The organism is Bdellovibrio bacteriovorus (assembly GCF_001592755.1).
Lineage (GTDB): Bacteria > Bdellovibrionota > Bdellovibrionia > Bdellovibrionales > Bdellovibrionaceae > Bdellovibrio > Bdellovibrio bacteriovorus_E.
This window is the reverse complement of the sequence record NZ_LUKF01000002.1, coordinates 121,435-176,938: the sequence shown is the minus strand read 5'-3', so window position 1 is coordinate 176,938 and position 55,504 is coordinate 121,435. Positions and strand designations below refer to the sequence as shown.

General features: G+C 45.7%; 59 protein-coding genes (1 of these 59 cut by a window edge). 28 read left to right on the top strand and 31 right to left on the bottom strand.

Annotated features, from left to right (window positions below; genetic code table 11):
• On the bottom strand, positions 1–4 hold the start of the coding sequence (locus tag AZI85_RS03675) for an ankyrin repeat domain-containing protein (protein ID WP_301335684.1). The gene continues 317 nt to the left of window position 1, outside the view; only the first 4 of its 321 coding nucleotides appear in the window; it begins with the start codon at positions 2–4; its stop codon lies beyond the left edge, outside the window.
• Between the two features lie 115 nt (positions 5–119).
• Between AZI85_RS03675 and AZI85_RS03670 the strand changes: the two genes are divergently transcribed.
• Both AZI85_RS03670 and AZI85_RS03665 read left to right on the top strand, forming a co-directional pair.
• Entirely contained in the window at positions 120–896 is a 777-nt protein-coding gene (locus tag AZI85_RS03670) for an alpha/beta fold hydrolase (protein ID WP_063242805.1), read from the top strand.
• Positions 897–1,054: 158 nt separating this feature from the next.
• The gene (locus AZI85_RS03665; protein WP_063242850.1) at positions 1,055–1,609 is read left to right on the top strand and encodes a hypothetical protein; all 555 of its coding nucleotides are present in this window, start codon (positions 1,055–1,057) and stop codon (positions 1,607–1,609) included.
• Between the two features lie 58 nt (positions 1,610–1,667).
• Here the strand turns inward: AZI85_RS03665 and AZI85_RS03660 are convergent, their stop codons facing one another.
• Positions 1,668–2,585 carry a hypothetical protein gene (locus AZI85_RS03660; RefSeq protein ID WP_063242804.1) on the bottom strand — a complete coding sequence of 306 codons (918 nt, stop codon included), beginning with the start codon at positions 2,583–2,585 and terminating at the stop codon, positions 1,668–1,670.
• A gap of 343 nt (positions 2,586–2,928) precedes the next feature.
• On the opposite strand from AZI85_RS03660, the gene AZI85_RS03655 reads away from it, so the two are divergent.
• The 6 genes from AZI85_RS03655 to AZI85_RS03630 all read left to right on the top strand — a co-directional run bounded on the left by AZI85_RS03655 (position 2,929) and on the right by AZI85_RS03630 (position 6,820).
• Complete coding sequence (locus AZI85_RS03655) at positions 2,929–3,357, top strand: hypothetical protein (protein ID WP_063242803.1); 429 nt, start codon at positions 2,929–2,931, stop codon at positions 3,355–3,357.
• A gap of 2 nt (positions 3,358–3,359) precedes the next feature.
• Complete coding sequence (locus tag AZI85_RS03650) at positions 3,360–4,949, top strand: hypothetical protein (RefSeq protein WP_063242802.1); 1,590 nt, start codon at positions 3,360–3,362, stop codon at positions 4,947–4,949.
• A 91-nt stretch (positions 4,950–5,040) separates the two neighbouring features.
• Positions 5,041–5,427, top strand: coding sequence for a hypothetical protein (locus AZI85_RS03645; RefSeq protein ID WP_063242801.1), 387 nt, complete (start codon positions 5,041–5,043; stop codon positions 5,425–5,427).
• Positions 5,424–5,807: a hypothetical protein gene (locus tag AZI85_RS03640; RefSeq protein WP_081110899.1), complete on the top strand. Its 384-nt coding sequence runs from the start codon at positions 5,424–5,426 to the stop codon at positions 5,805–5,807. The genes AZI85_RS03645 and AZI85_RS03640 overlap by 4 nt, the downstream gene beginning before the upstream one ends.
• Before the next feature lie 70 nt (positions 5,808–5,877).
• Positions 5,878–6,486, top strand: coding sequence for a M15 family metallopeptidase (locus AZI85_RS03635; protein WP_063242800.1), 609 nt, complete (start codon positions 5,878–5,880; stop codon positions 6,484–6,486).
• 139 nt (positions 6,487–6,625) lie between these two features.
• A complete protein-coding gene (locus tag AZI85_RS03630) occupies positions 6,626–6,820 on the top strand; it encodes a hypothetical protein (RefSeq protein ID WP_063242799.1) in 195 nt (64 codons plus the stop codon).
• Here AZI85_RS03630 and AZI85_RS03625 read toward each other — a convergent pair whose 3' ends face one another.
• Both AZI85_RS03625 and AZI85_RS03620 read right to left on the bottom strand, forming a co-directional pair.
• Positions 6,821–7,270: a hypothetical protein gene (locus tag AZI85_RS03625; RefSeq protein ID WP_063242798.1), complete on the bottom strand. Its 450-nt coding sequence runs from the start codon at positions 7,268–7,270 to the stop codon at positions 6,821–6,823.
• 36 nt (positions 7,271–7,306) lie between these two features.
• Complete coding sequence (locus AZI85_RS03620) at positions 7,307–7,765, bottom strand: SRPBCC domain-containing protein (protein ID WP_063242797.1); 459 nt, start codon at positions 7,763–7,765, stop codon at positions 7,307–7,309.
• A gap of 508 nt (positions 7,766–8,273) precedes the next feature.
• On the opposite strand from AZI85_RS03620, the gene AZI85_RS03610 reads away from it, so the two are divergent.
• From AZI85_RS03610 to AZI85_RS03600, 3 genes are all read left to right on the top strand, one after another.
• Positions 8,274–9,155, top strand: a complete 882-nt coding sequence (locus tag AZI85_RS03610) for a DNA-methyltransferase (RefSeq protein ID WP_063242795.1) — start codon at positions 8,274–8,276, stop codon at positions 9,153–9,155.
• Between the two features lie 64 nt (positions 9,156–9,219).
• A complete protein-coding gene (locus AZI85_RS03605) occupies positions 9,220–9,630 on the top strand; it encodes a nuclear transport factor 2 family protein (protein ID WP_253720823.1) in 411 nt (136 codons plus the stop codon).
• A gap of 130 nt (positions 9,631–9,760) precedes the next feature.
• Complete coding sequence (locus AZI85_RS03600; protein WP_063242794.1) at positions 9,761–10,894, top strand: hypothetical protein; 1,134 nt, start codon at positions 9,761–9,763, stop codon at positions 10,892–10,894.
• Here AZI85_RS03600 and AZI85_RS03595 read toward each other — a convergent pair whose 3' ends face one another.
• The gene (locus AZI85_RS03595; RefSeq protein ID WP_063242793.1) at positions 10,895–11,878 is read right to left on the bottom strand and encodes a hypothetical protein; all 984 of its coding nucleotides are present in this window, start codon (positions 11,876–11,878) and stop codon (positions 10,895–10,897) included.
• A gap of 78 nt (positions 11,879–11,956) precedes the next feature.
• Between AZI85_RS03595 and AZI85_RS03590 the strand changes: the two genes are divergently transcribed.
• Positions 11,957–12,418, top strand: coding sequence for a hypothetical protein (locus tag AZI85_RS03590; RefSeq protein ID WP_063242792.1), 462 nt, complete (start codon positions 11,957–11,959; stop codon positions 12,416–12,418).
• The gene (locus tag AZI85_RS03585; RefSeq protein ID WP_063242791.1) at positions 12,408–12,800 is read left to right on the top strand and encodes a group II truncated hemoglobin; all 393 of its coding nucleotides are present in this window, start codon (positions 12,408–12,410) and stop codon (positions 12,798–12,800) included. Before AZI85_RS03590 ends, AZI85_RS03585 begins: the two co-directional genes overlap by 11 nt.
• Here AZI85_RS03585 and AZI85_RS03580 read toward each other — a convergent pair whose 3' ends face one another.
• From AZI85_RS03580 to AZI85_RS03560, 5 genes are all read right to left on the bottom strand, one after another.
• On the bottom strand, positions 12,801–15,350 hold the full coding sequence (locus AZI85_RS03580; protein ID WP_063242790.1) for a hybrid sensor histidine kinase/response regulator: 2,550 nt from the start codon (positions 15,348–15,350) through the stop codon (positions 12,801–12,803). It lies immediately after the preceding gene.
• Between the two features lie 117 nt (positions 15,351–15,467).
• Positions 15,468–16,229, bottom strand: coding sequence for a protein-glutamine glutaminase family protein (locus AZI85_RS03575; protein WP_063242789.1), 762 nt, complete (start codon positions 16,227–16,229; stop codon positions 15,468–15,470).
• 58 nt (positions 16,230–16,287) lie between these two features.
• On the bottom strand, positions 16,288–17,115 hold the full coding sequence (locus tag AZI85_RS03570) for a DUF6279 family lipoprotein (protein ID WP_063242788.1): 828 nt from the start codon (positions 17,113–17,115) through the stop codon (positions 16,288–16,290).
• A gap of 142 nt (positions 17,116–17,257) precedes the next feature.
• Positions 17,258–17,647 (bottom strand): hypothetical protein, encoded by a 390-nt coding sequence (locus AZI85_RS03565; protein ID WP_253720822.1) that lies wholly within the window; start codon positions 17,645–17,647, stop codon positions 17,258–17,260.
• Between the two features lie 109 nt (positions 17,648–17,756).
• Entirely contained in the window at positions 17,757–18,848 is a 1,092-nt protein-coding gene (locus AZI85_RS03560; protein WP_063242787.1) for a Rieske 2Fe-2S domain-containing protein, read from the bottom strand.
• 314 nt (positions 18,849–19,162) lie between these two features.
• Here AZI85_RS03560 and AZI85_RS03555 point away from each other — a divergent pair, with 314 nt between their 5' ends.
• Positions 19,163–19,420: a KH domain-containing protein gene (locus tag AZI85_RS03555; protein WP_253696287.1), complete on the top strand. Its 258-nt coding sequence runs from the start codon at positions 19,163–19,165 to the stop codon at positions 19,418–19,420.
• A gap of 1 nt (position 19,421) precedes the next feature.
• On the opposite strand, the gene gltS is transcribed toward AZI85_RS03555, so the two are convergent.
• The 4 genes from gltS to AZI85_RS03535 all read right to left on the bottom strand — a co-directional run bounded on the left by gltS (position 19,422) and on the right by AZI85_RS03535 (position 23,051).
• Positions 19,422–20,603, bottom strand: a complete 1,182-nt coding sequence (gene gltS, locus AZI85_RS03550; RefSeq protein ID WP_063242785.1) for a sodium/glutamate symporter — start codon at positions 20,601–20,603, stop codon at positions 19,422–19,424.
• 47 nt (positions 20,604–20,650) lie between these two features.
• Positions 20,651–21,391, bottom strand: a complete 741-nt coding sequence (locus tag AZI85_RS03545) for a ZIP family metal transporter (protein ID WP_063242784.1) — start codon at positions 21,389–21,391, stop codon at positions 20,651–20,653.
• Between the two features lie 31 nt (positions 21,392–21,422).
• A complete protein-coding gene (locus AZI85_RS03540; protein WP_063242783.1) occupies positions 21,423–21,932 on the bottom strand; it encodes a Dps family protein in 510 nt (169 codons plus the stop codon).
• Between the two features lie 117 nt (positions 21,933–22,049).
• A complete protein-coding gene (locus AZI85_RS03535) occupies positions 22,050–23,051 on the bottom strand; it encodes a hydrogen peroxide-inducible genes activator (RefSeq protein WP_253720821.1) in 1,002 nt (333 codons plus the stop codon).
• On the opposite strand from AZI85_RS03535, the gene AZI85_RS03530 reads away from it, so the two are divergent.
• Entirely contained in the window at positions 23,050–23,727 is a 678-nt protein-coding gene (locus tag AZI85_RS03530) for a protein-L-isoaspartate O-methyltransferase family protein (RefSeq protein WP_253720820.1), read from the top strand. The two genes, AZI85_RS03535 and AZI85_RS03530, sit on opposite strands and share 2 nt — an antisense overlap.
• 18 nt (positions 23,728–23,745) lie before the next feature.
• Here AZI85_RS03530 and AZI85_RS03525 read toward each other — a convergent pair whose 3' ends face one another.
• From AZI85_RS03525 to AZI85_RS03485, 10 genes are all read right to left on the bottom strand, one after another.
• Positions 23,746–24,063 carry a hypothetical protein gene (locus AZI85_RS03525; protein ID WP_063204533.1) on the bottom strand — a complete coding sequence of 106 codons (318 nt, stop codon included), beginning with the start codon at positions 24,061–24,063 and terminating at the stop codon, positions 23,746–23,748.
• Positions 24,064–24,074: 11 nt separating this feature from the next.
• Complete coding sequence (locus tag AZI85_RS03520) at positions 24,075–25,418, bottom strand: OmpA family protein (protein WP_063242781.1); 1,344 nt, start codon at positions 25,416–25,418, stop codon at positions 24,075–24,077.
• Positions 25,419–25,634: 216 nt separating this feature from the next.
• Positions 25,635–26,330 carry a hypothetical protein gene (locus tag AZI85_RS03515; protein ID WP_063242780.1) on the bottom strand — a complete coding sequence of 232 codons (696 nt, stop codon included), beginning with the start codon at positions 26,328–26,330 and terminating at the stop codon, positions 25,635–25,637.
• 60 nt (positions 26,331–26,390) lie between these two features.
• Entirely contained in the window at positions 26,391–27,020 is a 630-nt protein-coding gene (locus AZI85_RS03510; RefSeq protein WP_063242779.1) for a sulfite exporter TauE/SafE family protein, read from the bottom strand.
• Complete coding sequence (gene ccoG / locus AZI85_RS03505; RefSeq protein ID WP_063242778.1) at positions 27,017–28,414, bottom strand: cytochrome c oxidase accessory protein CcoG; 1,398 nt, start codon at positions 28,412–28,414, stop codon at positions 27,017–27,019. The genes AZI85_RS03510 and ccoG overlap by 4 nt, the downstream gene beginning before the upstream one ends.
• An 8-nt stretch (positions 28,415–28,422) precedes the next feature.
• Positions 28,423–28,989, bottom strand: coding sequence for a cbb3-type cytochrome c oxidase N-terminal domain-containing protein (locus AZI85_RS03500; RefSeq protein ID WP_063242777.1), 567 nt, complete (start codon positions 28,987–28,989; stop codon positions 28,423–28,425).
• Positions 28,986–29,156, bottom strand: a complete 171-nt coding sequence (locus tag AZI85_RS17505) for a CcoQ/FixQ family Cbb3-type cytochrome c oxidase assembly chaperone (protein WP_081110898.1) — start codon at positions 29,154–29,156, stop codon at positions 28,986–28,988. Before AZI85_RS17505 ends, AZI85_RS03500 begins: the two co-directional genes overlap by 4 nt.
• On the bottom strand, positions 29,153–31,201 hold the full coding sequence (gene ccoN / locus AZI85_RS03495) for a cytochrome-c oxidase, cbb3-type subunit I (RefSeq protein WP_437435108.1): 2,049 nt from the start codon (positions 31,199–31,201) through the stop codon (positions 29,153–29,155). The genes AZI85_RS17505 and ccoN overlap by 4 nt, the downstream gene beginning before the upstream one ends.
• 71 nt (positions 31,202–31,272) lie before the next feature.
• Complete coding sequence (gene ccoS / locus AZI85_RS03490) at positions 31,273–31,428, bottom strand: cbb3-type cytochrome oxidase assembly protein CcoS (protein ID WP_063242775.1); 156 nt, start codon at positions 31,426–31,428, stop codon at positions 31,273–31,275.
• On the bottom strand, positions 31,425–33,698 hold the full coding sequence (locus tag AZI85_RS03485; RefSeq protein WP_081110897.1) for a heavy metal translocating P-type ATPase: 2,274 nt from the start codon (positions 33,696–33,698) through the stop codon (positions 31,425–31,427). Before AZI85_RS03485 ends, ccoS begins: the two co-directional genes overlap by 4 nt.
• A 199-nt stretch (positions 33,699–33,897) precedes the next feature.
• Between AZI85_RS03485 and AZI85_RS03480 the strand changes: the two genes are divergently transcribed.
• Positions 33,898–34,965: a branched-chain amino acid aminotransferase gene (locus AZI85_RS03480; protein ID WP_063242774.1), complete on the top strand. Its 1,068-nt coding sequence runs from the start codon at positions 33,898–33,900 to the stop codon at positions 34,963–34,965.
• A 14-nt stretch (positions 34,966–34,979) separates the two neighbouring features.
• On the opposite strand, the gene AZI85_RS03475 is transcribed toward AZI85_RS03480, so the two are convergent.
• Positions 34,980–35,621, bottom strand: coding sequence for a Crp/Fnr family transcriptional regulator (locus tag AZI85_RS03475; RefSeq protein WP_253720819.1), 642 nt, complete (start codon positions 35,619–35,621; stop codon positions 34,980–34,982).
• A 74-nt stretch (positions 35,622–35,695) separates the two neighbouring features.
• Positions 35,696–36,712: a hypothetical protein gene (locus tag AZI85_RS03470; protein ID WP_063242772.1), complete on the bottom strand. Its 1,017-nt coding sequence runs from the start codon at positions 36,710–36,712 to the stop codon at positions 35,696–35,698.
• Positions 36,713–36,825: 113 nt separating this feature from the next.
• Here AZI85_RS03470 and AZI85_RS03465 point away from each other — a divergent pair, with 113 nt between their 5' ends.
• The 7 genes from AZI85_RS03465 to AZI85_RS03435 all read left to right on the top strand — a co-directional run bounded on the left by AZI85_RS03465 (position 36,826) and on the right by AZI85_RS03435 (position 46,546).
• The gene (locus tag AZI85_RS03465; protein ID WP_063242771.1) at positions 36,826–37,632 is read left to right on the top strand and encodes an HNH endonuclease family protein; all 807 of its coding nucleotides are present in this window, start codon (positions 36,826–36,828) and stop codon (positions 37,630–37,632) included.
• A 109-nt stretch (positions 37,633–37,741) separates the two neighbouring features.
• Positions 37,742–38,437 carry a hypothetical protein gene (locus AZI85_RS03460; protein ID WP_063242770.1) on the top strand — a complete coding sequence of 232 codons (696 nt, stop codon included), beginning with the start codon at positions 37,742–37,744 and terminating at the stop codon, positions 38,435–38,437.
• Complete coding sequence (locus AZI85_RS03455; protein WP_063242769.1) at positions 38,437–38,733, top strand: hypothetical protein; 297 nt, start codon at positions 38,437–38,439, stop codon at positions 38,731–38,733. The genes AZI85_RS03460 and AZI85_RS03455 overlap by 1 nt, the downstream gene beginning before the upstream one ends.
• 77 nt (positions 38,734–38,810) lie before the next feature.
• A complete protein-coding gene (locus tag AZI85_RS03450; protein ID WP_063242768.1) occupies positions 38,811–40,100 on the top strand; it encodes a putative Na+/H+ antiporter in 1,290 nt (429 codons plus the stop codon).
• A 49-nt stretch (positions 40,101–40,149) separates the two neighbouring features.
• Positions 40,150–41,973, top strand: a complete 1,824-nt coding sequence (locus AZI85_RS03445) for a PAS domain S-box protein (RefSeq protein WP_063242767.1) — start codon at positions 40,150–40,152, stop codon at positions 41,971–41,973.
• A gap of 227 nt (positions 41,974–42,200) precedes the next feature.
• On the top strand, positions 42,201–45,896 hold the full coding sequence (locus AZI85_RS03440) for an ABC transporter transmembrane domain-containing protein (protein ID WP_063242766.1): 3,696 nt from the start codon (positions 42,201–42,203) through the stop codon (positions 45,894–45,896).
• A 101-nt stretch (positions 45,897–45,997) separates the two neighbouring features.
• A complete protein-coding gene (locus AZI85_RS03435) occupies positions 45,998–46,546 on the top strand; it encodes an NADPH-dependent FMN reductase (protein ID WP_063242765.1) in 549 nt (182 codons plus the stop codon).
• A 67-nt stretch (positions 46,547–46,613) separates the two neighbouring features.
• On the opposite strand, the gene AZI85_RS03430 is transcribed toward AZI85_RS03435, so the two are convergent.
• From AZI85_RS03430 to AZI85_RS03410, 5 genes are all read right to left on the bottom strand, one after another.
• Positions 46,614–46,823, bottom strand: a complete 210-nt coding sequence (locus AZI85_RS03430; protein WP_063204515.1) for a hypothetical protein — start codon at positions 46,821–46,823, stop codon at positions 46,614–46,616.
• Between the two features lie 85 nt (positions 46,824–46,908).
• On the bottom strand, positions 46,909–48,366 hold the full coding sequence (locus tag AZI85_RS03425; RefSeq protein ID WP_063242764.1) for a sensor histidine kinase: 1,458 nt from the start codon (positions 48,364–48,366) through the stop codon (positions 46,909–46,911).
• Positions 48,344–49,030 (bottom strand): response regulator transcription factor, encoded by a 687-nt coding sequence (locus AZI85_RS03420; RefSeq protein ID WP_063204513.1) that lies wholly within the window; start codon positions 49,028–49,030, stop codon positions 48,344–48,346. Before AZI85_RS03420 ends, AZI85_RS03425 begins: the two co-directional genes overlap by 23 nt.
• Positions 49,011–51,128, bottom strand: a complete 2,118-nt coding sequence (locus AZI85_RS03415; protein ID WP_063242763.1) for an LTA synthase family protein — start codon at positions 51,126–51,128, stop codon at positions 49,011–49,013. Before AZI85_RS03415 ends, AZI85_RS03420 begins: the two co-directional genes overlap by 20 nt.
• Before the next feature lie 55 nt (positions 51,129–51,183).
• Positions 51,184–51,594, bottom strand: coding sequence for a hypothetical protein (locus tag AZI85_RS03410; protein ID WP_063242762.1), 411 nt, complete (start codon positions 51,592–51,594; stop codon positions 51,184–51,186).
• Between the two features lie 89 nt (positions 51,595–51,683).
• Here AZI85_RS03410 and AZI85_RS03405 point away from each other — a divergent pair, with 89 nt between their 5' ends.
• The 5 genes from AZI85_RS03405 (at position 51,684) to pdxH (ending at position 55,483) form a co-directional block, all read left to right on the top strand.
• The gene (locus AZI85_RS03405) at positions 51,684–51,914 is read left to right on the top strand and encodes a twin-arginine translocase TatA/TatE family subunit (protein ID WP_063242761.1); all 231 of its coding nucleotides are present in this window, start codon (positions 51,684–51,686) and stop codon (positions 51,912–51,914) included.
• Positions 51,911–52,960 (top strand): selenide, water dikinase SelD, encoded by a 1,050-nt coding sequence (selD, locus tag AZI85_RS03400; protein ID WP_063242760.1) that lies wholly within the window; start codon positions 51,911–51,913, stop codon positions 52,958–52,960. The genes AZI85_RS03405 and selD overlap by 4 nt, the downstream gene beginning before the upstream one ends.
• A complete protein-coding gene (mnmH, locus tag AZI85_RS03395; RefSeq protein WP_063242759.1) occupies positions 52,953–54,098 on the top strand; it encodes a tRNA 2-selenouridine(34) synthase MnmH in 1,146 nt (381 codons plus the stop codon). The genes selD and mnmH overlap by 8 nt, the downstream gene beginning before the upstream one ends.
• Positions 54,099–54,200: 102 nt before the next feature.
• A complete protein-coding gene (locus AZI85_RS03390) occupies positions 54,201–54,896 on the top strand; it encodes an FKBP-type peptidyl-prolyl cis-trans isomerase (protein WP_041873119.1) in 696 nt (231 codons plus the stop codon).
• Positions 54,896–55,483 carry a pyridoxamine 5'-phosphate oxidase gene (gene pdxH / locus AZI85_RS03385; protein ID WP_063242758.1) on the top strand — a complete coding sequence of 196 codons (588 nt, stop codon included), beginning with the start codon at positions 54,896–54,898 and terminating at the stop codon, positions 55,481–55,483. Before AZI85_RS03390 ends, pdxH begins: the two co-directional genes overlap by 1 nt.
• Positions 55,484–55,504 lie beyond the last annotated feature (21 nt).

Here is a 55,504-nt window from a genome sequence, read left to right as displayed (position 1 = left end):
ACATTTCTTTCCAATCACCAGCCGACATAAAAGAAGGATAAACTTAAAGCGATAAACGAGTAAACAGAATTCAAGCTCTGCGTAATGACGATAAAGGCGAACGATGCTGGAATAGATTTATGGCTCTTATCCAAGTAACAGAACAATTTGTGCATATTCCCAAAGGGAAATTCTTTGTGAAGACGTGGTCCTCTGCCGAAAGTAAGGGAGCACCGATTGTTCTACTACACGACTCCTTAGGTTGTGTGGAACTCTGGAAGGATTTTCCGCAGAGACTTTGTGAAACCACGGGCCGCGACGTGATTGCCTACGATCGGCTCGGTTTTGGAAAGTCAACGGCACGGGTTGAACGTCCTTCCATTCGCTTTATCAATGAAGAAGCGGAATTTTATTTTCCCTTTATCGCAAAAGAATTGAACCTAACGGAATTTGTGCTATTCGGGCACAGTGTGGGTGGAGCTATGGCAGTGGCTATCGCCGGACAATTCCCGCAAGCCACGCAAGCTGTGATTACCGAATCTGCTCAAGCCTTCGTCGAACAAAGAACCATCGACGGCATTACGCAGGCAAAGAAGGATTTTTCTGATCCGAAGGCATTCTCAAAACTGGCTCGCTACCATGGCGAAAAAACACAGTGGGTTTTAGATGCTTGGACTGGAGTATGGCTTTCTAGCGAATTTTTATCATGGAATTTGCAAACTGATTTACAAAAAATAAAATGCCCCGTTCTTGCTATTCACGGCGAAAACGACGAATACGGTTCTGCAAAATTCCCCGAAACTATCTGCCAATACGCCGGAGGATCTTCGCATCTTTTCCTGCTTGAAAATACAGGCCACGTTCCTCATCGTGAAAATCCCGAGCGGATTTTAAAGATCGTATCCGAATTTCTGTAAATGGGGTATTCCACGGGTTACCAGCCGCTTTCGGGTTTCACTGTCAAATAAATCGTCACCTGACTAAGCTTAAAACGCTTCTAAAGGCCTTCTAAGAATGGCGCGCATTTCGCTAAGAAGGCGAATGTTCAGATATATCTTAAATGAAAGGTTTTGCTATGAAGAAGACTTTAGCTGTTCTTTTCTTGTTGGTGGCAGGGAATATCGCCCAAGCGGCTCCTTATTACACAGGTGTTGGTTGTAACGAAGAAGGCACTCGTTGCACATTCGGAAAGCCCTCAGGCCGCGTACTGAACTGGAGTAAAAAAGGCACAGTTCAAGAATTGGGCGAGCGCTGTGAAAAGTTCATCGCCAATATTGACGCTCGTAAAAACGAAATCGCCAAAAGTCAGAGAGTGGAGTTGAAGTACAAGAATTTCACTTATCGTTGGACAAACGATGTTCAAGAAGACGGGCGTGCTAAAATCGTATGCTCGGTTGAATTGCACTCGGAACTAGCCGACGTGAAGTTTGATTCTAAGATTGTAAAAAAATTCTATTGGGTTTGTGAAAACAAAGATCAAGGCGGAGTTTGCGCTCATTACTTTGATGAGTGTGAGTCGGCTCGTGATGAAGCTCTTCGTGACAGCTCTGTTTTAGATGCGACGATTTACCGTGGAGCTTCTTTGCTTCAAGGCAGCATCTGTGAAATCGTGACTGTGAAGTTGAAATAATTTTCTCAAAGGAAAAAAATTAAAGGCGCTCCTCCAAATAAGGAGCGCCTTTTTTATTTTAACGATAACTGCGATAAAAAATAGTGTTGTCGGTGCCTCGGACAAACACCATAACATGGCCGGGAGCGGAAGAACTTGCGCCTGGTCCTGAAGTCAGAATACCTCCCAGGCTTTCCCAATCAGACCATCCTGATTGAAACCATTTGTGATAAAGAGCGTTGTCTGAACCCCGAACGAAAACATCCAGGCGGCCATTGCCCCAAGAAGCCACGTCCGGGGACGATGTTAAGTATCCACCCAGTGACTCCCATACGGACCAGCCACTGCTGGTGTACCAAATGTGCCAAAGAGCGTTGTCAGTTCCACGAACAAAGACGTCTAAACGTCCATTAGCCCACGCGGCTGCCGCAGGATCGGAAGTTAAAACTCCTCCTAAGGATTGCCAAGCGGACCAGTTGTTAGCAACAAAAGATTTGCGCCATAAAGCATTGTCAGTGCCGCGAACAAAAACATGCAGACGATTGCCTGACCAAGCCGCAGAGCCCGGACCCGAGTTCGCGGCAAGAGCTCCACCTAAAGAGACCCAAGGACGCCAACTATTAGATCTAAAAGTACGTTGCCAAAGAGCACCATCTAGTCCCCGTGCAAACACATCAATGCGAGATCCGTGACAGGTAGCTGAAGGAGACGATGTTAAAACTCCTCCCAGAGATACCCAAGCCGCCCAGTAGCTGCCATTCCAGTAACGCATCCAGAGGGCATTGTCTCCGCCACGAACAAAGACGAAAGTTCTGAATCCAGAAAGGGAACAAGCCGCTGGATCGGATGTTGCCATACCGCCAATCGAAGTCCAATCCGACCAGGCTGGTGGTTTTGGGTCTTCGTGCTTGTCGCGGATGACAGAACCAGGATCCTGTCCAGCATGAGTTGAAAGAGATAAGAGTAAGAGCAGCATTGTGACCAAGGTTAAACGCATTTTTCCTCCGTGTTTCGGTAAATATTTGGGTGGTCTGAAGATTTAAACAGGAAAGAAAAGACGAACACCAGAAACGCAAAGTCGAGCTGTCAAAATTCTGGGGTCGAAAAAACTGACGCGATTGGAGTGAGTCCTGCGGTCGCTATCTAACAGACATTTTAATGGACAACTATGACGTTTTTAATCTGCCGGTCCGCCAACAGCTCTGACGGTCGGTATCTCGGCAGACTCTCATTTTAGTACGATCATCTTCTATTTATTCGTTACGGAGGTTGTGACGTGTGGCCCTCTGCTTGCTTCATTTAAGTGCAAGGACGGGCGGTCCGGAAATAGAGAGGAAGATATGAGTTTTACTACAGCTAAAAAAAGAGGTGTGCTTCAATCGAGTATGCACACAATTAAATATCATCTTGTCTGTACTTTGCTAGCGGGAACTTTCACTACTCTCATTGGCTGTTCAAGCTCAACTCTGAAGAACAATGCTCCTCTTCCTATTGATGTGATTCCAGATGAAATCACGGATGATGAATATCGCGACCAGGTCTGTGATCATTTTCAGGCTTTAGATAAAAACAAAGACCGACGTCTGGATCAAGATGAAGCGAAGCATTTACCTTCATGGATAGGTCATGTGAAGCCTTCTAGACCAGACGGTAAGGTGACCATCATTGATGTTGTAGAAACAGCGAATAAGAAGTTTAAAGCTCACGCCAAGACCAAACCAGATTCCTTAACCGAAGAAGAATTTAAAAATCTTCAAGAAGGGAAGTAGTTATGAAAAAGTTTTTGAAAAAATCCTTGTTGGGAGTCATTCTTTTCACGGGGCCTTCATTAGCAGAGGCACTGCCATTCTGCGTGGGAAATTTCACCGGCGAAAAATTAACTTGGAATGTGCGCGATCCGGGACGTCGAACTTTTATTCAGGATTCAACGCAGGAATGGGTGTGTGATGAAGTTCCATATCCCAACAGCTCTTATATCATGGAGATCTCTTTCGCCGATCATAAGTATGACATTCCCAGCTGTGAATTCTATTTCAGTGCCAGAGATGTCATCGAAGTCAGCGCGGAAAAAATTGGTGACAAGCTGACTTTGAATTGTTTTGTGGCGGCTTATCATGGCAATAACGTTCCTATAAAAAAACAGCTGGCTGGAAAATCTTTGGGCTGGATCTTGGTGGGCGAAATCACTCCCGGCCTAAAAACGGATATGCGGATATTGACGATTTATGATGGCAATAAAAAGCAACTGCATTCTTCCGGTTTTTCGCCAAATAAAAATGGACAATTTATCTATCATCTTTCGGTGCCGGTCCTGGGTGGATACATCATTGAAACGCGCCAAATAACAAGAGAGAGTGAACTGCAAGCGGCGTTTGTGCCTGAAGGTTTTGATTTCCAGAATGATCGCATTATTATTAATACCGCGACGACCCTGGCCGTCGAATACGCGCGAACTTATGGTGTCGATAAAAATACGGCTGAAAAAAGAGTTCGCAGTTTCTTTGGTTTTTCAGATGAAACTAGTTTGAGTGATTTTTCCCTGCGTTCTGCCGACACCTTCGGAGAAAGAATTATCATTCCTCAAGCTCGCAGCTTTGGCAGTTACGATGGCTATATCAAAAAATTGATCGCGGATATGAAAGACCCTAAAGCTCTCTTTGCACCCCTTTCTTTATCAGAACCTGAGTGGAGTTCGGCGTCACTCAAGGAAGAGTTCAATATCTTTTCCGTTTTGCGGGCCACACCAAAAGACTTTAGAACCCGGGGAGCCTATGCCTTAATGAGCTCGTTAAGAGTGGATGTGATTGAGGTCGGGAAGATGCTTCGTGAGACGGATCTGCTGATGACAAATTCAATGTACAAAGCTCGATATCAAGAGATTTTGAATGATTATTCGGCACTACAAAGAGCGATTGAAGAAGTCGAATATTATCGTCAGTTCGATTTGGTATCTGACCCCTTCCAAAAAGATCGCCACTCAGACGAAGCAAACCGGGTCTATCAATGGTATAAAAGTCGGGACGCTGTCAAGGTGCTAGCGAAAAAGCTGATATCAAATATTTATATCGCGTTAGAGCCTTCACGAACTTCTCCGACCCTGGATGAGATGTATGAACAGACTTTGCGCTCTAAAAATTATAATTCTGAAGACATTCATAGGATTATGAAGCTTTATGACGTGCGTTTTGAGCTGATGCAATCTTATGCCGTGCAACTGTGGATGGACGCCCTTCATATGGATGCTGAGGACTATGATAGAACCCATACGTACGGAGCTTTCAATCGGAGCGACAGTGAGCGTTTGCATTCTTTGGTTAAAGAGGCCTTTAATGCCACTCAGAAAATGATAAAAAGACGATAGTAAAAGGCCGCCGAAAGGCAGCCTGCGGGATCAAAAAAAATCTTGCCGTTTTGTTCGCTTTGTCCAAAGATGATGATCCTTAAGGACCTTCATGACTGCGACCTTGCGACACTTCGAACTTTGGCTTTTAAAATTTCTGACTTTCTTTGGTGGCTGTTTTCTCTGTTTTTATCTGCAATCCCATTTTAAATGGACACCCGTTGTGGCGGCTTCATTTACGGGGCTATTGGGAACTTTTATCCCGGACACGAAACGTATCGATGGGGCCCACGTGCATGCGTTGGTTTACACCGGGGCCTTTGTTGCCATGGGTTCTCGAGTTGTCGATGCCGGCTTATGGCAGATTCTACTTGTTTCGGTCGTAGGAAGTACGATTTACGTTTATCTCGGTCCTCGCTTCAAAGGATTGGGCGGGCGCCTTGGTTTCATCGCTTTTGTCTCTTCTTTATTGGGAATTGCTTTGAGGTATTGGCTGTGATTCTTTTAAGTGTGATCTTAGTTTCAGTTTTGGGCGCGCAGGCGACGTTTTATCTAATTCACGAAAAGCGCATCTCGACGGTGCGGGCGTCCAGTGGTCCGACATTGCTTTTTGCTTTAATCGTGAGTTTATTGCCAATCACTTTTATTACGACACTGCAGGCGGCGTTTTTTGGCTCTACCTTCGTGGGCATGACGGATAAATCTAGAATGGGTAAAAAAAGAGTTCTGGTTTCAAGTGTGATCTTTGCGCTGATTTATTCCTTCTTAGTTCCTCTGGCGAAAGGAATCGGCGGAGGGCTGGGGGCGGCGGCCTTTGGCTCGTGCGCCCTCATATTTCTTTTAGCAAAAATTGTTCGCTTAAAAACAAAGGCGATTTAAAGGGTGGACAGAGAGCCTGTGTCACAAGCGTCCATTTGACTGCGGCAAGAAAGCTTTTTAGCCTAAGGCCATGACATCTTTCACCAGCCAAATTCAGTGGATCGAACAAACTTTTCGTGAAATCAAGCCTTCTGCGGAAGTGGCTTTAGATATGAAGTATGCGACCGCCGATAATTTCATGAATAAAAATGTTTATGAAAACTTCGATCGCTGTTTCGTATCACCTTTGGCGTATGAGATGTTTATGAAGGCCTGTGAAAATCTTCGTAAGAATCATCCGAACCTGCAATTTCTTATTTGGGACACGCTTCGTCCGCGCAGTATTCAAGCACAGTTTTACAGTCACCTTGAAGGAACGCCTTTTCAAAATTATGTGGCAGCTCCTTATCCTGGATCTCTGCATAATTTTGGTATGGCCATGGATCTGACCTTGCAAACAAAAGACGGTCGTCCATTGGATATGGGAACGGGCTTTGACGATTTTAGAGATTTGGCGCAGCCAAAGCTTGAAGAAAAATTTCTAGCTTCCGGAGAACTGACTCAGGAGCAGCTGACCAATAGAATGCTTTTGCGCGAGCTTCTCGAGACTCAAGGTTTTAAAGTGTTGGAGCACGAGTGGTGGCATTTCAACGCTCTTCCTCGAGAGAAAGTGCACGGCTTGCACCCCGTCTTAGAATAATTATCTGAGAGTCGCTCTGAACTGAACGCTCTCGATTTCCCCCTTGGTCTAGGAATAGTTCCAGCGCGCTTCAAATTTCCAACATTACAGATTTCTTTTCGTAAACTGAGCATCAATCCTTATTCCTTGGAGAAGAAGAATGATGCGAAGTCTTGCGGCCCTTAAAGACCGTGTTTTTAAGATCTATGAAATGATTAAAGAACTAGATCAGATGCCGATGCGAAACCTTCGCGGCGATTTCTACGACGCTGAAGAACCTAAAAAAGTAAAACGCGCGCCTCGTAAAAACAATGTGCGCGTAGAAGATCTGAGACCTCAACTTCGAGAAGATTAATTAGTAATCAACGGTGCACGCGTCCACGCGGAAAACCCGTGCGGTGGTGGCCGTGGGTGTTTGCACTTGAGTGATCATTGAGCCGGCCTCTTTCATGCCGAAGTCGGCGTCGACAAAAACGCTGTAGCCTTCTTGAGATTTACAAGCCGACTGCACAAAGATCTGTTGGCTTTCGGGATAGACACTGGCGATATCATGCTCACAGGGGCCGACTTGAAAACCCGCACGATTTTTTGAAAAATCCGCATACAGTGTTTCTACTTTATATCGACCAAATCCAAATGGGTCGGGACGGTAGACACCAATTTCTTCCAATCGGTTATTAAATGAAATACGCAACTCATCAATAGATGCTTGTCCGTTGGGAAGTCGAATTTGACACTTCCAAATAGTCGCGTAAGAAGACGCAGAGGCAAGAAACGTAAGCGCGAAAGTTATTAACAACTTCATACTGAATCCTTTCTAAAACCCCTGCATTTAAAGAACTTATGACGACAGAGCCTTGTAAGCACCTTTACGAAGATTGATCCCGTATTCAAGGTAAGCTTTCATCGCACAGATCATCTGCGACCAGCCCATGCAATTACCAAAAGCGGCTTTCATTCCTTCAGGGGATTCGCTCCATCCAAGCTCTGTGACAGTGACTTTGGTTTCTTTGGCATTCACAGGTTCAAAGACAAATTCAACGCGATTGTCTTTTCCACCTTCGGGGGAACCCCATTCAAAAACAATCAACTTATCTTTCAGAACATTTTTAGAGCGAACAGGAAAGGCACCGGGAAAATCTGCGAACTCCCACTGCACAGTACTGCCTTCTTCCAAGGGACCCGTCGCTCCGGCTGTGATGAAATAGCTGCTGAGTTTTGTGGGATTGTAAACAGCATCAAAAACTTCAGCGACAGGCTTTTGGATAATAATCCAAGTTTCAAACTTCGGGGCGACCATGGCAGGCTCCTTAGGGTTGGTTTTGATAGCGAATCTGAATAGAGCAAGCCGATTCGCCATGATTTATGATTGAGTAAACTCCATTCTGTGTCAAACCCACAGCATCGAACATTAACACGCTGTCATTCTGAGGTGTTAAGATCTCAATCATCGGTGTCGGCTAAAACGGGGCCTGCCATCAAAGCAACTGCAGCAAGTAGAGCGTAGGAAAGAATTTGTTTTTTCATAGGGCCTCCTTTTTCTTTTGGTCCATGAGTTTTGTAAAAATAGAAAGCAATGACATTGCCAAAAAATAAGAGCCTCTTTGGAAATTTAAAAGGTTTTGACGGTGAAGGTGTTGGGATTTCGACAGCTTCAAGTGCCGACACCTCGGTAAGTGACGGTTTGCCGACAGGTCCGTAAAGCTTTGGAATGAAATGGTCGAGGTGAAACTCAAAATAGTCCTCTTGCGTAATTTCTATCGGCATAATTTAAAAAAAGCCCTTGAGACGTTGCAGGAGGGGATGCGATGGACGCTGATAACTTGGCTTCATTTTTAGATCAGATTATTTGTGGCGATGCCTTAGAGACTCTTCAGAAAATCCCGGATTGTTCGATTGATCTTGCGGTGACTTCTCCTCCATACAATTTAAAAAACTCTTCTGGGAACGGTCTGAAAGACGGTCGCGGAGGAAAGTGGTCTAAAGCCGCTTTGTTGAAGGGCTACCCTAACCACGACGACAATATGCCTCATAGTGAATACGTCAGTTGGCAAAGAGCCGTGATTGCCGAAACCATGCGGACTTTGAAATCTGACGGAGCTCTTTTTTATATTCACAAGTGGCGCGTGCAAAATGGATTGCTTCAAGACAGACAGGATATCGTCAGTGGCTTTCCTGTGCGTCAAATTATTATTTGGCAAAGAGCGGGTGGCATTAATTTTAATCCGGGCTACTTCCTGCCTACATACGAAGTGATCTATCTTATCGCTAAGCCCGAGTTCAAACTATCACCGCAAGCCAATGCCTGTGGTGATGTCTGGAGTTTTTCACAAGAGATGAATAATGATCATCCTTCGCCATTTCCATTAGCTTTAGCGGAAAGAATTATTTCATCGACGGAAGCGAAAACTGTTCTTGATCCTTTTATCGGCTCGGGGACCACGGCGGTCGCGGCAAAAAAACTGGGACGTCAGTTTATCGGCATCGACATCGCGCAAGAATACTGTAAGGTGGCAGAAGAACGTGTCCGCGATTTCAATATCAGCAAAGTAGATCCATTTAAAAATAAACTGGTTTCCACCAAGGGTTCGCAATCGCGCGAGGCCAGAAAAATCATTGAAGAAAGAAATCTATCCTTCTTTGATGATTTGGAGATAGCGCCCGAAAAAGAACCGGAAGTTTCCTTGTAGAGTTACATCTCCTCAGACTCCTTTTTTCAAAGCATGATCGTGCTAAAGAAAAAAGGAGATCTGGATGGAGACTTCATCTCAACAATCGCAACCCTCTCAACAACCTTCTAAAGAAACCATGGAAGTGGGAAAAAAACTTGTCGAGCTTTGCAAGCGCGGCGACAACATGAAAGCCATTGACTGGCTTTATTCTGAAAACATCGAAAGCAAAGAAGCCGCGAGCATGCCTGGCATGCCCGCACACATGCGTGGAATCGAGGCCATTCGCAAAAAAAATAAGGAGTGGGACGAACAGATGGAAGTTCACTCTATGGAGGCCTCGGGCCCTTATCCTCACGGCGATCGCTTTGCCGTTCACTACAAAATGGACGTGTCTGAGAAAAAGTCGGGCAAACGCTGGCAGATGGAAGAGGTTGCTCTTTATACCGTCGCCAACGGCAAAATCGTTAAAGAAGAATTTTTCTATACGATGTAAACGATCGAAAAGGGGCTTTAAGCCCCTTTGTCTTTATGCGGCGAAGGTCTTTGTCGGAACATAGATTCATTAGATTTTCATTTATGGATAAAAGATTGAAATCCGACCTGTGTTCTGAAAAAAGAAGCCCATGAAAATCACGGCTCTTGTTCTTGTTTTAGGTTTTTTATCGGCCTCGACTCAGGCTCTTGCCATGAGCTTGAATGATCTGACAATTCTTCTTCCTTTGCCTCAAGAACATGAAATGTCTTTGGTGCTAAAACCTGAAGACAATGGGGCGCAAGGTCCCTTGCTTTCTAAGAAAACTTATCAAGAAATCGTTCAACTAGTTCCTGAAGTTCCTAATCACATCATCTGGAAACAAGCCTTGCAGGTCGTAGGTGTGCGCATTGATCCTTGTTTTACCGAAGGCGAAGGCCCGCTTTCGTGTCGACGTCAAATTCGATTGGTATGGCAACCGGTATTTCACGAAGAGGGCAGCGCGGATACTCGCGATGCGGCCATTCATAGTTTCTATGAGTTTGATGACGAATCTTTTAAAAAAGTGTGGCAGGCATGGCAAAAACTGTCTTCAGGTTCTAGCCAAGATGCCTTGCAAATTCATCCCCGCTTAAAGAAAGAAGGTCTTCAAGGAGCTTACTGGAAGTACCTTCGCTCTTTGATTTTGAATTTCTGCGGAGAAAATAACTTAATTCGCATGACGGCCATGAATGTGATGGCAGGAGAGCAGCTTTGGATTTTTTCAGGCTTTGATGTGATCAACGGTCAGGCAAAACCCATGGCCATTCCGCGTATTCGCGGACAGACGCAAGGAGTGATTCAAAGCTCATCTCAGTTCCAAAGTTTTTCGGGCGGCATGATGCCCGCGCCGGAAGAGCATGATCCTGAATTTTCAAAGCTGACGGCGGACTCTTGGAGCGTGAAAAAGAAATTCACGGAAGCGCAGATTCGAGAAGTTTTGGGGCGAGCTTTAGAGTACGAAAATCCCGAACGTCACAACCCAGGAACAATTGATTGCGCGAGCTGCCACCTGGCGAATATGGTTCATCAGTGGGGAGAAGCGAACTTTTCCCAGTTCAACTGGAATGCAGATTTTAACCAGGTAAAATTTCAAAGCACCTGGAACTTAGCAAATCCCACCAAGACGACGATCAAGACAAATCAACTTCGCGCTTTTGGATACTTCGCCAATGTGCCCGCGATCTCTCAGCGTGTGATCAATGAGACCGCGCAGACGGCGATTTATTTTAAATTGCAAAAGTAGTTATCTGGCGACGCCGGTTTCGTAAGCTTGACGAATCTCGCGTCCGCATAAGTAAGAGGCCCATCCCGAACCGATTTCGTTACCTCCACCGGCGGGGACTTCATTTCTAGAAATGATTCCGTACAAAGTCTTAGAGGCATTGATCCACGGGTAGAATCCAAAAAGACCCGCGCTGCTAAAGCTGCCATCGCCGGATTCATCATCCTCGACCCAATGTCCGTACGAGTAATGCCAAGCTACGGGAACGGGGCTCGAAATGGCGGAAGGACATACCGCAGGAAGAGTGCACGTGGAGTTCGCTCCCAAGTATGTGCGAATGAGAAGTTGACTACCTAAAACTTTTTGTAAGAACCGCGCGTAGTTTGCGGCATTGGTATTCACTCCGCCAGCCAATTGGGGCGAGCCAAATGTCAGCTCAACATCTGCACCTAACTGCGTTTGAAATTCAGTGCGAAGTTGCGCTCGAGTTAAAGTGCCCATGGCGTTATCGACAGCCCATTTTTGAAAGTGGCCTCCGCCGTAAAAGAATTTATTGTCATTCGCTGCCGTGTACTGCGAGTTCGTACCAACATTGGCGCATTCTTGAACTGTGTTGGTGCCAATGCAGGAAAGATTGCCAAAGCTCGTGTAGCCTGCCAGCATTCGTAAATGCTTTTCTGTCGTGTTATCCAAAGTGCCGTTCAGCCTTTGAATAACGTAAGCCCCAAAAAGCCATTTTGTAGCTGAAGCGATGGGCATGTTAGTTGTTCGTGTCACCGTTCCATTACCGGCAGATCCTGAAGCTAGCACCGAAGTGGCATTTCCAATTTCCCAATAAAAAGGAACAATAGCCGTGCAATTGGGATTGGATGAGGCGGTCGTGACAGCGGCAGAGATCTTTGATTCTTCAGAGGGTTCCGAGACAAACTCGGGCACGGTGCCATCGCCTTTGCAACTGCACAAAAGAAATACAAAAACTGTCAAAATAGCAGTGAGGTGTCTCATCTGTATAATTATTGAAGCTCCAAAGCTTTTCGTCAAAAGTAATTTGGCTCGGGAATCTTCGGGCTCTATAATAAAGGGATGCTAGAAACCATCATCTATTGCCTCATACTTATTGCCTGTTTGCTTTTGATGTTTTTTAAGCCGATCTCAAAGTACACCTTGAGCTCTCGCTACATTGACTACGGCATTGGAACTGTCGTCTTGATTATCCTTTTTATTGTGGTTATTGCGACCTATGTTTCGCCAGCAATGATTGAAGAGGACTTAGCCAAAGAGCCTTGTGGATCTGCGACGCCTCAAGGTGTCTGTTACAGCTTAGATCATGGGCTTTGTCAGTCCTTATGGCAGAAAGCTCGCGGAGACTGTCAGATAGAGATGTCAGATATAATTAAGAGCCGCCCCACAGGTTTAATAGGCCCTGGCTTGAATCGATGTAGTGCGCGAAAAATGGACAAGGCAATTCGTTATAATCGTGCTAAAACAGAAAGCGCCTACTGCAAGGCTTATTTTAAATATATTGAAGAAGTTAATGGACACTAATAAAACTCCCTATGAACTTTTAGGAGGCGAAGAAGTTCTTCGCCGCATCGTAAAGCGCTTTTATCAAATCATGGACACTATGCCTGAAGCCAAAGGTGTGCGAGACATGCACCCTGGAAATCTTCAAGGGAGCGAAGAAAAGCTTTTTATGTTTTTAAGTGGATGGTTGGGCGGGCCCAGTCTTTTTATTGAAAAGTATGGTCATCCGCGTATGCGTGCGCGGCACCTGCCTTTTAAAATCGGTAAATCAGAGCGCGATCAATGGATGCTTTGCATGGTGCAAGCTTTCGAAGACGAAAATGTTCAAGAGCCTTTGCGTTCGGAGCTTTTACATTCTCTTTTAAGACTCGCGGATCACATGCGCAATCAAGAGGAAGCGTAATCAGTGGTAAGGGACATAACGTCCCACTAATTTACTCACAGAGCGAATCAATTGTTTTGCTTCAACAGGTTTTGCTAAGTGTTCATTAAAGCCCGTATCCAACGCTTTCTTGTGATCTTCTTCGTGGGCATAGGCCGTCAAGCAAATGGCTTTCACGTTGCCTCCCATTTCTGCCGGCAACCGGCGAATCATGCTAATCAGTTCGTAACCGTCTTTTTCGGGCATGCCCACATCACTGATCAAGACATCCGGTTTGATTTTTATTAAAAGCTTAAAGGCTTCTGTCGCTGTCGAAGTGACCGTGGCTTCGGCTCCGGCTTTCTTCAAGATTGTGCGAATCAAAGCTTGGGCATCGGGCTGATCATCGACGACCAGGATCTTAATTCCTTTCAGCGGTAAACGCGAGGACACATGTCCTTCGGAATCTTTAACTGGTGGAATGACGGGAAGACGTAAGGCGGTGATCGGGAAGATGGCAGTGAAGGTCGCACCGGTGCCTTTACCATCACTGTGAACCTGAATAGCGCCGCCATGAGCTTCGACAAGATTTTTCGTAATAGCAAGGCCCAATCCCAGTCCGCCGAATTTTCGGGTTGTGCTTGAGTCTTCCTGACGAAAGCGTTCAAAGACATAAGGTAAGAATGCGGGATCTATTCCTTTACCCGAATCACGAACCGTCAGAATAATATTGGAGCCATTTTTTTCAAGCTTCACCAAAATTTTTCCATGGCGGGGAGTGAACTTCACCGCATTCGAAAGCAAATTCCAAAGAATCTGTTGAAGCCTTGTTGGGTCTCCAGAGATATAGCACTCTCCACAATTGACTTCGTTCACATCAATGTTTTTCGCACTGGCCGCTGGCAGAATAGATTCCACAGCCATCGCGACGATTTCGGCCATATCAACCACTTCCAGATGCAATTGCACGCGTCCGGTGATGAATCGTGAAACATCCAGGATATCACTAACGATGTGAACTTGCGCTTTGGTGTTTCGGTAAATCGCTTCAATAGATTTTTGTTTTTCGTTTTCATTCAACTCGTTACCATAAAGAAGCTCGCTATGTCCTAAAATCACATTCATCGGTGTTCGGAGTTCATGCGAGATGGTCGCTAGAAATTCGTCTTTCAGGCGATTGGCGGTTTGCGCTTGTTCGTAAAGAACTTGTTTTTCAGCGGCCTCTTTCTTGAGTTGCATGTTGACGATTGCAAGCTCTTCGGTGCGCTGTTGAACTTTGATTTCTAGCTCCTTAGAAAGACGGGTGAGATCTTCTTCGGCCCAGGTTCTCAGGATGAATAGACTGATGTGTTTTGAAATATCATCTAAGGTTTCCATCATACGCTTATCGGGCGCGATTTTTTCAGTGTGCAAAAAGCAAAGAGTCCCGATAATGTCGTTGTCTACCAGGGGACAGTAAATCAAAGATTGAAAACCCGCGACTTCGACTACTTTAGCTCGCGGATAGTCAGAGTTTTTCAGCGCGGAGGTTATGTGAACAGGGTGAAGCACTCCTTCAGTTTGCGGGAAGAGGCCTTTTTCCTTTGGTAGGAACAGTTGGTGACTGATGCTTAAAAACTTATCGCGCAGTTCGGGAGCTTCACTCCAATTGTCAGTGTAGTAAAAGTTTTGACGTCTTTTGTCGGTCAGCCACAGTTCAACAAGAGGCCATTTAAGTCCCACACCCAAAGTTTCAAGAATTCGTGGAACCGCCGCTTTCAAAGTGCTTTCTTCCGTTAGGATGCGGGTGATCTGATACTGAAGAATATTAAGCTGATCCTCGTGTTTTTTTTCAGTGATGTCCCTTAAGAATGCGCCGAAGATCAATTCATCTTTTCTTCGGATGGGATAGACCGTCAGCTCAACCATGATGATTAAACCAGATTTGTGTTTCGCGGGAACTTCGATGCGTTTGTTGATGATGGGGCCTTCGCCGGTTAAACGAAAGCGATCCAAGCCTTGCAAATGCGCTTTGTGATAGTCCTCGGGAATAATGATGTCGGTTAAACGTTTGTCTATCACTTCCTCGCGAGTCCAGCCAAAAGTTTTTTCCGCTTGGACATTCCATTCGCGGATACGGCTATTCGTATCAATGGCAATAAAGGCATCATTGGCAGAGTTTAAAATCGCGCGGGTGCGCTCTTCGGAACCTTGCAGTTCTTCTTCACGAAGGCGTCGTTGATTGATCTCTCTTTGAAGATGGGCTTCTGAACGTCCTTTTAAAAGTCCCACGGCAATGCTGACGGCGGGGAAGGTCAATCCCCAACTGATAAGTCTTTTTTGCATGTCTTCTTGAAGGTCAATCACCGAATTCAAGGAGCTGTAGTAGTAGGCGATGTAAAGCCAGGCCAGTAAACTGGTTATGATGCCCGGTTTGAATCCGCCGTAAAAACAAGAAAGAATAACGATAAGAACTAAGAAGGGGGCAGGGTTGGGTATTTCCCAAGGCGTGTAGCGAGTGAAATAAATAAACGCAGCAAGAAGCGCGATACACAAGGGACCGACAAGGTAGAATCCGACACGTTTGGTTTTGTCATTGATCTTTATTTTCATGGGACCTCGTAGCCTGTCCTGGCTATAAATATCTGACGGATCAGAGGGCCCAAGTAGGAAAAAATGAAGTATTAATAATTAGTCATTTAAACAAGAATCTGATTTGCTGATTGGCAGCTAGTTGTCCATCATATCCATACGTTCAAGATCCCGTTGCATCTGGAAAAGATAATTGTTTTCTCCGTCAGGATCTTTTGAATATTCTTTAAACTCTTTGAGCTTTTCTTGGTTGGCGCGATTCCAGCTTTCGTCGCTGAAAGGACGGACATAACGTCCCGAGATGTCATACTGCTCAGCTATTGTTGCATCCATCATCACTGGAATTTTGGGATCATGCAAAGTCATGTGCTTTTTCCACTCTTGCAAAGGCACGGCCTTTTTTTCCATGGACGGATCAATGATGTAAGGGACCTCTTTACCGTTGATTCGCACCATCACCAGTGGCGCCACATGGAATTTCCAGCGGCGTTTGTCTTTGCCATTTGGATGCGGGACTTCAAGTCGCGGAGATTTGTTTTCATCCACAGAGGCAAACATTTTTAAAGGGCGGACGCCTTTTAGCAGCATAAGGCGCGACATTTCGTGAGCGCGTTCTTCGCAGCCGGCGATGGCAAAATCAAAGGGGATTTCGGTGTGTGACTGCATTTCGCGAAACAAAGCTTGCGCATCGGATTCAGAAAGTGCCGTGACCGCTTTGCCTTGATACTTTGCACTTTGTGAAGAGGCCGGGATCAAAGCTTCATTTTCGCAAGGACGCGAATCTGCGCGATGGACATATTTAAGGGTGGTATCCAGGCCTTTGACAAAGGAATGCAAACCGTCGTTCGCGGAAACCACAGATGCATTCAAACTGAAAAGAAGAGCAAGCAAGCCTTTCATCGCTCTTCTTATCGGCGGAACGTTCTGGAATTTTCAGCAGTTTTCAGGGGAACTAGACTTAAGAGCGGCCGCGGATTTTCTCTAACTGAGCCACCTTTTCAAGCAGGTTGTCGCAAAGTTCTTTCTTCTGTGCTGGACTTAAAGTCGTCAGCACCTGCGTGAGCAGTGATTTGAGGCGAACTTGATATTTCTTTACCGCCTCATTGAATTCGGGAAGATTGAAGGCGTCAGGTTGCTGTGAAAACTGGGCGACAAAATTCTTAAGTTCTTCGGGGTGCGCTCGCTTTTGCATGAACACTTGAAAGACATGTTCACGATTTTTAATTTTAAGTTCAGCGGGATAGGGTGTTTCCTGAAGGTGCTTTTCAATCAAAGCGGATTGCTCTTTGGAAAGGTCACCAATGAACATTTCAAAGTACTTGAAGTAGCGCTTCTTTTGATTTTTTTCGTACTTTTTTGAACGGATGTCCTTCAGATCGTCTTCATTTTTTTCTTTAAAAGACTTTTGAAAATAGCTGAGCTGATCTCCATCCGTTGAAGCAATGAAGTCCACGGCTGTTTTGGAAAAGTGGGAGGTGAAGTGTTCCACATTGGAAATCACAAGATCGAACGCGGTGTTGACCTTCTGTTCGTCCAACGAATTAGTGGCGACGTCTTTTTCTAATTGTTTGGCACTGTCAATCCATTGAGGAAGCACTTCGGTTTTAATTTTTTTAAAGTCACCTTGCAGTGACTTTTTTAAATTCTTGCTTTGTTCTGAAGAAATATCGAAGTAGTCGTCGACGCGTCCGGCGATAAAAGTATCGGCCCAGTTGACGGCAATATCCATGCGGGCGCAGGCAGAAAAGTTGAGGGCGCAGGTTGCAATTAAAATAAATTTTTTCATCCCGGTTTTCGGCTGGCGAGTTCGTCAGTTGTGGCAAAAGCTTGGAAGAAGGACTCGGTTTACGAAGAAACTCCTTCTAAAAAGATTAGCAAATCTTTCTTTACCAGGGGGAAAACAGGGTTAAAGCCAGACCTCGGGCGAGTTAGCGGCACTTCTCCGCATTCCAGGTTTTTAGCTCTGTGGATGTCGATTCAGACGCATCAAAATGGCGTGCTTCATCAAAAGTCCAGACAAAGTCTTTCACGTAGTTATTGTAGCGATTGACGTAATGAAGGCCGTCGCAGATGCCCTCTAACCCCTTATCCGACATATACCAGTTTTCATGCGTACCAACGACAACGGTTTGTTGTTGCCGCATGTCTTGGCACTTGTATTCACAAGTCCATTTACGTTTAGTGCCGTACCAAGTTTTTTTGTAATAGATGTACTTTTTTGAATAAGGGTCCGCAATACAATGGCAAGCCCAGGCGTTAGAGCTGTACGCTTGAAACGCAGAAAAAAGAGCAAAAAGAATTAAACTCCAGCGACGCATAAGGCCTCCTGCAAAAGGCCAAAGCAAGTCTCATTCCCCGTAATAAACGGCATAGAGCTTATGAAGTGTTTGAATCTTTGACAGGGGACCAAATAGGCGAAAAGGCGTGTCAGTCGACTAGGATTTTTTCGCCTTTTCTGCCCGCACGGTGGTGCAGGTGGTGCGCATCATGGGAAGCAATCAACGAGCTTGCCAGACCTGCCGCGCGATCCAAAAGTTCTTCGGCGGACTCTACAAGGGCCTGACTTTTTTGCACGTAGCGGACATTCCGTTCCATGTTTTCCATACTCCATCCCAGCGAGTGCGCGATGAAAGGAAAGGGCGGAAGGTGAAAACCCAGCTCTGAAAAAAAGCCCATCATTTGCCCCGCGACGGCCTGCACATTGTCCTGTCCGCCGGTGATGATGAATCCCGCGACTTTATTGCAGATAAGTTGATTATTGTGGGTCGTGATCTGGTTTTGAATGCAGTTCAGTCGCTCTGCCATTTTGTAGTAAAGCGAGCTTGCGGATCCCCAGCGAATCGGCGTGGCTAAAAGAATCACATCCGCCCAATGCACAATGTCCTCGTAAACTTTTTCCAGTTGGTCGTTCGGGTCCATTTGGGTGATCGAGCAGGGCCAGGTACAAGCTCTTGCGGCCTTAGAGTAAAAGCCTTCGCAGTGGCGGAAGTGAAGATCGCGCAAGGTGTGAAGATGTGTTTCATAACCTTTACTTTGCGCATATTTCAGTGCGGCATCCAAAAGAAGTTCCGAAGTCGACACGCGGGGATTTTTAGAATCCATCACTGTCGTAGAAATTCCCATCACACGAAGTGGGCCATCAACACGTTCGGGTTTGCGAGCCAATGGGTGAGGGGCGTGAGGCTGCTTGTGTTGAGGGGAGGCGGGCTTAAGATCAACCCACAGTTCGTCGTCGACCTCTTTCACTGAATAACTGGCAACTTTATCGCACTCAAATCCAGGTTCGCCTTCGCCAGTTTGATAATGAAACTTGTAGTAATGCCAAGGGCACACGACGTAGTCACCTTCAAGGCGACCTTCTCCTAAAGGACCTCCGACGTGATTGCAGGTGCCCGAAATCGCACTAAACTTATTGTCACGGTATATCAATGCGATTTTTGTTTTACCAACTTCCACTTGTTGCAGAGGTTTGGATTTAAGTTCTGAAAGAGTGCCAATGCGATGCCAGTTCGATGTCATGGCCTATTTCAATCAAAATATTTTGTTAAAGCAAGGTATTTCAAATTTGCCAATGTTTAGCTGAAACTGGATTTTAACAACTATTATAGGATTTATTCGTATTTTTCTCTGCGACTAAAAGCTAACAAAAAAATATCTAACCGGATGGTGTCGGTAAGTTTATCTTTGTGGTAACACCTCGGGGGTGTTGTCCTGATATATTGGTGGAACACAATGTGGACCAGAAATACAGGTGATGATTGCTCACGATTTCATACATCAGCATGATGAAGTTGTTCGAGCGGAGGAATGATTTTGTGCTAGTGGATACGATAATGCAGGAAAATGAAATTAGAGATCGTTTGGCAAAAGTTTTACAGAGTGTGATTCAAGAAATGACGTCTTGTTATGACAACGTAGAAGTGACTTTTAATGCCGGCGAAAAAACAACGATTTACAAAGTCACTTTGCCTCAAGAATTTCGTGGTAAGTTGATCGGCTCTCAAGGAAAGAATATCACGTCGTTACGTAATATCATCGGCGCGATGGCGGGTAATCACGGATTCCGCGCCATCATCGAACTTGTTGTTTGATTTATCCAAAATAATTTAAGCAGAAGGTGATGAGTGCGGCATTGATAAAGTCAATGAAGCACGAACCCACCAAGGGGACGACCAAAAACGCTTTTGGTGCCGGACCATACTTCTGGGCCAGGGATGACATATTCGCCATCGCATTGGCCGAAGTGCCCATCATAAAGCCGACGTATCCCGCACTGATGATGGCTCCCTCGTAGTCCTTTCCCGCGACCCAGAACGCGGGTCCCAAAGCCGTGATTGCGACAAGAAGAACCTGCAAAGCCAAAAATATTAAGATGGGCAAGGCCGCATTGCGAAGTTCATCTAGTTTCAAGGACATAATTGCCGTTGCGATAAAAAGCGTCAGCGAAACGGCGCCGATTTCTTCGATCCATTCGGCTTTGATCTTAAAAACAGGTTTCACGTCTTCGATATTTCTGAAAATAGCCGCGATGATCATCGAGCCAATGTAAATCGGAAGGGTCACTCCCAAAGAGTTAATCCAAGGGCTCAAGGTTGTTCCTAGACCCATGATCAACGCCATCGCCAGAAAGTGATAAAGAAGATCGCTGCCAATGCGAGCATGAAGCAGTGGTGCTTCGCTGACGGCTTCAACTTCACTTCCCATAACGGCTTTTAAACGACGTTTATTAATAAGATACGTCGCTAGCGGAGTTCCTACGAGGCCACCTAAAAGAATTCCTCCCATGGCAGTTGTCAGTCCAATAACAGAAGCGCCTTCGATACCTGCTGTTTCAAACAGCGGTCCAAACGCCAAAGACGTTCCTGGGCCTCCAGTTAAAGAAACAGCGCCCGTAAGCACGCCCATCAAAGGAGGTAAGCCCATAAGTTTTGCGGCGCCAATGCCGGCAAGAATCTGTAGGATCAATCCGCCCACCGTCAAAGCCAAAAAGAACACGACAGTTCTTCCGCCTTCTTTTAAAAGTTTCAATGAGGCGGAATAACCGATGGATGCGAAAAAAGCGATCATCAAAGTTTCTTCAAAAGTTTTCGTGAACTTGATTTCAAAAATGCCATAACTTTTTAAGATTGCTAAAACAGACGCCACAACAAACCCGCCGATCACCGGAGAAGGCAGATTGTATTTTTCAATGAAGTGAATTTTCTTCTTTAAGAAGCGACCAAAATAAACGACCAGGGCCGAAAAGGCTAAAGTTTGCAGTGCTGTTAATTCCATTCTTATAGCCTAAGCGGAATAGCAGCACTGTGTCTTGGAAGGTTGCGTTATTGGATGATCCAATTCATAACAACGACAGACATGGCGCCTAGTACAAATTCCTTCTGATACAGATAGCGCATATTCGTTTCTTTCAGTTTGGCGAAGATCTCTTCCAACGTCACGCTGATCATCGCGCCTCCCGCAAAGGCTAAGATGTAGGGAAGAGAAGCATTGGTCATAGAGGCAAAGATTCCTCCGGCAGCACCACCCACGATCTCCATCACGCCAGTCATTGCGGCGCCAAAGAAAGCAGCGCGACGGGAAAGCCCGATAGACAGAAAGGCGGCGGCGGTGGCAAGACCCTCTGGGAAGTTTTGAAATACGATGGCACCGACGACCGTCCAACCGTTCGCTTGAGAAAGTGTGTCAGCACTTAGCGCCGCCCCCGAGGCAAGCCCCTCAGGCAAGTTGTGAAGCATCATCGCGGTCACAAAAAGCCATGCACGACGATGCAATGAATACTGAGTAGGAGAAAAACTATGTATAAAGTGACTCAGACCATAGATCGAGACAATGCCTAGAAGTAAGGCCAAGGAAACACCCAGGGCTCCCGAGGTGGAATTATAGGCGGGCCCAATAAGGTTAAAGGCGGCCGCTGCCAACATCATCCCAATAGCAAAATCTAAGTTGAGACTTCGCCAAGGATTCCAGGCTTTGCTTTCCTTTTTTAGGATAGGCAAGGCTCCCAGCATGGTCGAACCACCTGTGATAATCCCTGCTGCTAAACCCATCAATGCACTGCCCATAAAAAGCCCCTCTGGAATTTCTAAAAGCTAATTACGATCTGTGACTGCGAATCATCCAAGCCGCTTTTTCATGGAAACCAATCAAGTCTTCATACAGTGTCACAGCACTTGTCTCTTCGGCATCCTCGGCGATTTCTAAACGCGATTTCAGTGCGATGGCGACATTGGCGTGATCCTGGCTAAGGACGTCTATCATTTGATTTGCATTCATTTTGTCTGACGCTTCTTGAATGGAAGAGAATTCTTTAAACTCTTTAAAAGAGCCTGGAGCGCGAGACTTCAATGCTCGCAGCACTTCTGCGGTGCGATCCACGAACTCAGCAAGTTCTTTGTATTGTTCTTCGAAAAGTTTGTGAAGAGAGAAAAATAAAGGACCTTCCACATTCCAGTGGCAGTTTTGTGTTTTTAGGTAAAGAAAATATTCGTCAGAAAGAGTTTTCTTGAGCGTTTCTATCACACTCGCGGTATCAACCTCTTCTCCTTGAACAGGACGTAGGTTTCGAGCTTGTTCTTTTGTTGAATGTGCTGATTGTGATCTCATAAAAGAAGTCCTCCTGTATAACCATAGGATAGAAAAAAGTGAGAATATTGAACAGTTCTTCTTTTCTATAAGGCCTATAGGAAAAATCTATATGTCAACGGTCAGCATAGATGAAAGCTATTTGAGAGAGCCCAGAGGGTTGTCCACCTTTAATTGATTTTTAGAACGAACAGAGCTTAAACCTTCGGGCAGGTTTTTCTTTATGTTTTCAATAAGGGCTTTTAGCAAAGCCTTTCTTTGAAAGTGCGGTCCATGAATGAGACTGACTTCGCGCGTGGGCACAGGATCTGAAAAGTTTCGTAAACGTTTTTTATCCTGCACATCTAGGGTCGCCAGCCAAGGAAGCAGGGTAAAGTTCTCTCCTTGATCGACCAGTTTTTTCAATGTTTCTAAACTGCCACTTTCAAAGGTGAAAGTCCTGTCGGCAGAAACAGTCTGTTTTTTATTGCGACAAAGTGCCAGACTTTGTTCGCGAAAACAGTGCCCCTCATTCAAAAGCAAAACGTCGTCCACCGAAAGATCTTTTTCATCAATAGTTTTCTTCTCTAGCAAAGGATGCCCTTTTGCAAAATACGCACTGAAAGGCTCGTAAAAAAGAACATGATTGGCGATGTTTAAATCATCAATCGGAGTCACGACGATTCCTAAATCCAGGCTGTGATTGCGAATTCTTTCTACCATCGTCTCGGTCTGAATTTCTTCGAACGTCAGATGCAGGTTTTTATAAAGATCTTTCATCTTCTTCAGAAAGAGCGGCAGAAGATAGGGGGCCAGAGTCGGGATAATGCCAATGCGCAATTCGCCCTTCAGGGTGCCTTTTGCATCGTCGACAATTTCTTTTAAGTGTTGGGCATCACGCACCACTAAGCGCGCTTGAAGAATAATTTCTTCGCCGATGGAAGTAGCTTTAATGGGTTGTTTGGTACGATCAAAAAGAACGACACCGAGTTCTTCTTCTAATTTTTGAATCTGCATGCTTAATGTCGGTTGGGTCACGTGGCATTGGCGAGCCGCATGGCTAAAGCTTCCCGTATCGGCAACAGCAAGGATGTATTCCAGTTGAGTCAGTGTCATGATACAAGCTTGTTCCTTCGCCAAAAACATTGCAAGCTTAATCATGCCTTCACGAATCGAGCAGTATCAAAAACGCGTTCTAGATAAAGCACTTCCTCTTTCAGAGAAAGTAGTCGAGGCTTTTTATCGTTATCCTCGTCATCTCTGCGTGCCGGAATACACGGTGGCTGAGGCGTACTCAGATCATCCGTTGCTGCTTTGGAATAAGCCTCCGTTTTTGTCCACGATTTCTCAGCCGAGTTTTGTTTTAAAAATTTTGGATTTGATGAACCTCCAAAAAGGTCATCGTGTTTTTGAGTTGGGCTCGGGCAGTGGCTGGAATACAGCGTTGATGGCTTATCTTGTGGGCGAAGAAGGCAAGGTCGTTTCGGTGGAAGTGATTCCCGAATTGGCCGTTCGCGCGCAGAAATATCTAGAGCAAAACAAAATCTTTAATGCCTTGGTGAAGCTGGGTGATGGCTTTGAGGGGGATACTTCCGAAGCCCCCTATGATCGGGTGATCTTCACTGCGGGTTCGGCCGAATTTCCCAATATACTTTTTGATCAGCTCAAAATCGGCGGACTGATGGTTTTCGTTCGCGAAAATGATTTGGGTTATGACTTTTTAGAGTTGATTGAAAAGCAAGACGACGGCAAACAACGGGTTCTTGAAACCATCCCTTGTTCTTTTGTTTCTGTTATCAGAAAAAGTGCAGGGGACGCGGACGCATCCCCTGCGTAGGTGAGCAGGACCCGGTCATTAAGCTAAAAAATCGTCTTTCGGTTTACGATCACGATTCGCCGGTTTTTTTGGCTTTAATTCTAGCACTCTTTCTTTCTTATCCTTTGTGAGGTCTTCCGGACGTTCTTCGGGTTCGTCATAAAGGTGATAGTGAGAGGCTATTTCTGCGAATTTCTCGCTAGCTTCATCCATGGCCAGACCCACCTTTTTTTCCAGCAGATCGACGATGGACTGTGCGTTACCTCGAGTCTCCTCAAGGTCTCGCTCTTTGAGCTCATGCCATTTTTCCATGAGCTCTCTTTTTAGATCGGTCCATCCTGGAAGGTGTGTTGCCATACGGTACCTCCTTACTCAATAACAAGGTCGATACGTCTGTTTTGCGCTCGGCCTTGTGGAGTGGTGTTGTCGCTAATTGGTTTTTCAGGTCCAACACCCACTGCTTCCACTTTTTCTTCGGCGACGGCTCCGTTAGTTACTAAATATTTTTGTACGGCTTCCGCACGCTCTTCAGAAAGTTCTTTGTTCTTTTCAAAAGAGCCGGTCGAGTCAGTATGTCCTTCAATAGTTACTTTGCTGGCGTCAATATCCGTTAACGCCGTGTCGACTTTTTTAAGCAAGGCCTGGCTTTTTGGATTCAAAGTCGATTTGTTCGAAGCAAATTGCAAGCCTTTGAGTCGCACCATCAGTTTGCCATTTTCGACATAAACCTCAGCTTCATTGGGTTTAAACTCTTTACGAAGTCGGTCCGCTTTTTCCGTAAGTTCTTTCGTTTTTTCAAGTTCAGCTTGTTTTCCCACTAAAGCCACTCGCTCTTGCTCGGATTGAGAGAGCTGTTGTTGCGAGCTTTGCAGTTCTTGCTCCGTTGATGAGTACTCATTTTTCAGACTAGAAATAGTGCGTTGTTGCCGTTCGGACAAAAGAACCAGATCTTCGGTGTTACCCGCATTCACTTTGCGTGTCACATCTAAAAGATGAACGGACTCGCGATTGGCATCGTCAGAAGCGCGGCGAATGGCTTCCGAGTTGCGAGGATCTGAGTTGATAAGCTTTTCCGCATTTTCATACTTCATTTGCGCTAAGCTAAAAGTTTTTGGAGCCCGTTTTTCAGCGCCATCTTTTTTAGCGGACTTGATATTGTCTTCCGCTTTTTCAAGATGTGATTTTTTAACAGAATTGATTTCCAGATCTCGATAGAAGGCGGTCAACTCTTCACCTTTTTTATCTGCGGGTTTCAGATTTCCTTTTTCAATAGACTTGGTGATGCTTTCAAGTTGCTTGTCGGCCTTCTTCCAATCTTTTTCAAACATTTGAGGAGCTCCGGCACGCAAAGCACCCGCGCGGGCATCAGTGATATCTTTCATCGAAGTTTGGGCCAGTTCCGCTTTGGCGTTGGCTTGTTCTAGCCAGGCTCGCGAGTAGGACACTTGCTCTAAGATATCTTCGTTGGATTTGTTTTTCGCTTTTTTCTCTTTCGCTTTGTCTAAAGCCTTTTTGGCGTCGGCATAGTTTTCTGGCGAAAGAGCATCGACTTGACGATCCTGAGCTTCTTTTAAAAGCTGATCCGTTCTTTCGATTTCCGTCGTGGGATTTGCACTGTTAGGAATCGAAGTGACGTTAGGGGGCGTCGTTGCGCAGCCAGCTGCTAGCGTCAGAACTAGAGCCGCGAGGTATTTATTGATACGCGATCTCATAAGCATCTCCTTTAAGGCTGGCAAGATCACCAAGGTGTTTCGCCAGGATAGGGGTGTGATTCATCTTATTTAAGACTAAACCTAATACCTTATAGACGCCTGCTGTTTGATAGCACAGATCCTGTTTTCGTCGAGGGAAGTTTGTGAGGATTTTGAAATAAAAAAGGAAGGGAAAACCTTCCTTTTTTAAATTAAAAATATGGAAATAATTTGTTTTTAGAAAGCGTAACCGATGCGAACGGCCGCATGAGGCAGAACTTGTTCACCTAACTTTTCCGCGATGTCGACAACATCTTGCTTGTTGGAAATGTACTCTGGGTCATTGATGATCACGGGGTCCGTTGTGCCATCTTCAACGTCCACTTTTTTAGAAAGAGGGATTTGGGCGCCAAGCTCAACACCAAAATTTAAGCCGGAATTAAATTGCCAAAACCAACCCACTTTAGGAGTTACGAAGGTGTTGCCGATTTTCACTTTCGGAGTCACGGATTGACCGCTGTAAGTCGCCGTTTTTTTCGCTTCCACGCCTTGAGTACCTAAAGCGCCGGCGATGTAAAAGGAACTTGTGAAGGGATGATAGCGACCTTCGATAGCGAAGCTTCCCAAGGAAATTTCTTCTTTGTCGTTTTCTTCATCTTTCGGCTTGAAGGAAAAGCCGCCAACGTCGAGGGCTACGGACCATGTTTTAGATTGATCTAAAAACTCAATACCACCATTGAGCCCGTGTGGAAGACCCAATCCACCGTAAACACCCCAAAGGCTGCGAGGCCATTGGCTATGATCGGCAGAAGGAGTTTCTTCTGCGGCAGGAGTTGCTGGCGCTCCAGCTTCCGATGCCGCTGGAGCGGTTGGTGCTGCTTCAGGTTTTGCCTCTTGAGCAAAGGCAGATGTTGTTAGTAATAGGGCTGTCATTGTTGGGATAAGTATTTTGTTTACCATAGAACGTTAAGTGTAAACAAAGGTCCGCCGGATTCAATGTAAAAACATAAAACTCGCTATCGAGTAGAGTCCAGAGATCACTAAAATTCCTCCGGCAATTTTTTGATAGCGCAATCCCGCGTGATCAATGGTCGAACGGATCATGGAAGGAACTGCACTAAGGGTGGGAAGTCCTCCCAACCAAAAAAGTCCCATGACCAATGCGCCAGCCCAGGGGCTTTTCGTTGTCACTGCGGCTAAAACATAAGTGTAAAGCCATCCACAGGGTAAAAAAGCTGTCAGTAAGCCAATCACAAAACCCGAACGACTGAGGAAGCGGCCTTGGATTTTTTTAATGACCGGAAGAATGAAGTGTGACGCAGGAAATTTGAACCCGGAAGGTAAGAGCATCGAAAGACCATAAAGAATCAATACCGTCGCTAAAAGACCTGCACCCACATAGCGGAACATGCGCCAGTCATTTTGCAAAAAGAACTGGCCCAAATAACCAGCAAAAGCCCCCAAAAAAATATAAGCGCATCCTCGGCCAATGTTGTACATAAGAAGTGAGCGTCGCGCGCTCATCAGGCTGGCAATCGGTCCACACATGGCTGCACAGTGCCAGCTTCCAAAAAAACTGGCAGAAAGAATTCCTAGTGCGAGCAGAAGTGTGCTTGAGGTCATTGTCGAGGCCCTACCAATATTAGTTCACGAGTGCTGTTCAAAGATTTTTCAGGACCGATATCTTGAACTTCAATTGTGGTTTTAATCTTGTCACTGTCCGTGAATAACGCCGGTGGAATTCGCACGAAGAAGTACCATTCGCGACTGTCGCCGGGTTTTAGGGGTAACGGATTTTCAGCAACACTGAATTCCACACCTTTTTGCAATAACTCCGCATTCAGACGAAGCTGGTACAAAGCTTCTTTTCCGCTTTGATTTTGGATATGAATACGGAACTGATTCAAGATAAGTTCTTGTTCGTTGTTTTTCACATAAGAATAAGGTAGGCCCGCGCCACGTAAGACCGTGAAGTGCGCTGATTCTCTGGTGCCGATAGCGTAGGAAAGTCCGGCCACAAGAAAGATAATGGCGGTCATATAGATCAAAGAACGGGGCTTTTTAAGATTGATTTTACTGCCATCTAAAGTGTCATAGCGAATAAGTCCTCGGGGCTTTTTCACTTTTTCCATGATCTCGTCACAGGCATCTATACAAGCCGTGCAAGCAATGCACTCCATTTGTAAACCGTTACGGATATCGATACCCGTCGGGCAGACTTGCACACAGCGATTGCAGGAAACACAGTCGCCCACTTTATCTTTCGTGGCGCTGCCTTTGCGAGGTTCACCGCGTTTTTCATCGTAAACAACCGCCATGGATTTACTGTCTAATAAAACCGACTGAATGCGACCGTAAGGACACATGATCACGCAGAACTGTTCACGAAACCAGGCAAAATCAAAAAGCACTAAAGCGGTAAATGAAATGACTAAAATAAAATAGGTTGGATTTTGAAACGGACTGTTCTGCACCATATGCATAAGGTCTACGGCGCCGACAAAGTAAGCCATGAAACTGTGGGCGATCAGTGAAGACGCAACGAAAAATAGAAACCACTTCAACGATACTTTAGAAAATTTATTCCAAGAAAGGGGAGCATCACGGAGACGACGTCTTTCGATGTAAGAGCCTTCCACCCATTGTTCGATACGGCGAAAAACCGCATCAATAAAGACTGTCTGGGGGCAGGCCCAACCACACCAAACTCTTCCCCAAATAGAGGTCACAAAGGCAAGACCCAAAGTCAAAGTACCTAGAACAAAGAAAAGCAGGGGCGCGTCGTGAGAACGAAACAGAATTCCAAAAAGCGCGAATTCTCTTTTCGGAATGTCGATCAGAATGGTCTGGTGGCCGTTGATGCGGGTCCAAGGTAAAAGTAAAAAAATCACTAACAAAACACACTGGCTCCAGGTGCGATGCTTTCTAAAAAATCCGCGCACTTCCGCCGGAATTAGATAGAGGCGATCGCCATTTTCATCAACGCTTGTTAATTTTCCTGGATCCAGTCTGTTCATAAAAAAACCTATTTCAAATATTCTTCAATCGCTTCGCCTTGCGGTTCCTTGCCTTGGAGGCTCGTGCCTTTTTTAGAAAGGATGTAGGCGCTGACTGCGTAAAGCTCTTCTTTTTTAAGCACAGGTCCCCAGGGAGGCATACCTTTTTCAGGGACACCATCACGGATGACTTTCACGATATCCATGCGCGTTCCTTTGCCATGCATCCAGAATTTATCGGTTAAGTTAGGACCGATCATGCCCTCCAACTGCTGACCGTGGCAAGCCGCGCACTTCGCTGTGAATTGGGCGGCACCTATGTCTAACAATCCGTCTTTCTTAAAATCTTCCGCCAGACTCTCTTCTGTTTCTAGAGGCGCCGATGTTTGCGCTAAAGATTTTCCCTGTTCAATCTCGGCCATGGCTACTTTCAATTCGTCCTGCAGGGTCGGTCCCCCGCCCAGTTCGTAGTGAATATAGTAAAGAAAGGCAAAGATGATGGTTAAGAAGAACGTCCACAACCACCAAGTGGGAAGTGGATTGTCATGCTCAATAATGCCATCGTACTCGTGAAACTTGTTTTCTTGGTCGCTCATACCGAGTCTCCGTCAGTTAACGGTAATTGTTCCATGCGGTGATAGATTTTACTGCTGTTTTTGCGGTAGACCCAGATAAGGACGCCGACAAAGAACAGGAAGAAAATCAAAAGCCCCAGGGATGTCAAATAAGTGTCAGTAAAGAATTTCAATCCTTCTTGTTTCATTGAGCTTTCCCTTTCTGTCCCAAAGACTGAAGATAGGCAATCAAAGCGACGATTTCTTTTTTCGCTAAACCTTTTGGCGCACCGTTTGATTCTAAATCCGCGGCGATTTCTTGTGCTTGTTTTTGGGCGTGGATGTCAGCATTGGCTACGACTTCAGAATCGTAAGGCACGCCTAACTTATTCATCACCGAAAGTTTTTTGCGAAGAACTAAGAAGTCCGTGTTCTTCTCAACCAACCAAGGATAACTTGGCATGATGCTCTTCGGAGTGACCGCGCGCGGATCAATCATATGACTGTAGTGCCAAAGATTGGGATATTTTTTTCCTAAGCGAGCCAGGTCGGGACCTGTACGCTTCGATCCCCATTGGAAGGGACGATCGTACATGGACTCTTCCACTGTGGAAGCGTTTCCGTAGCGCAGAACTTCAGAAGCAATCGGACGAATCTGCTGAGAGTGGCAGACATAACATCCTTCACGGATGTAGATGTCACGACCGGCAATTTCTAACGGCGTGTGCGGTTCAACGATATTCGCTGGGTTGACGTATTTATGTAAAGACAGTGTTGGATAAATCTCAATCACGGACCCTACGATGATCGCCAAGAACGCAAGAACAGAAAATGTGAAACCCATTCCTTCTAGTTTTCGGTGAGTGTCTTGAGTTTGTTCATCAAAACCTGTTCTTTGAACTTCGTAAGAAGTTTGTTCCACAGCTTTTGGAGCTTTTCTGATCGTCTTATAAATGTTGTAAGCCATCATCATAAAGCCGATAATGAACAGACCTCCACCTAAAGCACGCACCCAATAAAGAGGCACAATGCGAACCACGGTTTCAATAAAGTCCGGGTAAACCAATTGACCTTCCGGAGTCACCGCTCGCCACATCAAACCTTGAGTGATACCTGCAACCACCATTGAGATGTAATAAAGAAGAACGCCGGTTAAACTGATCCAAAAGTGATTCTCTAAAAGTTTTTTCGAGTAAAGCTCTGTCTTCCAAAGACGAGGAACCAAATAGTAGATCATCCCGAAAGACAAGAAACCATTCCAGCCCAAAGCGCCGGCGTGAACGTGACCGACAATCCAGTCAGTGTAGTGACCTAAAGCCGAGACCGATTTAATAGAAAGAAGCGGCCCTTCGAAAGTCGACATTCCATAGAAAGTCAAAGCGGCGACGAAGAATTTAATCAATGGCTCTGTACGAAGAAGATGCCAAGATCCTTTCAAAGTTAAAAGCCCGTTGATCATACCTCCCCAAGAGGGAGCCCATAGCATGACCGAGAAAATCATTCCCAATGTTTGCGCCCACTCTGGCAGGGAGGTGTACAGAAGATGATGGGGACCCGCCCAGATATAAATGAAAACGAGCGACCAAAAGTGCACAATCGAGAGACGGTAAGAATACACGGGACGATTTGCTGCCTTGGGGATGTAATAATACATCAGACCTAGGAAAGGTGTAGTTAAGAAAAACGCCACCGCATTGTGACCGTACCACCATTGCACCAGAGCATCTTGAATGCCGGCATAGACAGGGTAGGACTGCAACATGCCCACGGGAATTTCAATGGAGTTTACGATGTGTAAAACGGCGACCGTGATAATGGTCGCGATATAGAACCAGATCGCTACGTACATATGTTTTTCACGACGTTGGCGGATCGTTCCAAAGAAGTTCACGGCAAAGATGACCCAGACCACTGTGATCGCAATGTCGATGGGCCATTCAAGCTCGGCGTATTCTTTGGATTGCGTATATCCCAAAGGCAAAGTGATTGCCGCGGAAAGAATGATAAGCTGCCAACCCCAGAAGTGCATTTTTGAAAGCACATCCGAGAACATGCGAGTTTTTAAAAGTCTTTGCGATGAATGATAAATCCCGGCAAAGATGGCATTTCCGGCAAAGGCGAAGATCGCCGCATTTGTGTGCAAGGGACGAAGTCGGCCGAATGTGATCCATTCCAGATTCGCATTCATGGGCCAATAAGCCAGCTGCAGGGCTGCGATAAGTCCAAATAAGAAAGCCGCTCCTGCCCAGATCATCGTGGCCAGGACGAACTTTTTTACTATGTCGTCATCGTAGTAAATTTTTTCGACACTACTACTGTTCGTTTTCACAACTGTTTCCTTTCGTTGTCATCATTCAAAATTCGGTGCGCCGGAGTTTCTAAATCGTCAAACTGTCCTTTGGAAGTCGCCCAAAGGAAAGCGACGACGAAACCGATTCCTAACAAGAGCGCCATGGGAATCATGATCGTGATAATATTCATCGGAACCCCCATAGCGACGACAAGATGAGTGCTGCGGAACTGACCGGCATCAAGATCGCAGCCATCATGGGATTGATAAAACCACAAAGAGCAAGGACTCCACCGGCCACGTTATAGACGATGGAAATGCTTAAGTTGCGCACCAAAACTCCGCGAGTTTGGTGTGCCAGATTGAAAAGATCTAAAACGGGAGTCAGTCCCCCGCGAGTGAGATAGATATCTGCGCTATGAAGACTCAGGTCCACGCTGCCTTTAACGGCAATACCGACATCGGCTTCTTTCAGGCATAACGAATCATTGGCACCGTCGCCAATCATGCAGGTGTCAGAGTATTTATCGAGAATTTGTTTTTTATCTTCTGGGAAGAGTTCACCATAAGCGTTCTCTTTCGCGATACCGCAAACTTCGGCGACTTTCAGAGTGCGGCTTTTACGATCACCAGAAACCAAGAAGCACTCTTTGCCTTCCAGTTTTAGTTGCGTGATAGACTCTTTGGCGTCGTCTCTTAGTGTATCACTGAAGTAAAGACGCGAAATGCTGCGACCATTTTTAATGACTTCAATACCTATTTCCAATTCGTGCATGCTTTCGGCTAAGTGGCGCACTTCGTAAAAGTCGCCATCGACGTATCCGCGCACTCCGCGACCTAAGATTTCTTCGGCCTGCACGGCTGTGCAAAGGATTTTCGTCTCAGACCAAGCTTCGCGAAGAGCGAAGGCCACCGGATGATAGGAGGCCGCTTCCAGGCTTAAAATAATTTTCTTTAGCTCGGGATCGACGACGCTGGGTTCGGTGTAAGAAAGACGCAGTTGGCCTTCGGTCAGGGTGCCGGTTTTATCAAAGAAGATGTTTTTAACCGTAAGAATTTTTTCAAGGCTCTTGGCATCTTTAATAAGAAGACCCTGACGTTGCCCCTTTTTTAAGGCCAAACCGAAAGCAAGGGGTGAACCAAAGGCTAAGGCACATGGACAAGCAAGGACGATCAAAGCCAAGGCTCGATTGAACGCCTCTGTTGGATCAACGGCATAATAAAGAGCAAAGAAAAGAATCGCGATGCCAAAGACGGAGATAATCAGTTTTTGCGCCAAACGATCTGTCAGAGCGACGAAAGGACTTTTTACGGACGAGCCATGCTCAAGCTTGGCAAAAAGTTTTCCTAATTTACTGTTCGCAAAAGAGTCCAAAACTTTGACACGAATTTCGTGTTCCAGGGGACGAGTGCCCGCAAGCAAGGTCATGTGTTGAGAAAATACTTTCGGCAAAGACTCTCCATTAAGAAGAGACATGTCGACGGTGGCTTGCACCGAAAGCAGCTCACAGTCCGCGGGAATATTCTGTCCTTTTTGGATCAAAAGAATTTGATCTTTTTGAATATGATCCCAAGGGAGACTTCTTTCCTGTTCATCCTGCACGCAGATGTAACGTTCATTTTTAAAGAAAGTTTTTAAGTGCGAGGAAGAAAGATGGTTTTGTTGAACGCGTTTCAACAGGTATCGGGCAGAAAGAATGAAGAAAAGAAAGCTTGCGGTGCTATCGTAATAGATATGCCCTTCGCCACGGATCAGACTGTAAGTCGACAATATAAATCCTGACAACATCGCAATGACGATAGGAAGGTCTACGTTGATGACTTTGTATTTTAAAGTATTCCAAGCTCCCCGATAAAAGGGAATCGCACTGTAAAATAAGATCGGTAAGAACAATAAAAAACTCAGCCAATTAAAAACTTGCGCCCAAGTTCCGGCAAGTCCTGCATACACGGGAATTACAAAAAGCATCGTGTTCCCAGCGCAGAAACCGGCGACCGCGATGCGCTTTAAAAACGCGCGATTTTCAGCTTTAAATTTTTCGGCGACGTGGTCTTGCGCTGAAAGCAGTGACGGAGTGTAACCTAGCTCTTTAATGACGTACGCCACTTGAGCCAGCGACCCCTGATCCTTTATTTTGATCGCGACTGTGGATTGTGCAAAATTCACCCGAGCATTGACGACATCGGGATAAAACTCGGGAAGTTTTTCAAGCAAGTGGACGCAGGACGAGCAGTGCAAACCTTCGGCATAAAATAAATAATCGAATTCATTCTGATCGCCATGGCGATAGATATCTTTGAAGTCTTTTTGGTCGAGATAAGAGTAAGGATTGGATGAATTTTTTACTAAAGGAAATGCGCCGACTTGAGTATCTAATACTTCACATGCGCGACAGCAATAAGGTCCCACTTCTGTAGGTGTCGCGCAGTATTTGCATTGAATCAGTGTCGTCAGAGACATTTCAGTCATCTCCTCTGACCTTACTTTGCGGAAAATCACAGTATAAAAACATGATTCCCATCATAAACGACAAAAATTTGAGAATGGGAAAGAGGTGAAATTGTGTTTAAATCATGACAATTGTTTCAATTTGGGAGCAGGGTGGATAAAAGTGCATCAATTGGTTGCGCCACAAACGCGCTCGTGATTTATTGGGGACATGACAGCAAATCCCATCTCTATTCAAAAGACGAAGAATCCAAAAAACCGTCCTTCTGCCGATTCATTGGGCTTTGGTCGCTACTTCACCGATCACATGTTCCTGGCTTCTTATTCCACGCAAAAAGGCTGGCACAATCTGCGCATCACGCCTTATGAACCGATTCCGTTAGATCCAGGCGCGAGTGTTTTGCACTATGGTCAGGCGTTGTTTGAAGGAATGAAGGCTTTTTCGCATCAAGATGGAAGCTGTGTTTTATTCCGACCAGAGTTTAACTGGGCTCGCATGGCTGAGGGAGCAGAACGTCTTTGTATGATTGCTCCGCCTAAAGAAGTTTTCATCGAGGGTATCAAAGAACTTATTAAGGTCGATCGTGATTGGATTCCTTCCGAAAAAGGTTGCTCGCTTTATATTCGTCCGACATTGATTGGCAGCGAATCCTTTTTAGGAGTTCGTCCGGCGGAAGAATATTTGTTCTTCACAATTCTTTCTCCAGTTGCCTCTTACTATGGAGAAGGCACTAAAGCGGTGAAGATTTGGGTCGAAGAAGAATATCTTCGTGCCGCTCCGGGCGGCTTGGGGGCAACGAAGGCAGCGGCGAACTATGCGGGAAGTCTTAAAGCCGCTTTGCAGGCGAAGAAAAATTCTTACTCTCAAGTGTTATGGTTGGACGTGAATCGTCAGTACATTGAAGAAGTGGGAACGATGAATGTCTTCTTCGTATTTGAAAATGAAATCGTCACACCTTCTTTGGAAGGAACAATCTTAGGTGGTGGCACAAGAAATTCTATCATCACGCTTTTGAAGTCTAAGAATAAACCGGTTGTCGAACGTCGTGTGAAGCTTCAAGAAGTCCGTGATGCTGCAGCCAACGGCACGCTTAAAGAAATTTTTGGGACCGGCACTGCCGCCGTGATCAGCCCTGTGGGCGAACTCGCAGCCAAAGATTGGAAGATCTCCGTGAATAATGGTGAGATGGGGCCTGTTGCCGCCAGTTTGTACGAAGAGCTGACGGGCATTCAAAACGGCACCGTCAAAGACACATTCAACTGGCTTTATAAAATCTAATAGGGGAAGCGGAACTAATTCAGTTCCGCTTTTTCGCGAAGCTTATCGCGGGAAAGGATACGAATCCCGCGACCCGCTGACTGATCAATCAAACCTTCTCTTTCAAAAGTAGCTAAAGTACGAATCACAGTTTCAGGAGTCGTGCCTGCCCATTGGGCGATTTCTCTTCTTGTCCAATTCTGATGAGAGAAGTGTTCTTGTAAGAACAACAGCGCTTCGGCAATACGCTCGGAAGCATCTTTGTCCATCTGGCCCATCCACTTTTCTTCAGCCATGCGCAAATCTTTTGAGATGTGCGAAAGAAGTTTCATCGCCAAATCTGGATAGGACTTAAAAATATTCATCACATCGGCTTTGGGAATAAAGCAAAGCTCGCAGTCTTCAACCGCAACGGCGGAAGCGTGATAGGGCTCGCCAGCAAATAAAGATCTATATCCCAGAGTGCCACCCGGTCCGACTAAACGAAGTGTGTGAGCCGCGCCAGAAGGGGAGGTGACTTCCAACTTCACCAACCCATTTTGGATGGTGAAAATACCTAAAGAGTCGTTTCCTGAATAGAAGATCACTTGACCGGCTTTGAAGCGACAAGTGACACGGGCTTTTTCAACCATCTGCTGCACGTCCGGGGACGCACACATCAGAGAATCTGCTTTCATTTCGCAGGTTCTGCAGGTTTCGGTTGTAGGTTGTGGAGGGCAATCTTTTTTCAACGACATCTCAGTTAAGTATACTAACAAAGATTTGCCGTTTCGTCATGGAAGTTTGTCGATAAAGCTTGGTGCAGCAGTTCTCCATCTTCGCGACCTTTGTACTGAGCCGTATTAAGCCGTTGCGCAGCGATTAGCTGCTGTTCGGAGAAGTTCCAAGGTGCGAGGATATCTTTGAAAAAATGAGTAAAACTGTCTTCGACAGCAGGCGGAAGTGAGTCTGCCATCTCCAAATGCAACTGGCGCTTGTAGAAGCCTAGAAGAATAGCTTTTAAGGTTTTCAACAAGTGCAAAGGTACAGAGTTCATGTCTGACATCAAATAATGAAATTCTCTTCGAAAGGAATCATCTTTCTCTAACATTTGTTGGATGGAAGAAAATGAGGCGATCACACGCAAGCGCTTGCAAAATTCAATTTGTGCTCGTGCCTTTTCTGGATCTGCAAAAAAGTGATCTGCGTGAATCAAATCGTGCACGATAAAACCCAAGACGTCTCGTCCTTCTTCGACGAAGTTCAAGATCTGCTCTTTTTCAATCAACATGCTGATGCAGCGACGTCCCTGGGCCTGCATGGCCAAAACCTCTTCTGGCAAAGGCAGAGTCACTAGGAGTTCTAGGGGATAAACCTGATCTCGCCAGCGAATGATCGACTTTGGTACGGCTAGCGGGATCGAGCGCCAACTTAATGAACAAAACTGATCAACGAAGAAATTTGTATTTTCAAAACGTCGCAAGGACTTGGCGTCTTTCAACTCTGTCGGAAGTACTCGGCGAAGGATTTCTAAAAAAGTTTCGCTGCGCAAAGAGCTTTCAGCGGAAGGTGATAGAGGAAATTCATTGTGAACCCCACCTAAAAAATCTTTCGGTCGTCGCAAAAATGCGAAAATAAAAATGTACACCGCGACGATCTCAACATCACTCAGACGTTTTTGCTGCCATAGGGAAAGAAAAGGCTGCAAACACTCAGAAGCCACGGGACCTTGAGTTTTTAAAAATGTGTCGTCAAGAAGGCGATGACGAAAACGACCGGCGCGTAACATAATGACTTTTGTAAGCCCAGCCTTAACAGAAGTCTAACAAATTACTCGTTGCCAAGCGCGATAAGGGCTTTTCTAATGAAAAAGACAGCGAATCTCTAAGGATTGGAGACTCCATGAAAACATTGTTTCTGATAATGTTGTTGCTGGCGGGCGGAACAGCCCACGCTCAGTATTATTTGGTTCAAGAGTCCGTAAAATCTCCGCCGAAAAAAGCCCTTTTAAATCCTCTTCATATCGCCGAAGAATTTCTTGAAGACACCACCGAATTAAATGCACTGACCAACTCTGTTTTATCTCTTCTCAACTTTTCGTATTCTAAAGACAAATACGCGGATTATAAAGAACGCTATAATCGCGCTAAGCATTTCGGAGCGTGGCTGCGCGATCATCGCGACGGCACTTGCTATAACACGCGCGCAAAAGTTTTAATTCGCGATTCTTCCGTGGAAGTGTCTTTCGCTTCTAACGGGTGCACGGTGACTGACGGACACTGGGCGGATCCCTATAGCAACCGGGACTACCGGCGTGCTGCGGATATTCAAATTGATCATTTTGTTCCGTTGAAAAATGCCTACATTAGCGGTGCTTACAAATGGAATTGGCAAAGACGTTGTCTTTATGCGAACTACATGGGGAATGAGTTTCACTTGCTCCCTGTCTATGGTCCGGAAAACTCTTCAAAGAGTGATAAGACGCCTGAGGGATATATGCCTCCCAATCGCAGCTATCAATGCCAATACTTAGCGCAGTGGTTGAAAGTTAAACTGATCTGGTCGTTAGGACTTTCTGTTTCTGAAAAAGAAGCCGTCGAAGAACTTGCACAGACTCATCACTGCACGACGGCGGAGCTCAGTTATTCCGAAGCAGACCTTGCGGCTCAGCGCCGTTATATCGCAAATAACATGACTCTGTGCCAATAGGTGCCGGACTTTCGCCCTCAAATCTGACAATGTGGAAACAATAAGGAAACCGGCGTTTTTTCAAGGAAAAGCGCTAAAATAAGCCGTTTAATCTGCCGATAAAGTCAGCATGAAACACATTCTCTTAACTTTGATTTTTGTATTGGGGTCTGTGGCTCATGCCCAGCAGGCCTGTTCTTCGAAGACATCGTCAACGCAAGACTTGAAAGAGCTTTGCGATGTGCTCAATAAAAACAACAAATCCCATTGCGATGTGAAGGTGAAAGCTGAAAAGCAAGCCTTGCCTGCGATTAGTTATGGAATTTTGTCGGCCAGCTCTAAAATGAAGGGCTTGTTTTCGCAACTCGAAGGTCTGCAAAAAGAATTTCTGAAACAGTCAGGCGGATGTCCCGGCGGATGTTCACGCATCAGTGCTCCTGTGGTGGAAGTTTCTACGAAACCCACAGGCGTAGTTCCGCATGAGTCTTGCCCCCAACAGTACACGGCAATTCAGCTTTCTCCGGCAGAAGGAAAAAAGTTCGGTGTCGCAGCCAGTGGAAAAGCCATTAGAAAAGCTTTTGCAAATACGGCGGATGCCACCACGTTTGCGCAAGAAACCCTGATGAGTGATAACAGTTTGGGTGAATACATGGAGCAGAAGTATTGCCAATCTCCATGCTCCTACTCTTCAACAATCCGTTTAAAAAGCCAAGAGTCAAAGCAAGTTGATTTAGAATTGATCGTGATGTGTGGACCTCCGAAAAAAGAGCGTGACTGGACAACCCAAGCCTCTTTAACGAAGAGCTACCGCTGTGAGGTGCAATAATGAAATATCTCCTTATTATTTCTTTTCTTATGGCGACCGGAACTGTTCACGCAGGTGTGTGTAAGGACTCTGACAATGGAGTTCAGCCCTTGGTTGCAGGTAAAGTAGTTTATTCTTTAGGTGATGAGAATTGTTTGGGAGATTCTTGTTACACACAAATGATCAAAGAACATGACCGCTGTTTAGATGGACAGAAAGTTTTAGAATTTTCCTGTCAAAACGGACAGCCTTTGGAAAAAGAAATCACCTGCGCCGGTGATCATGTCTGTCATAGTGGCGCGTGCGTCAAAAAATAAGTGGCTCAACGCAAAATCGACAGGTTTAAAACCGGTTCTGTTTGGAGCTTGGGCCAATCTTGTTTAGCATTGTACTCATGCAGTACACAACAATTGAACTTCTTGGAACTATCTTCTTTGGCCTAGCTGTTATTCATACTTTCATGGTGGGAAAAATAATTCAGTGGTCGCACCATTTCCCTAAACACTCTGCTTGGAACAGCATTCTACATCTATTAGGTGAAATCGAAGCCGTCTTTGCTATTTGGGCGGGCTTGTTCATGGCGGTTTATATAGGCCTGGAAGGCTGGGGAGAGGCGATTAAGTATCAAACCTCTTTGAACTTCGTGGAGCCTTTCTTTATTTTTGCAATCATGGTGGTCTGTTCAACGAGACCAATTCTGGCGGCGGCTCGACATGGGATTTTATTTTTGAGCTCCCTTGTGCAGAAGATATTTAAAACGCCAGCGATTCATACGGATCTATTTATCGTTTTGGTCGTGGGTTCGTTGAGTGGCAGTTTCATTACGGAGCCTGCGGCAATGACGGTGACGGCATTTATGCTGAATTCAATGTTGCAAAAAGAATCCAGTAAACTCATTTATGCCTTGATCGCGGTTCTTTTCGTGAATGTTTCTATTGGAGGCGCGCTGACGCCGTTTGCAGCCCCTCCGATTCTTATGGTGGCGAGCAAGTGGAACTGGGATTTCACTTTTGTTCTTACCCACTTTGGATGGAAGAGTGCTATCGCTGTGACACTGAATGCTCTCTTGCTGGTCGCCGTTTTTAGAAAAGAATTTTCACAAAACTGTATCACTCTTCGTGAAGTCGAAACCCGTTTGTCTGGCGCCCAAGCTCCTATTCCAGCCGGAGTCACACTAGTGCATCTTCTTTTTTTGGGGGGGATTGTAATCACCGGCCACTATCAGAATGCGTTTTTAGGAATCTTTCTTTTATTCTTGGGGGTGGCGAGTGTGACCCAACGCTATCAAGATGCGCTTCGCCTGAAGGAAAGTCTTTTGGTTTCCCTTTTCTTAGGTGGAATCATTCAGTTTGGGGCGTTTCAGAAGTGGTGGTTGGCGCCGCTTCTGGGGGGAATGAGTGATTTGCTGTTGTTCAAAGGAGCGGTGGGTTTGACCGCAATTACGGACAATGCCGCTTTGACGTATTTGGGATCGCAAGTCGAAGGCTTGAGTGACTCCAGCAAATACGCACTCGTGGCAGGTGCCATTGCGGGCGGTGGGCTTACGATTATTGCCAACGCTCCCAATGCGGCGGGGTACTCTATTCTAAGTCATAAATTTCCGGGTGGAATTAAGCCTTTGAATCTTTTGATCGCGGCTTTGATTCCGACCGCAATAGCCATTTTCTGTTTATGGGTCCTGTAGGGAAATAATAAACGATGCATTTTACAGAAGTCCTCATTAAAATTTCTTGATGGAATTTGAGGACTCAGTATTTTTTGAAATTTCCAGTGACATGGTGGCTGTCGTGGGAATGGACTGGGTTCCCGTAAAACTGAATTCTGTTTGGACAAAAGAGCTGGGTTGGAGCAACGAAGAAATCATTCAGCTGAGTTTCAAAAATCTGATTCATCCTGATGACTACAAACATACTCTAGAGCAAATCGGAGTGCCTTACGATGGCCAGGTCACGCGCGATGTTCGCAATCGTTATCGCTGTAAAAATGGCTCGTACAAATATCTTTGTTGGAATTATCGCATTGATCTAAAAAATCGGCTGATCTACGCCGTGGTCAAAGATATCACTCAGCAGAAGGTCTATGATGAGATCTACAAACAAGCGAACAAGGTCGCAAAGTTGGGCAGCTGGAGTGTGGATGTCGTGGAAGAAAAAGTCCATTTTTCTCAAGAATTGTGCGACCTCTTTGAAATCAATCCCAAAGATATCTCCGAAGTGGAAGATGCGATGAGCCTTCTGCCGCCCGAAGCACGCGCTTTGATTGAAGAAAAATATCAGAACTTAAGAGAGCGTGGAGAAGAGTACGACATAGAGACGGTCTTAGCGACCAGCAAAGGGCGGATTTTCCCCGCACGTGTGATGGGAGCCGCTCTTAAAGAAAACAACGTTGTCATTACGGCCTTTGGAATTGTGCAGGATATTTCCAAGGTAAAAGAGACGGAAAATATTCTTCGCTATCAACAGGAGCTTCTGAATGGCTTGTTGGATTCTTCTCCTTCCATCATTTACGTGAAAGATTTAGAAGGAAAATATATTTTAGCCAGTCGTCAGTTTGAAGTTCTTATGGGAAAAAGTAAGGATGAGCTCTTAGGTAAAACTGATTTTGAACTTTTCGCTGAAAGAGATGCCCTGAGGCACGTACGCAATGATCACCAAATCATCCGCAATAAAAAGGCAGTGCAAACCGAAGACGCCATTCTGTTACCTGATGGCAGTGAAAAACAGTACATCTCAGATAAATTTCCTCTTTTAGATGCCCAAGGAAATGTGATCGCTATGGCTGGGGTGTCGACGGATATCACCGAACTTCATCGTTATCAGACGGAACTTCTGAAAGCGAAAGAAGAAGCCGTGCAGGGGACAAAAGCCAAATCTGAATTTCTGGCGAATATGAGTCATGAGATTCGCACGCCCATGAATTCTATTATGGGTATGGCAGAGGTTCTTTTAGAAAGTCCGCTCGATGCAGATCAAAGAAGCTATGTCACTATTCTAAGTCGCGCTTCGGAAAGCCTTTTAGGCATTATCAATGACATCTTGGACTTCTCAAAAATTGAGTCGGGTCAGATGATTCTCGAAAAGGCGCCATTTCCTTTGCGCGAAACCGTCACAAAAAGCATGGAACTTCTTATGATCAAAGCTCAGGAAAAAAAGTTGGAAATGCGGGTGGATATAGATCGTGACGTCCCCGACACGGTTGTTGGAGATGCCAAGCGTTTACAGCAAGTCCTGCTCAACTTGGTGGGAAATGGCCTTAAATTCACGGACCAAGGCAGCGTACTGTTAAGTATATCCCTTCGTCAGGCCGCGCATCCAGAGCTGGAGTTCACAATTCAAGATACGGGTATAGGTATTTCCGAAGATAAGTTAGCCACGCTTTTCACGCGTTTCTATCAAGGGGACTCGTCAATAACTCGCCGCTTCGGGGGCACCGGGCTGGGGTTGAGTATTAGCAAAGAGCTGGTGGAAAAAATGGGCGGCCGGATTTCAGTAGAAAGCAGGCCGGGCCAGGGTTCTCGCTTTGTCTTTACCATTCCTTTAAATCCTGTGACTCAATAAAAATTTATTTTTTTAGGGGCTAGACAAAGCGCGGTCGTTTGTTTAACCTGGATTTATCTCACGCAAAACTTAAGGGGAGGTCACTATGATTCTATCTAAAATCATTTCAATGATGTGCCTTTCCCTTATTCAAAAATAAAGATCCCGACGTCAACCCAACGTAAAGATCTGATTCTCTGACAATTTAATATTTCATTTTGCTCATTGATGAGCAGATACGGATTTGCATGAACTTCTTTAGACGTATGCTCTTTTACCAGGTTAGTCCCTTGGTGAAGCTAGCGAAGACGAAAAATATTGATGAGGGCGATTTACTTCCATTGCCCGCTCATCTTCACCCGGAAACCTTGCCGGTTTCCCTAGAGCCGCTGCAGTGGACAACGCCGAAAGCGTTTTTATTTTCATTGATTCGCACTCTTAAAAAATTTTTGGCGCCGGGGTATTCCTGGTACTTGGCAAGCTCCATCTTGGCGCTTTTGTCGCCGGTTTTTGTGAATCGTTTTGTCGGTTTGATTTCAAAAGGCGTCACCCAAGAAACTTTGCTGGAGGCCTTGGTCTATGGACTGCTTTTAGGTCTTTGTGGCTTTTTGTCGGGCCTTTTTCTGCAGCACTATTTTTATAATACGCTTCAGTGTTACCAGGTGACCACGAACATTTTGAACCAGAAGATCTTCAGTCACAGCTTAAAGCTCAGTCAAAGTGCCCGACAAAAAAGTCAGGTCGGCGACATTGTCAACCACATGAGTTCGGATAGTGACTCTGTTTCTGATTTCCCACAGATCATGGGCGATTTGGTCTCGTCACTTTTCTTGATCACGGGCGTTGTCGCGATGCTCTTTTACTATATCGGTTGGTCGGCCTTCGCGGCCTTGGCCGTGCTCTTCACTTTGGCGCCTTTGACAAATTACGTGGCAAAAAAGTTCACCCATTTAGATGAAGAGATGATGAAGCATCGCGATCATCGTGTGACGCTGATGACGCAAGCCTTGAACGCCATCCGCGTGGTGAAGTATTTCGCGTGGGAAAAAAGTGTTTCTAAAGAAGTGACCGAAGTGCGAGAAAAAGAGCTTCTGAGCCGTCGCCGCTTGGCGCGCGCGGAAGTGATTTCTTCTTTGGGATATTTAGGTGTCTCGACGCTGGTTCTTTTTGTGGCATTAGCCGTTCACGCTTGGCGTGGACAGGTCTTAGATGCGGCGATTATTTTTACCTGTATTTCTTTGTTCGGTCTTTTGGAAGGACCGTTTGGCGATCTTTCGCGCTTGATCTCACGCTACACAACAGCGGTGGTAGGAGCGGGTCGTATTCTTAACTTTTTAAAACAAGAAGAAGTAGAAATCACCACGAAAGAAAACGCGCTGGTAGGTCAGCCGATGGGACTTGAAATTCAAGGGCTGTCTTTAACTTATCCGGGGGCGCAAGAAGAAGTTCTAAAAAATATCGACCTTGTGGTTCCGGCGGGAAGTTCCGTGGCCATCGTGGGACCGGTCGGCGCAGGTAAAAGCAGTTTGCTTTCAGCGCTGTTAGGAGAAGTGGCGCCGACCAAGGGTAAAATTGAATTTTCAAAAGTCTTAGACGATGAGCGTCCGCGCATGGCCTTTGTGCCGCAAGAGGCTTACATCATCAACACGACTTTGCTAGAAAATCTTTCCTTTGGTGAAGATGTTTCCAAAGAAGAATTGCGCCGTGCTTTACACAATAGCTGTTTAAGCCGTGATTTGAAGGAATGGTCAGGGGGCCTGCGCACAGAGATTGGTGAAAAGGGCGTGAATTTGTCTGGTGGCCAAAAACAGCGTGTGGCCTTAGCTCGCGCTTATTTGCGCAAACCACAGATCGTGTTATTGGATGATCCTTTATCTGCGGTGGATGCGGATACCGAAAATCTTCTTTGTGAACGTTTATTATTTGGTGCGTGGAAAGATGTCACTCGCGTCGTTGCCACTCATCGCTTAGAACATTTACCAAAATTTGATCAAGTTCTTTATCTTGAAGACGGTGTAGCTCGCGGTTTGGGAAGTTTTGAAGAACTTCTTAAAGTCTGCCAGCCTTTTGCGGAGTTCTATAAAGAGCACGGTAAAACTCAAGGGGATCACGGATCAACCACCGTCACTGCAGAAACCTCAACCGAGGTCGTCACCGCGACGGAAGAAACGGACGAAAAGAAAAACCGTGTGACCGAAGATGAAGAGCGTGAAGTCGGGGCGGTCAAGGGATCTGTGTACTGGGATTACATCAGTTCCTTGGGCGGCGATGGAAAATATACGAAGCCACTTATTTTAAGTGTGCTTTTATTTGGCGCGATCGGTGTCACACTTTTACCGCTTTTGCAAAAGGCCTGGCTTTCTTATTATTCCAGCCATCAAAATCAGTGGGCCGCTTTGTCGGCCGTCGGGATTTACGGATTGATTGGTCTTGCGGTGCTAGTGGGATCTTTATTGAATCACTTGATCTGGCTTGAGCGCGGAATTCGTGCCGGTAAAAACATGCACGATAAAATGCTTCGCAGTGTTTTAAATTCTCCAGTGCGTTTTTTCGACTCGACACCAGTAGGAAGAATCATCCAAAGATTTTCTCGCGACATCGAGTCGGTGGACGTGTATCTGCAGTGGAGTTTTGATTCCGCCGTTCACTGTGCTTTACAGGTGATCGTGTCTATCGTGTTGATCTTGGGTTTGATGCCTTTGATGATTTTCGTTATTGGCCCGGTGATGGCGCTTTACTATGTTTTACAGCGCGATTATCGCCGACCGGCCCGCGAAGTGAAACGCTTTGATAGCGTGGCAAGATCCCCCCGTTACGCTCACTTTAAGGAAACTCTGCAAGGTTTGACGGTGATTCGTGGCTTTAATAAGTCACCTTGGTTTATGCGAAACTTCTATGACAAGCTCGCCTACAGTCAAAGAATGTTTTATTCGCACTTCATGATCAATCGTTGGTTCTCATCGCGCATTCCCTTGATCGGCGGACTGATTTCGATGTCGACGGCGGTGGGCGTTACTTTATCCGCCTACTATGGAGTGATGGAAGCCGGGACGGCGGGTCTAGTGACTCTTTATTCGTTGTCCTTCTGGGGATTCTTGAATTGGGGCGTTCGTATCTTTGCGGATATAGAATCCCGCATGACTTCAATTGAGCGCTTGAAGTTTTTCTCAAACCTTCCGGCGGAAAAAGACATCCTGGTGACAGGGGAGGAAACTCTTCGTCTTTCCTGGCCGGAAAAAGGAGAGATCTCGGTAGAAAATTTGAAAGTGCGCTATGCACCTCATTTACCTCTAGTTCTAAAGGGCATCACTTTCCATGTCGAGGCAGGCACGCGAGTCGGTATCATCGGGCGCACTGGTTCCGGGAAGAGTACTTTCTTCCAATCTCTTTTCCGTTTTATTGAAGCCGAAGAGGGCCGGATCAAAATTGATGGTGTCGAGATTGCGTCAGTACCGCTAGAAAAACTTCGCCGTAATTTAGCGATCATTCCCCAGGATCCTACTTTGTTCTTAGGAACAATTCGTAACAACCTGGATCGTTATAATGAGTACTCGGACGAAGAGGTGGTGACGGCCTTAAAGCATGCTTCGATGTGGGAACATGTCAAAGAGCTGCCGCAGGGAATTCATTCCGCTGTCAGTGAAGGAGGCTTGAACCTGAGCCAAGGACAAAGACAGCTTCTTTGTCTGGCCCGCGCTCTTTTAACAAAAGCGCGTGTCATCGTGATGGATGAAGCCACCGCGAGTGTGGATGTACAAACGGATGCGATTCTTCAAAAAGTCATCCGTCAGTCCTTCGCGGGTGTGACAATGCTGATTATTGCGCACCGTCTGGGGACGATTTCAGACTGTGATCAGATCGTTGAGATTTCCGCAGGCGAGGTCAAATCCGTACGACGCCCTTCTGAGTTTTCAAAAGAAGAGATCGAAGAAAGTCTGGTGTAAGACGGAAAAGGCGGATGTAAAAATCCGCCTTTGTTTTTTGTCGAAGTCCTTGGCAGCCATTTCAGGATGGATTCTGATGAAGTGTTGTGAAGGAGGCCTTTATGGCAACAAAAGTACTTACATTAGTCGGCGGAATCAGCAAAGATTCGTTAAATAAAAAACTCTTTAAAGCCGTCAAAGAGATGGCACCGGCAGATATTCAGATCGAGACTTTTGATATCGCCACCTTGCCCTTCTTCAGCCAGGATTTAGAAAACGACCCGCCAGAAGTGGCCAAGCAATTCAAAAATAAAATCAAAGAGGCTGACGCCGCTCTTTTTATCACCCCAGAGTACAATCGCAGTTTTCCGGGTGTTTTAAAAAACGCCATTGATTGGGGATCTCGTCCTTATGGACAGAATTTGTGGGAGAAAAAGCCCGCGGCGGTCATGGGGGCGTCCATCGGGAATATTGGAACATTCGGCGCTCAACATCACTTGCGCCAAGTGCTGGCTTACTTGAACATGCCGACGATGGGGCAGCCTGAATTTTATTTTAATGCCTCAAAGGCTTTCGATGACAAAGGGACTTTGATAGATCCAAAGAGCAAAGAGCTGATTCAAGGATTTTGGAAGAGTTTTGCGAAAGAGTGTGAAGAATTAAAGAAATAAAAAAAGGGGAACCGCGAGGTTCCCTTTTTAATTAGAAAGCTATGTGCTTGCTAATTCCATAAAGGAATTAGTGACCAGCAGGAGCAGCTTCTTTAGTTTCAGCTTTAGCTTCAACTTTTTTAGCGTGTTTTTTCTTAGCTGGAGCTTTAGTTTCTGCAGCAGGTGCAGTCGCAGCAGCTGGAGCAGCAGCAGTTGTAGTTTCAGTTTTAGCAGGTTCGTTAGCTTGAGCAACAACACCAGCAAATACAACAGTCATCAAAACAGAAGCGATTTTCATAGTAACCTCCATTGGTTCTTTAGTTAGCTTCAATCGGACAGGAGTCATGCTAGCAAAGAGGGTTAAAGCCCTGATTAAAACGGAATTAAATGTTTTTAATTTCAAAAGTGAAGCGCGCCCCGTGTTCCGAATGATTTTGCGCACTTAACTTGGCGTTATGAAGAATCGCTATTTTTTGTGCGATGGCTAAACCCAGACCAAAGCCTTTAACACGGGTCTCCATATTTGCTCCGCGCGAGAAGCGCTCAAAGATATACGGTAATTGATCTTCAGGAATTCCCGGACCGTTATCTTCCACCACAAACTGAGTCGTATCCTGCTTCCAATTCAGAGTCATCGTGACCACTTCGTTGTTCGGCGAATACTTGATCGCATTTTCAATGATATTAATCACAAGGTTCTGAAGAAGATCATTATCTCCGCGAACCATTTTGCGATCATCTGCCGTCTCATTATTGATGTTGAGTTTGAGTTTAATATTTTTAGAGTTCGCCAGTTTCTCACAACGAGGCAGAACTTCAAAGATCATCTCATCAAAGGCCAAGTCTTGAAAGTTCAAAGCCCCAGTGCCTGCATCGACGCGTGCAAGTAGAAGCATCTCTTGCACGATGCCAGATAGATTGTCGACCTCTTGCAAAGCGCTTTTAATAAATTGGTCCACATCGCGCTTTTCTGATTTTTGCAAAAGCTCCAGTTCACCACGCATAATCGTTAAGGGTGTTAACAACTGATGAGACGCATCCGCTACGAAGCGCTCCTGACTTAAGAACGCCTGCTGGATACGTCCCAACATCTCATTCAGAGTCAGCGCCAGTTTGCGAATTTCATCATTCGCATTAGGGATCGGAACTCGCTGAGAAAGTTCGCTGGCTTTAATCTCTTTTGCGGTATTGATGATATTGTTCACAGGATTGAGGGCTCTAGCTGAAAGAAACATTCCGCCCAGGGTTGCAATCAAAAGTACGAATGGAATCCCTACCTGCAACAAGGTCAGACGCTGTGAGATCTGTGTTTCCATTAACGTCATGGGAACAGCAATTTGTAAAAGCAACTGAGGTTTTGCAGCGTTATCTAAAGGAAAAGAGATCAAACGGTAAGAGTCCGCTTCGGCCGAAGGAATATTTCGAATGTGTTCGATAGTACGGTAGGTGGCTTCATCACCAGCCCAGATGCGCTCAAAATCTTTTTTATAAGGCGGATTGAACTCACCAAAATTTCCTACACGGGCCAAAACCGCACCTGAACTGTGGCGCACTTGAATCAAGGCTGTTCCCAAGGGGAACGGAAGAATTTTACCGTGATCCAGACGCAGGGGAGGAAAGCTAAGGTCGCCCTTGACGCCAATTTCAATCCCTTCGGAAACGTCGACGGAATAGTTGAAGAGGGCGTCGTCGAAATCCTGTTGAAGGGTGTCGATCATCATTTTGAACAGGAACATATTAAAAAAAATCGTTGTCGCTCCGAAAATCAGAACGAAGATCAACGACAAGCGCAGACGAATGCTGAAGCTAGAAAGAAATTTATAGATTTTCTTTAAGAACATAACCCGTGCCGACCACAGTGTGAATCAAGCGCTTCGCGAAAGGAGCGTCAATTTTTTTACGCAAAAGATTGATGTAAACGTCAATCACGTTGCTTTCGGAATCAAAGTGGATGTCCCACACGTGCTCCGCAATTGAAACACGTCCCAAAGGACGTTCCGGGTTGCGCATAAAGTATTCTAAAAGAGCGAACTCTTTCGTGGTTAAAGAAATTTCCTGACCAGAGCGACGAGCTTTTCTTTGAATCAAATCCAACTCTAAGTCCGCATATTTCAGAGTGTTGGAATGACTTCCATTCGTCGCACTTCCTTTACGACGAAGAAGCGCACGCACACGGGCATGAAGTTCATCAAAAGAGTAAGGCTTCGTCAAATAATCGTCGGCCCCCGCATCCAAACCATTCACTTTGTCTTTCGTCGTTGAAAGAGCCGTCAGCATCAGGATCGGTCCCTCGTAACCATCGCGACGAATGTGGCGAGCAGTATCAATACCACTTTGATCCGGAAGCATCACATCTAAGATCACTAGATCGTAATCACCTTGAGCCATGTAAGACTCGGCCGCCGAACCACTTTCTGCCAGATCGACCGCGTAACCCACTTCAGCGAGACCTTTTTTTAGAAAGTTCGCCATTTTGACTTGATCTTCAACGACGAGAATCCGCATTTTGCATCGGTCCTTTCTGGTCCCTTTTCTCTTTCATAAAATAGAAATCCAAAATACCCATCAAGGATTTGTATTTTAAAGACAGGGCTTTTTTAGATTCCGTCATTTCGCCGGGAACTAATTTTTCGTACTTACCTTGCCAATCGAAAGCATGGTCCTCTGCCGCGTGTCCCGCTGCTAAAACCCCGCCCGTGCGATTGACGATAAGGTTTGAAGCATTGACGGCAAAGTCGCCTTCTTTGTTGAAAAGATCACGGCCCAAAGAGTAATATTCTTTATCGGAAAGTGCTAAGTTATAAAGTGTCGGGGCGATGTCAGCTTGGGATCCAAAAGCTTCCGGATCTAGTTTTTTGCGAATGGCCGCCGGAACGTAAAGATAAAATGGCACTGAGCCTTTTTGCAGAAGTTCTTGTTCAGAAAAATTCACAATCCAAAAAGTGTGGTCACCGGTGATAGCCACAATCACTTTGTCTTTCAAAGGAGAATTTTTAAGACGGGTTAAAAATTCTCCCAATTTATCTGAAGAATAGCGATAAGTTTTAAAACGCTTTTCGGCTAAAGAGGTGTCGCCGATCAAGCGCGAGGTCAGCTCTGCAGGGGCTTTCAAGTCAGGAACTTTATAAGCGTGCGGCAGTTGATACGGCGGATGATTTGTGGTTGTCATCGTCAACAAGAACTGCGGTTCTTTGGCTTCACTTAAAGTTTTAAAAACGTATTCAAAGACGTCTTCGTCATAAACGCCCCAGTCGTGACGGTCTTTCAAACCACCAAGAACTTCGCTCATTTCAAATTCACCTTCAACGGTGTCAAAGCCTTGAACAACGGCGAACTTATTCACTTCTCGCCAGCCAGGGTTCCCCCCATATAAGAAACGAGCTTTGTAACCTGACTCTTTAAAGACGCGAGCCGGGCTGGTGCGGAAGGGGACTTGCAAGTAATCACTTTCAGAGAGGAACTCGCTGATAGGTCGTTGTGCAGAACCAATCATCAAACAACTCAAGCTTCCAATGGTGGCATTGGTGCTTGAAAGAAAGTTCGTCAGATAAGTGTCTTCCTGCATGTGGGATTTGAATTTTCCCAAAAGATCAAATTCCGGCTGATCATATTTAAACCAGTAAGCTCCCATCGACTCCATCGTTAAGAGCAACACATGCGGCTTTGTTTTTTCCGCCCATTCACTTTGAGGTGTTCGGCGCTTCATCAATTCCAGGGGATCTTCAGGAACTTGTTCCGGCGTCAGAGAGTAAAAATCAGCAAAGGCCTGACGGTAGTTTTCGCCATAGCCGTAGTGTCGAAGATTGCTGTCCCACTGAGATGTCTGTTGGGCCTTCAGTTCGATGGCGCGGGTGAAAGCCCGAGTGCCATTGAAGCTTAAGTGATTCACAAAAATGGATTTGGAAATGCCAGTGTCCATTTCGCTTAAAGGGAAAAGGCCTAAAGAGCCGCGCGCGCCAATACCGTTTAAAAGAAAAACGACAAAAAAGAAAAGTATGAAGACGGGATAAGAAACGCGCTCGACCTTTAAAGGAATCCACTCGCGCCCTTGAGTGAAGTTGATCTTAAGGCCCTTCCACAAAGAGTAAGTGAAAAAGAAAAAGCCTAAAGCAATCCACACCATCGGGTAATTACGCCAAATAGTTTTAATCAAGGCAATGGTGTCATCAGTGATAAAGCCAAAGATCAAAACATTGATGCGATCTTGATAGAAGCTGTAGAAACCAAAATCCACCGCTGAAACGAAAGTCACGATAAAGAGCATGACCGTGTAATACGGAATTAAAAACCGTGTGAAGTGTGAAAACAGATGGTGCAAGGGTTTTGTAAGAAATCTCGTGAACGCCAGCAGGCTTGCCAAGAAAAGAATCAGCAGGGGAATCGCGTTTACATAAAAGAGGATCGTGCTATCGAAGCGCGCACCTAAGACAAAAGCGCGAACAACATCGCCTTTAACTTGCGAGACCTCGTTCATGTTGCCATAAACGAAGAAAAAACCTACACGCCACAGAAAACCAATAAAAAGAAAGACCGCATTCAAAATCAGAATGCGTTTAAGATACAGCCAGGATTGTTTTAGCCATTGCGCCCGAGATTTTTCCATGTTGAGGACATGAAAATCGCACTTCCCAGGCGCTTACGCAACATGATTCAGAAGCTTATTCTGGTGGTTTACCAAAGTCCCATTTTTGATTGGGATCGTCAGGGATTTTAAAGTCGGAAGTGGCTTCAACCTTCTTCAACTCTACTTTTTTAATGTTTTTATCTTTATCTGCGGTTACGGCAACGGCTGGGCCTTTGGGCTTTTTACTTTTTTCGAGATCTTTAATCATTTTGCCATAGTGCTCCACAGAGCGGGAAAGGAAGTAAGCTCCCTTGGCTTTTTCTCCCTCAAAGAAAACGTCCACGCCGTCACTTTCTTCGCGAACGACTTTGACCTTGGCGGTAAAACTTCTCGATTCATTGGATTTTTCAGGTTCTTCTTCGGCTTCAAAGTATTTCGTGGAATTCATGCCACTTTGAGCATGTGCATCACCCACGAGAAAGAGTGTCAGGATGAGACTTAGCATGTTGCCTCCTATCCCAATATAATGCACGGCCTTTTGTTGCCATGCAATAGGCCTTATAGTAGGGTTGGGCCTTGTAACGAGGAGACCTTATGAATTTAGGTTGGACTGAGATTTTATTGATCGGTGGTATCGCACTTCTTTTGTTCGGGCCAAGCAAACTTCCCGGTTTGGGACGTTCTTTGGGTGAGTCTATCCGTGGCTTCAAAAAGGCTTTGAACGAAGATCCTAACGAGCGCGAGGCCAATCCGCAAATTTCTCAAAACAAAGAAAAGCCTCTGAATCAAACTGAAGAGCAAAAAGACACTCACAAGCAATCATGAGTTCTGAAAAAATCGCACTGACGCAAACTGTGCAAAAGGGAGGTTGTGCCGCGAAAGTGGCCGCCTCGGAACTTCGTCGTATTTTAAATAACGTGAAGTTTCCCACGGCTCATCCGGCCTTGATGGTTGATGGCGGACTTTTTGACGATGCGGCGATTTACAAAGTCACAGACGAGATTGCCCTTGTTCAGACTCTGGATTTTTTCACTCCCATCGTAGATACGCCGAAACTTTTTGGTGAAATCGCTGCGGCCAATGCTCTTAGCGACGTCTATGCCATGGGCGGACATCCTAAAACCGCTATGGGAATCTTGGCTTTCCCTTTAGCAACTCTTCCTGAATCTGTGATTGTCGACGTTATGCAAGGGGCTAGCGATAAAATCGCCGAAGCCAGTGCAAACTTCGTTGGCGGTCATTCGATTGACGATGACACTTTAAAATTTGGTCTTTCTGTCACCGGATTTGTGCATCCAGAAGAAGTTTGGACCAACGCCAAAGCGCAAGTCGGAGATCATCTGATCCTAACAAAGCCGTTAGGCACGGGAACTTTGACAGCCTCATTAAAGCGCCGCGAATCTTCGGAAGAAGATATCATGGAAGCTTTGCATAGCATGGCGACCATTAACAATGCCGTCGACTATTTGACTCCACTGACAAAACCTTATGTGCATGCGGCAACAGACATCACGGGGTTCGGTCTTTCGGGGCATTCAATGCAAATGGCGAATGCAAGTCAGGTCACTTTGAGAATCTCTTTGGATAAGGTTCCTAAATTTTCTAAAGCGCTTCATTTCTTAGAAAAAGGCTTTTTAACCAAAGCCCATCGCTCGAACGCCCAATACACAGAAGCCTTGATCGACACGACAAAACTCGACGATCTTCATAAGCTTTTAATCCACGATCCACAAACCAGTGGCGGCCTTCTTTTAAGTGTTTCTCGCGAAACCAGTCGCGACACCGTCCAGGCCTTGCGAGCGAAGTTTAAATCTGCTGAAATCATTGGAGAGGTTTTGCCTCGCCAAGATAAAGCGGTGATTTTTGAGTAACGAACGAATTCCTATCGAGCAGTATAAAAGCTTATTTTTATCGGGAGCGCCCTTGATTGATGTGCGAGCCCCGGTGGAGTTTGCTCAAGGTCATCTGCCCCATGCCGTCAACATTCCTATCTTAAATGATGAAGAGCGCGCCCTTATTGGCACGACTTACAAGCATGAAGGACAAGAGGCCGCCATCGCCCTCGGATACAAAATCGTTTCTGGAGACGTGAAGGCGGACCGTGTTCAACGCTGGAAAGACTTCGTGCAAACTCATCCGGGAAGCGTTGTTTATTGTTTTCGCGGTGGGAAGCGTTCACAAATCACTCAAGCCTGGCTTGCCGAAGCGGGTATTTCAGTTCCGATCATTGCCGGCGGTTACAAGAAAGCACGGCAGTTTTTTTCTGACCAGTTGAATAAGTTCTGCAGTCAGCGTGAACTCTTAGTGGTTTCTGGTCCCACGGGGAGTGGCAAGACGGAGCTCTTAAAAGAGGTGAGTGGGTTTTACCCCACGATGGATTTGGAACTTTTGGCGCGCCATCGCGGTTCGGCCTTTGGATCTTTACCTGTTCACCAGCCCACGCAGATAGATTTTGAAATCGCTTTGGCCTTAGAGTGTTTAAAGATTGAGGACAAAACTCCTTTAAGCATTCGCCCTTTGGTGGAAGATGAAAGTCGCCTTATCGGTCGCATTTGTCAGCCGAAGCCTTTCTTTGAACGCCTGCGAAGTTCCGAAGTCCTTTGGTTGGAAGAAGCTTTCGAAACCCGTGTCGAAAATATCTTTACGGACTATGTTCTTAACACCGATATCGGTGAAGGTTCATCGCCCCAATTTCGCTGCGCTGAAGAAGAAGAGATCCTTCGAGGACAAGCGCTTAAACTTTTTGCAAAATACCGCGAGTCCGTGTTGTCAATTCGCAGAAAGCTGGGTGGTTTAAGAAGCCAGGAGATCTTGGCAGATCTGCAAACGGCTGAGTCTCAGTTTCTGGCTCACGGTGATATCCAGTCGAACAAAGTATGGATCGAAAAGCTTTTGAGCTACTACTATGATCCCCTCTATCTGTCCTCCTTAGAGCGGCGACAGGTCCGCGTGCTTTTCAAAGGGCCTCGTCACGAGGTCGTCTCCTTCCTAAAAAGCCTTCCGCAGTAGCGGATATTTGCCTTTTTCTGGGTGCGTTATCTGTTTGAAACGGCAAGATTTCATCGCAAGATAAACCGTTGCCAATTTTAACAACCCTTATGAGGAGACAACATGAATAAGTTAGTACTTGGCGGTCTCGTTGTAGCTGCTATGGCATTTACAACTGCTTGCCAAAAGAAAGTTAAGCTCGACACTGATATGAAAAAAGCGAGCTATGCTATCGGTCAACAAATCGGTGGTAACTTGAAACAACAAAACATTGATTTCGATGCTGACGCTTTGGCGCAAGCTTTGAAAGATGCATCTGCGGGTAAAAATGAAATGTCTAAAGAAGACATGCAAGCCGCTATGATGAAACTTCAAGAAATGGCGATGAAGAAGCAACAAGAAGCTGCTGAAGGCAATGCTAAAGCAGGTAAAGATTTCTTGGAAAAAAACAAATCAGCAGCGGGCGTGAAAACAACAGCTTCTGGTCTTCAGTACATCACTGAAAAAGAAGGCACTGGCGCTTCTCCTAAAAAAGAAGACGTAGTAAAAGTTCACTACAAAGGGACTTTGACTAACGGTGAGCAATTCGATTCTTCTTACGACCGTGGTCAACCTGCTGAATTCCCAGTAGGCGGCGTGATCCCAGGTTGGACAGAAGCTCTTCAACTGATGAAAGTCGGCGGTAAAGCTAAACTTTTCATCCCACCTGAATTGGCTTACGGTCCTTCGGGTCGTCCAGGCATCCCACCAAATTCAGTTCTAGTTTTCGACGTTGAGTTGATCGACATCGTTAAGCAAGATACTAAAAAGAAAAAATAATGATCGATTTATCGATTGATCCTTTTCAGCATTTTGATCGCCTCCTGAAAGAGGCGATCGCAAAGCAAGTTCCTGAGGCCAATGCTATGTCCGTTGCCACAGTGGATGAAAAGGGTGTGCCCTCCGTTCGCATCGTCTATCTTAAAGAGGTGTCGAAGGGGGGCTTTGTTTTTTATGGCAACTACCTGAGCCATAAAGGAAAAGACATCGAGGCAAATCCCTATGTTTGCCTGAATTTCCACTGGCCCGTTTTGTGGCATCAAATTCGTATCACAGGTAAAGCTGAAAAGATCTCTGCAGAAGAAAGCGATGCTTACTTCGCAACTCGTGCGCGCTTAAGTCAGATCGGTGCATGGGCTTCGCATCAAAGTGAAGTCATTCCAGACCGTGATTGGCTCGCTCGTCGTGTGGCTGAATACGAAAAGCAATTCGACGGACAAGTCGTTCCACGTCCCCCGCACTGGGGCGGTTGGAGAGTCATCCCCACTGAAATTGAATTCTGGTTTGGTCTTAGTGGACGCCTTCACGAGCGCTTTATCTATCAAAAGACCGATTCCGGTTGGAAGACATTTCAGCGCAGTCCTTGAGCCTTCCGCTCCGCTAATTTC

Excerpts from the sequence above, each read along its gene's own strand:
- AZI85_RS03670 (WP_063242805.1), top strand. The coding sequence starts at position 120 with ATGGCTCTTATCCAAGTAACAGAACAATTTGTGCATATTCCCAAAGGG.
- AZI85_RS03665 (WP_063242850.1), top strand. The coding sequence starts at position 1,055 with ATGAAGAAGACTTTAGCTGTTCTTTTCTTGTTGGTGGCAGGGAATATC.
- AZI85_RS03660 (WP_063242804.1), bottom strand. The coding sequence starts at position 2,585 with ATGCGTTTAACCTTGGTCACAATGCTGCTCTTACTCTTATCTCTTTCA.
- AZI85_RS03655 (WP_063242803.1), top strand. The coding sequence starts at position 2,929 with ATGAGTTTTACTACAGCTAAAAAAAGAGGTGTGCTTCAATCGAGTATG.
- AZI85_RS03650 (WP_063242802.1), top strand. The coding sequence starts at position 3,360 with ATGAAAAAGTTTTTGAAAAAATCCTTGTTGGGAGTCATTCTTTTCACG.
- AZI85_RS03645 (WP_063242801.1), top strand. The coding sequence starts at position 5,041 with ATGACTGCGACCTTGCGACACTTCGAACTTTGGCTTTTAAAATTTCTG.
- AZI85_RS03635 (WP_063242800.1), top strand. The coding sequence starts at position 5,878 with ATGACATCTTTCACCAGCCAAATTCAGTGGATCGAACAAACTTTTCGT.
- AZI85_RS03630 (WP_063242799.1), top strand. The coding sequence starts at position 6,626 with ATGATGCGAAGTCTTGCGGCCCTTAAAGACCGTGTTTTTAAGATCTAT.
- AZI85_RS03625 (WP_063242798.1), bottom strand. The coding sequence starts at position 7,270 with ATGAAGTTGTTAATAACTTTCGCGCTTACGTTTCTTGCCTCTGCGTCT.
- AZI85_RS03620 (WP_063242797.1), bottom strand. The coding sequence starts at position 7,765 with ATGGTCGCCCCGAAGTTTGAAACTTGGATTATTATCCAAAAGCCTGTC.
- AZI85_RS03610 (WP_063242795.1), top strand. The coding sequence starts at position 8,274 with ATGGACGCTGATAACTTGGCTTCATTTTTAGATCAGATTATTTGTGGC.
- AZI85_RS03605 (WP_253720823.1), top strand. The coding sequence starts at position 9,220 with ATGGAGACTTCATCTCAACAATCGCAACCCTCTCAACAACCTTCTAAA.
- AZI85_RS03600 (WP_063242794.1), top strand. The coding sequence starts at position 9,761 with ATGAAAATCACGGCTCTTGTTCTTGTTTTAGGTTTTTTATCGGCCTCG.
- AZI85_RS03595 (WP_063242793.1), bottom strand. The coding sequence starts at position 11,878 with ATGAGACACCTCACTGCTATTTTGACAGTTTTTGTATTTCTTTTGTGC.
- AZI85_RS03590 (WP_063242792.1), top strand. The coding sequence starts at position 11,957 with ATGCTAGAAACCATCATCTATTGCCTCATACTTATTGCCTGTTTGCTT.
- AZI85_RS03585 (WP_063242791.1), top strand. The coding sequence starts at position 12,408 with ATGGACACTAATAAAACTCCCTATGAACTTTTAGGAGGCGAAGAAGTT.
- AZI85_RS03580 (WP_063242790.1), bottom strand. The coding sequence starts at position 15,350 with ATGAAAATAAAGATCAATGACAAAACCAAACGTGTCGGATTCTACCTT.
- AZI85_RS03575 (WP_063242789.1), bottom strand. The coding sequence starts at position 16,229 with ATGAAAGGCTTGCTTGCTCTTCTTTTCAGTTTGAATGCATCTGTGGTT.
- AZI85_RS03570 (WP_063242788.1), bottom strand. The coding sequence starts at position 17,115 with ATGAAAAAATTTATTTTAATTGCAACCTGCGCCCTCAACTTTTCTGCC.
- AZI85_RS03565 (WP_253720822.1), bottom strand. The coding sequence starts at position 17,647 with ATGCGTCGCTGGAGTTTAATTCTTTTTGCTCTTTTTTCTGCGTTTCAA.
- AZI85_RS03560 (WP_063242787.1), bottom strand. The coding sequence starts at position 18,848 with ATGACATCGAACTGGCATCGCATTGGCACTCTTTCAGAACTTAAATCC.
- AZI85_RS03555 (WP_253696287.1), top strand. The coding sequence starts at position 19,163 with ATGCAGGAAAATGAAATTAGAGATCGTTTGGCAAAAGTTTTACAGAGT.
- gltS (WP_063242785.1), bottom strand. The coding sequence starts at position 20,603 with ATGGAATTAACAGCACTGCAAACTTTAGCCTTTTCGGCCCTGGTCGTT.
- AZI85_RS03545 (WP_063242784.1), bottom strand. The coding sequence starts at position 21,391 with ATGGGCAGTGCATTGATGGGTTTAGCAGCAGGGATTATCACAGGTGGT.
- AZI85_RS03540 (WP_063242783.1), bottom strand. The coding sequence starts at position 21,932 with ATGAGATCACAATCAGCACATTCAACAAAAGAACAAGCTCGAAACCTA.
- AZI85_RS03530 (WP_253720820.1), top strand. The coding sequence starts at position 23,050 with ATGCCTTCACGAATCGAGCAGTATCAAAAACGCGTTCTAGATAAAGCA.
- AZI85_RS03535 (WP_253720821.1), bottom strand. The coding sequence starts at position 23,051 with ATGATTAAGCTTGCAATGTTTTTGGCGAAGGAACAAGCTTGTATCATG.
- AZI85_RS03525 (WP_063204533.1), bottom strand. The coding sequence starts at position 24,063 with ATGGCAACACACCTTCCAGGATGGACCGATCTAAAAAGAGAGCTCATG.
- AZI85_RS03520 (WP_063242781.1), bottom strand. The coding sequence starts at position 25,418 with ATGAGATCGCGTATCAATAAATACCTCGCGGCTCTAGTTCTGACGCTA.
- AZI85_RS03515 (WP_063242780.1), bottom strand. The coding sequence starts at position 26,330 with ATGACAGCCCTATTACTAACAACATCTGCCTTTGCTCAAGAGGCAAAA.
- AZI85_RS03510 (WP_063242779.1), bottom strand. The coding sequence starts at position 27,020 with ATGACCTCAAGCACACTTCTGCTCGCACTAGGAATTCTTTCTGCCAGT.
- ccoG (WP_063242778.1), bottom strand. The coding sequence starts at position 28,414 with ATGAACAGACTGGATCCAGGAAAATTAACAAGCGTTGATGAAAATGGC.
- AZI85_RS03500 (WP_063242777.1), bottom strand. The coding sequence starts at position 28,989 with ATGAGCGACCAAGAAAACAAGTTTCACGAGTACGATGGCATTATTGAG.
- AZI85_RS17505 (WP_081110898.1), bottom strand. The coding sequence starts at position 29,156 with ATGAAACAAGAAGGATTGAAATTCTTTACTGACACTTATTTGACATCC.
- ccoN (WP_437435108.1), bottom strand. The coding sequence starts at position 31,201 with ATGATCTGGGCAGGAGCGGCTTTCTTATTTGGACTTATCGCAGCCCTG.
- ccoS (WP_063242775.1), bottom strand. The coding sequence starts at position 31,428 with ATGAATATTATCACGATCATGATTCCCATGGCGCTCTTGTTAGGAATC.
- AZI85_RS03485 (WP_081110897.1), bottom strand. The coding sequence starts at position 33,698 with ATGTCTCTGACGACACTGATTCAATGCAAATACTGCGCGACACCTACA.
- AZI85_RS03480 (WP_063242774.1), top strand. The coding sequence starts at position 33,898 with ATGACAGCAAATCCCATCTCTATTCAAAAGACGAAGAATCCAAAAAAC.
- AZI85_RS03475 (WP_253720819.1), bottom strand. The coding sequence starts at position 35,621 with ATGAAAGCAGATTCTCTGATGTGTGCGTCCCCGGACGTGCAGCAGATG.
- AZI85_RS03470 (WP_063242772.1), bottom strand. The coding sequence starts at position 36,712 with ATGTTACGCGCCGGTCGTTTTCGTCATCGCCTTCTTGACGACACATTT.
- AZI85_RS03465 (WP_063242771.1), top strand. The coding sequence starts at position 36,826 with ATGAAAACATTGTTTCTGATAATGTTGTTGCTGGCGGGCGGAACAGCC.
- AZI85_RS03460 (WP_063242770.1), top strand. The coding sequence starts at position 37,742 with ATGAAACACATTCTCTTAACTTTGATTTTTGTATTGGGGTCTGTGGCT.
- AZI85_RS03455 (WP_063242769.1), top strand. The coding sequence starts at position 38,437 with ATGAAATATCTCCTTATTATTTCTTTTCTTATGGCGACCGGAACTGTT.
- AZI85_RS03450 (WP_063242768.1), top strand. The coding sequence starts at position 38,811 with ATGCAGTACACAACAATTGAACTTCTTGGAACTATCTTCTTTGGCCTA.
- AZI85_RS03445 (WP_063242767.1), top strand. The coding sequence starts at position 40,150 with ATGGAATTTGAGGACTCAGTATTTTTTGAAATTTCCAGTGACATGGTG.
- AZI85_RS03440 (WP_063242766.1), top strand. The coding sequence starts at position 42,201 with ATGAACTTCTTTAGACGTATGCTCTTTTACCAGGTTAGTCCCTTGGTG.
- AZI85_RS03435 (WP_063242765.1), top strand. The coding sequence starts at position 45,998 with ATGGCAACAAAAGTACTTACATTAGTCGGCGGAATCAGCAAAGATTCG.
- AZI85_RS03430 (WP_063204515.1), bottom strand. The coding sequence starts at position 46,823 with ATGAAAATCGCTTCTGTTTTGATGACTGTTGTATTTGCTGGTGTTGTT.
- AZI85_RS03425 (WP_063242764.1), bottom strand. The coding sequence starts at position 48,366 with ATGTTCTTAAAGAAAATCTATAAATTTCTTTCTAGCTTCAGCATTCGT.
- AZI85_RS03420 (WP_063204513.1), bottom strand. The coding sequence starts at position 49,030 with ATGCGGATTCTCGTCGTTGAAGATCAAGTCAAAATGGCGAACTTTCTA.
- AZI85_RS03415 (WP_063242763.1), bottom strand. The coding sequence starts at position 51,128 with ATGGAAAAATCTCGGGCGCAATGGCTAAAACAATCCTGGCTGTATCTT.
- AZI85_RS03410 (WP_063242762.1), bottom strand. The coding sequence starts at position 51,594 with ATGCTAAGTCTCATCCTGACACTCTTTCTCGTGGGTGATGCACATGCT.
- AZI85_RS03405 (WP_063242761.1), top strand. The coding sequence starts at position 51,684 with ATGAATTTAGGTTGGACTGAGATTTTATTGATCGGTGGTATCGCACTT.
- selD (WP_063242760.1), top strand. The coding sequence starts at position 51,911 with ATGAGTTCTGAAAAAATCGCACTGACGCAAACTGTGCAAAAGGGAGGT.
- AZI85_RS03390 (WP_041873119.1), top strand. The coding sequence starts at position 54,201 with ATGAATAAGTTAGTACTTGGCGGTCTCGTTGTAGCTGCTATGGCATTT.
- pdxH (WP_063242758.1), top strand. The coding sequence starts at position 54,896 with ATGATCGATTTATCGATTGATCCTTTTCAGCATTTTGATCGCCTCCTG.